Origin of the sequence: Oceanobacillus limi (assembly GCF_900111445.1) — a bacterium.
GTDB classification, from domain to species: Bacteria; Bacillota; Bacilli; order Bacillales; family Amphibacillaceae; genus Ornithinibacillus; species Ornithinibacillus limi.
Genome location: NZ_FOHE01000006.1, coordinates 173,015 through 213,498 on the forward strand (window position 1 = coordinate 173,015; position 40,484 = coordinate 213,498).

Annotated in this window: 51 protein-coding genes, 1 pseudogene and 2 other annotated features (1 of these 54 cut by a window edge); of the genes and pseudogenes, 38 read left to right on the forward strand and 14 right to left on the reverse strand. The window is 36.6% G+C overall.

Annotation, left to right across the window (positions count from 1 at the left end):
* Both BMX40_RS08755 and BMX40_RS08760 read right to left on the reverse strand, forming a co-directional pair.
* A protein-coding gene (locus tag BMX40_RS08755) for an ABC-F family ATP-binding cassette domain-containing protein (RefSeq protein WP_090868902.1) crosses the window boundary here: on the reverse strand, nucleotides 1-434 show its 5' portion. 1,123 nt of this gene lie to the left of the window's left edge; only the first 434 of its 1,557 coding nucleotides appear in the window; it begins with the start codon at nucleotides 432-434; the stop codon falls past the left edge of the window.
* A gap of 149 nt (nucleotides 435-583) precedes the next feature.
* Nucleotides 584-1,030, reverse strand: a complete 447-nt coding sequence (locus tag BMX40_RS08760) for a S1 domain-containing RNA-binding protein (protein ID WP_090868904.1) — start codon at nucleotides 1,028-1,030, stop codon at nucleotides 584-586.
* A 312-nt stretch (nucleotides 1,031-1,342) separates the two neighbouring features.
* Between BMX40_RS08760 and BMX40_RS08765 the strand changes: the two genes are divergently transcribed.
* The 17 genes and pseudogenes from BMX40_RS08765 (at nucleotide 1,343) to BMX40_RS08845 (ending at nucleotide 13,562) form a co-directional block, all read left to right on the forward strand.
* Nucleotides 1,343-2,200, forward strand: coding sequence for a DegV family protein (locus BMX40_RS08765; RefSeq protein ID WP_090868906.1), 858 nt, complete (start codon nucleotides 1,343-1,345; stop codon nucleotides 2,198-2,200).
* A 207-nt stretch (nucleotides 2,201-2,407) separates the two neighbouring features.
* Entirely contained in the window at nucleotides 2,408-3,265 is an 858-nt protein-coding gene (locus tag BMX40_RS08770; RefSeq protein WP_244513449.1) for a prenyltransferase/squalene oxidase repeat-containing protein, read from the forward strand.
* 82 nt (nucleotides 3,266-3,347) lie between these two features.
* Nucleotides 3,348-3,647, forward strand: coding sequence for a hypothetical protein (locus tag BMX40_RS08775; RefSeq protein WP_090868908.1), 300 nt, complete (start codon nucleotides 3,348-3,350; stop codon nucleotides 3,645-3,647).
* Between the two features lie 371 nt (nucleotides 3,648-4,018).
* On the forward strand, nucleotides 4,019-5,020 hold the full coding sequence (locus BMX40_RS08780; protein WP_090868910.1) for a phosphotransferase enzyme family protein: 1,002 nt from the start codon (nucleotides 4,019-4,021) through the stop codon (nucleotides 5,018-5,020).
* 24 nt (nucleotides 5,021-5,044) lie between these two features.
* Entirely contained in the window at nucleotides 5,045-5,434 is a 390-nt protein-coding gene (locus BMX40_RS08785; RefSeq protein WP_090868911.1) for a GNAT family N-acetyltransferase, read from the forward strand.
* Nucleotides 5,435-5,479: 45 nt separating this feature from the next.
* A pseudogene (locus BMX40_RS08790) lies at nucleotides 5,480-6,000 on the forward strand (GNAT family N-acetyltransferase).
* 11 nt (nucleotides 6,001-6,011) lie between these two features.
* Entirely contained in the window at nucleotides 6,012-6,671 is a 660-nt protein-coding gene (locus BMX40_RS08795; protein WP_090868913.1) for a CPBP family intramembrane glutamic endopeptidase, read from the forward strand.
* Nucleotides 6,672-7,157: 486 nt separating this feature from the next.
* Nucleotides 7,158-7,577 carry a hypothetical protein gene (locus BMX40_RS08800; RefSeq protein WP_090868915.1) on the forward strand — a complete coding sequence of 140 codons (420 nt, stop codon included), beginning with the start codon at nucleotides 7,158-7,160 and terminating at the stop codon, nucleotides 7,575-7,577.
* Nucleotides 7,578-7,832: 255 nt separating this feature from the next.
* The gene (locus BMX40_RS08805; protein ID WP_139177926.1) at nucleotides 7,833-8,246 is read left to right on the forward strand and encodes a hypothetical protein; all 414 of its coding nucleotides are present in this window, start codon (nucleotides 7,833-7,835) and stop codon (nucleotides 8,244-8,246) included.
* Nucleotides 8,247-8,374: 128 nt separating this feature from the next.
* On the forward strand, nucleotides 8,375-8,821 hold the full coding sequence (locus tag BMX40_RS08810; protein WP_090868919.1) for an NUDIX hydrolase: 447 nt from the start codon (nucleotides 8,375-8,377) through the stop codon (nucleotides 8,819-8,821).
* 138 nt (nucleotides 8,822-8,959) lie between these two features.
* Complete coding sequence (locus tag BMX40_RS08815) at nucleotides 8,960-9,541, forward strand: hypothetical protein (RefSeq protein ID WP_090868921.1); 582 nt, start codon at nucleotides 8,960-8,962, stop codon at nucleotides 9,539-9,541.
* 111 nt (nucleotides 9,542-9,652) lie between these two features.
* Nucleotides 9,653-10,183: a GNAT family N-acetyltransferase gene (locus tag BMX40_RS08820; RefSeq protein WP_090868923.1), complete on the forward strand. Its 531-nt coding sequence runs from the start codon at nucleotides 9,653-9,655 to the stop codon at nucleotides 10,181-10,183.
* 255 nt (nucleotides 10,184-10,438) lie between these two features.
* On the forward strand, nucleotides 10,439-10,873 hold the full coding sequence (locus BMX40_RS08825) for an NUDIX domain-containing protein (RefSeq protein ID WP_090868925.1): 435 nt from the start codon (nucleotides 10,439-10,441) through the stop codon (nucleotides 10,871-10,873).
* A 14-nt stretch (nucleotides 10,874-10,887) separates the two neighbouring features.
* Nucleotides 10,888-12,033 (forward strand): DNA polymerase III subunit beta, encoded by a 1,146-nt coding sequence (gene dnaN / locus BMX40_RS08830; RefSeq protein ID WP_090868927.1) that lies wholly within the window; start codon nucleotides 10,888-10,890, stop codon nucleotides 12,031-12,033.
* 61 nt (nucleotides 12,034-12,094) lie between these two features.
* A complete protein-coding gene (locus BMX40_RS20915) occupies nucleotides 12,095-12,298 on the forward strand; it encodes a hypothetical protein (protein WP_090868929.1) in 204 nt (67 codons plus the stop codon).
* A 69-nt stretch (nucleotides 12,299-12,367) separates the two neighbouring features.
* Nucleotides 12,368-13,075 (forward strand): class I SAM-dependent methyltransferase, encoded by a 708-nt coding sequence (locus tag BMX40_RS08840; protein ID WP_090868931.1) that lies wholly within the window; start codon nucleotides 12,368-12,370, stop codon nucleotides 13,073-13,075.
* Between the two features lie 82 nt (nucleotides 13,076-13,157).
* Nucleotides 13,158-13,562 (forward strand): hypothetical protein, encoded by a 405-nt coding sequence (locus BMX40_RS08845; protein ID WP_090868934.1) that lies wholly within the window; start codon nucleotides 13,158-13,160, stop codon nucleotides 13,560-13,562.
* Between the two features lie 43 nt (nucleotides 13,563-13,605).
* Here the strand turns inward: BMX40_RS08845 and BMX40_RS08850 are convergent, their stop codons facing one another.
* On the reverse strand, nucleotides 13,606-14,238 hold the full coding sequence (locus tag BMX40_RS08850; RefSeq protein ID WP_090868935.1) for a homoserine/threonine efflux transporter: 633 nt from the start codon (nucleotides 14,236-14,238) through the stop codon (nucleotides 13,606-13,608).
* A 135-nt stretch (nucleotides 14,239-14,373) separates the two neighbouring features.
* On the opposite strand from BMX40_RS08850, the gene BMX40_RS08855 reads away from it, so the two are divergent.
* From BMX40_RS08855 to BMX40_RS08915, 14 genes are all read left to right on the forward strand, one after another.
* Entirely contained in the window at nucleotides 14,374-15,201 is an 828-nt protein-coding gene (locus BMX40_RS08855) for a TrmB family transcriptional regulator (protein WP_090868937.1), read from the forward strand.
* A 32-nt stretch (nucleotides 15,202-15,233) separates the two neighbouring features.
* A complete protein-coding gene (locus tag BMX40_RS20765) occupies nucleotides 15,234-15,359 on the forward strand; it encodes a hypothetical protein (protein ID WP_280139668.1) in 126 nt (41 codons plus the stop codon).
* Nucleotides 15,356-15,643: a DUF5316 family protein gene (locus tag BMX40_RS08860; protein ID WP_090868939.1), complete on the forward strand. Its 288-nt coding sequence runs from the start codon at nucleotides 15,356-15,358 to the stop codon at nucleotides 15,641-15,643. Before BMX40_RS20765 ends, BMX40_RS08860 begins: the two co-directional genes overlap by 4 nt.
* 213 nt (nucleotides 15,644-15,856) lie before the next feature.
* Entirely contained in the window at nucleotides 15,857-16,090 is a 234-nt protein-coding gene (locus BMX40_RS08865; RefSeq protein WP_090868940.1) for a hypothetical protein, read from the forward strand.
* Between the two features lie 44 nt (nucleotides 16,091-16,134).
* Nucleotides 16,135-16,593, forward strand: a complete 459-nt coding sequence (locus BMX40_RS08870; RefSeq protein ID WP_090868941.1) for a helix-hairpin-helix domain-containing protein — start codon at nucleotides 16,135-16,137, stop codon at nucleotides 16,591-16,593.
* A 131-nt stretch (nucleotides 16,594-16,724) separates the two neighbouring features.
* Nucleotides 16,725-16,975: a binding site (T-box leader), on the forward strand.
* A gap of 32 nt (nucleotides 16,976-17,007) precedes the next feature.
* Nucleotides 17,008-17,271, forward strand: a binding site (T-box leader).
* A gap of 53 nt (nucleotides 17,272-17,324) precedes the next feature.
* The gene (gene trpE, locus BMX40_RS08875; RefSeq protein WP_090868943.1) at nucleotides 17,325-18,731 is read left to right on the forward strand and encodes an anthranilate synthase component I; all 1,407 of its coding nucleotides are present in this window, start codon (nucleotides 17,325-17,327) and stop codon (nucleotides 18,729-18,731) included.
* Nucleotides 18,728-19,342, forward strand: a complete 615-nt coding sequence (locus BMX40_RS08880) for an anthranilate synthase component II (RefSeq protein WP_090868945.1) — start codon at nucleotides 18,728-18,730, stop codon at nucleotides 19,340-19,342. Before trpE ends, BMX40_RS08880 begins: the two co-directional genes overlap by 4 nt.
* Entirely contained in the window at nucleotides 19,314-20,345 is a 1,032-nt protein-coding gene (gene trpD, locus BMX40_RS08885; protein ID WP_090868947.1) for an anthranilate phosphoribosyltransferase, read from the forward strand. Before BMX40_RS08880 ends, trpD begins: the two co-directional genes overlap by 29 nt.
* Complete coding sequence (trpC, locus tag BMX40_RS08890) at nucleotides 20,342-21,112, forward strand: indole-3-glycerol phosphate synthase TrpC (RefSeq protein ID WP_090868949.1); 771 nt, start codon at nucleotides 20,342-20,344, stop codon at nucleotides 21,110-21,112. Before trpD ends, trpC begins: the two co-directional genes overlap by 4 nt.
* Nucleotides 21,113-21,125: 13 nt before the next feature.
* A complete protein-coding gene (locus tag BMX40_RS08895) occupies nucleotides 21,126-21,743 on the forward strand; it encodes a phosphoribosylanthranilate isomerase (RefSeq protein WP_090868951.1) in 618 nt (205 codons plus the stop codon).
* Nucleotides 21,744-21,749: 6 nt separating this feature from the next.
* Nucleotides 21,750-22,949, forward strand: a complete 1,200-nt coding sequence (gene trpB / locus BMX40_RS08900; protein ID WP_090868953.1) for a tryptophan synthase subunit beta — start codon at nucleotides 21,750-21,752, stop codon at nucleotides 22,947-22,949.
* Nucleotides 22,942-23,724 carry a tryptophan synthase subunit alpha gene (trpA, locus tag BMX40_RS08905; RefSeq protein WP_090868955.1) on the forward strand — a complete coding sequence of 261 codons (783 nt, stop codon included), beginning with the start codon at nucleotides 22,942-22,944 and terminating at the stop codon, nucleotides 23,722-23,724. Before trpB ends, trpA begins: the two co-directional genes overlap by 8 nt.
* Before the next feature lie 155 nt (nucleotides 23,725-23,879).
* A complete protein-coding gene (locus tag BMX40_RS08910) occupies nucleotides 23,880-24,089 on the forward strand; it encodes a hypothetical protein (protein ID WP_090868957.1) in 210 nt (69 codons plus the stop codon).
* Between the two features lie 167 nt (nucleotides 24,090-24,256).
* Nucleotides 24,257-24,724 carry a GNAT family N-acetyltransferase gene (locus tag BMX40_RS08915; protein WP_244513452.1) on the forward strand — a complete coding sequence of 156 codons (468 nt, stop codon included), beginning with the start codon at nucleotides 24,257-24,259 and terminating at the stop codon, nucleotides 24,722-24,724.
* 372 nt (nucleotides 24,725-25,096) lie between these two features.
* On the opposite strand, the gene BMX40_RS08920 is transcribed toward BMX40_RS08915, so the two are convergent.
* From BMX40_RS08920 to BMX40_RS08950, 7 genes are all read right to left on the reverse strand, one after another.
* A complete protein-coding gene (locus BMX40_RS08920; RefSeq protein WP_090868961.1) occupies nucleotides 25,097-25,705 on the reverse strand; it encodes a C39 family peptidase in 609 nt (202 codons plus the stop codon).
* The gene (locus BMX40_RS08925; RefSeq protein ID WP_090868963.1) at nucleotides 25,698-26,624 is read right to left on the reverse strand and encodes a GNAT family N-acetyltransferase; all 927 of its coding nucleotides are present in this window, start codon (nucleotides 26,622-26,624) and stop codon (nucleotides 25,698-25,700) included. Before BMX40_RS08925 ends, BMX40_RS08920 begins: the two co-directional genes overlap by 8 nt.
* Before the next feature lie 111 nt (nucleotides 26,625-26,735).
* Nucleotides 26,736-27,356, reverse strand: coding sequence for a TVP38/TMEM64 family protein (locus BMX40_RS08930; RefSeq protein ID WP_244513454.1), 621 nt, complete (start codon nucleotides 27,354-27,356; stop codon nucleotides 26,736-26,738).
* 147 nt (nucleotides 27,357-27,503) lie between these two features.
* Entirely contained in the window at nucleotides 27,504-28,604 is a 1,101-nt protein-coding gene (locus tag BMX40_RS08935; RefSeq protein ID WP_090868965.1) for a M24 family metallopeptidase, read from the reverse strand.
* A 13-nt stretch (nucleotides 28,605-28,617) separates the two neighbouring features.
* Nucleotides 28,618-30,003, reverse strand: coding sequence for a sodium:solute symporter family protein (locus tag BMX40_RS08940; protein WP_090868968.1), 1,386 nt, complete (start codon nucleotides 30,001-30,003; stop codon nucleotides 28,618-28,620).
* Between the two features lie 284 nt (nucleotides 30,004-30,287).
* On the reverse strand, nucleotides 30,288-30,956 hold the full coding sequence (locus BMX40_RS08945) for an ABC transporter ATP-binding protein (RefSeq protein WP_090868970.1): 669 nt from the start codon (nucleotides 30,954-30,956) through the stop codon (nucleotides 30,288-30,290).
* Nucleotides 30,956-32,020, reverse strand: a complete 1,065-nt coding sequence (locus BMX40_RS08950) for an ABC transporter permease (RefSeq protein WP_090868972.1) — start codon at nucleotides 32,018-32,020, stop codon at nucleotides 30,956-30,958. Before BMX40_RS08950 ends, BMX40_RS08945 begins: the two co-directional genes overlap by 1 nt.
* Before the next feature lie 231 nt (nucleotides 32,021-32,251).
* Between BMX40_RS08950 and BMX40_RS08955 the strand changes: the two genes are divergently transcribed.
* Nucleotides 32,252-33,127 carry a serine/threonine-protein kinase gene (locus BMX40_RS08955; protein ID WP_090868974.1) on the forward strand — a complete coding sequence of 292 codons (876 nt, stop codon included), beginning with the start codon at nucleotides 32,252-32,254 and terminating at the stop codon, nucleotides 33,125-33,127.
* Between the two features lie 38 nt (nucleotides 33,128-33,165).
* On the opposite strand, the gene BMX40_RS08960 is transcribed toward BMX40_RS08955, so the two are convergent.
* Nucleotides 33,166-33,381: a YjzC family protein gene (locus tag BMX40_RS08960; RefSeq protein ID WP_090868976.1), complete on the reverse strand. Its 216-nt coding sequence runs from the start codon at nucleotides 33,379-33,381 to the stop codon at nucleotides 33,166-33,168.
* Nucleotides 33,382-33,537: 156 nt separating this feature from the next.
* On the opposite strand from BMX40_RS08960, the gene BMX40_RS08965 reads away from it, so the two are divergent.
* The gene (locus tag BMX40_RS08965) at nucleotides 33,538-34,515 is read left to right on the forward strand and encodes an HD domain-containing protein (RefSeq protein WP_090868978.1); all 978 of its coding nucleotides are present in this window, start codon (nucleotides 33,538-33,540) and stop codon (nucleotides 34,513-34,515) included.
* A gap of 278 nt (nucleotides 34,516-34,793) precedes the next feature.
* Here BMX40_RS08965 and BMX40_RS08970 read toward each other — a convergent pair whose 3' ends face one another.
* Complete coding sequence (locus tag BMX40_RS08970) at nucleotides 34,794-35,123, reverse strand: NUDIX hydrolase (RefSeq protein ID WP_244513455.1); 330 nt, start codon at nucleotides 35,121-35,123, stop codon at nucleotides 34,794-34,796.
* Between the two features lie 301 nt (nucleotides 35,124-35,424).
* Between BMX40_RS08970 and BMX40_RS08975 the strand changes: the two genes are divergently transcribed.
* Nucleotides 35,425-35,946 carry a DinB family protein gene (locus tag BMX40_RS08975; RefSeq protein WP_090868980.1) on the forward strand — a complete coding sequence of 174 codons (522 nt, stop codon included), beginning with the start codon at nucleotides 35,425-35,427 and terminating at the stop codon, nucleotides 35,944-35,946.
* 46 nt (nucleotides 35,947-35,992) lie between these two features.
* Here the strand turns inward: BMX40_RS08975 and BMX40_RS08980 are convergent, their stop codons facing one another.
* Nucleotides 35,993-37,480 carry a BCCT family transporter gene (locus BMX40_RS08980; RefSeq protein ID WP_090868983.1) on the reverse strand — a complete coding sequence of 496 codons (1,488 nt, stop codon included), beginning with the start codon at nucleotides 37,478-37,480 and terminating at the stop codon, nucleotides 35,993-35,995.
* 135 nt (nucleotides 37,481-37,615) lie between these two features.
* Nucleotides 37,616-37,780, reverse strand: a complete 165-nt coding sequence (locus tag BMX40_RS08985; RefSeq protein WP_090868985.1) for an aspartyl-phosphate phosphatase Spo0E family protein — start codon at nucleotides 37,778-37,780, stop codon at nucleotides 37,616-37,618.
* 322 nt (nucleotides 37,781-38,102) lie between these two features.
* On the opposite strand from BMX40_RS08985, the gene BMX40_RS08990 reads away from it, so the two are divergent.
* The 4 genes from BMX40_RS08990 to BMX40_RS09005 form a co-directional block, all read left to right on the forward strand.
* Nucleotides 38,103-38,915 carry a helix-turn-helix domain-containing protein gene (locus tag BMX40_RS08990; RefSeq protein ID WP_090868987.1) on the forward strand — a complete coding sequence of 271 codons (813 nt, stop codon included), beginning with the start codon at nucleotides 38,103-38,105 and terminating at the stop codon, nucleotides 38,913-38,915.
* A 56-nt stretch (nucleotides 38,916-38,971) separates the two neighbouring features.
* Nucleotides 38,972-39,538, forward strand: a complete 567-nt coding sequence (locus BMX40_RS08995; protein ID WP_244513458.1) for an MEDS domain-containing protein — start codon at nucleotides 38,972-38,974, stop codon at nucleotides 39,536-39,538.
* 264 nt (nucleotides 39,539-39,802) lie between these two features.
* Nucleotides 39,803-40,171 (forward strand): aminoglycoside 6-adenylyltransferase, encoded by a 369-nt coding sequence (locus tag BMX40_RS09000; protein WP_090868990.1) that lies wholly within the window; start codon nucleotides 39,803-39,805, stop codon nucleotides 40,169-40,171.
* A gap of 62 nt (nucleotides 40,172-40,233) precedes the next feature.
* On the forward strand, nucleotides 40,234-40,484 hold a 251-nt coding region (locus tag BMX40_RS09005), incomplete at its 3' end, for a transposase (protein ID WP_090868992.1).

Genomic DNA, 40,484 nt, shown 5'->3' on the forward strand with positions numbered 1-40,484 from the left:
ATCTCTTCCACTTTAGCATCGATTGTGTAAAAATCGTTGTTTGTTAGGGAATCTTGCATCCGCCCAGTTTCTTCAAGCAACTGTTCAAGTTCTTCTGGTTCCACTTCTCCCATTTTAGCAAAGAGTTGATTCATTTCTTCTTCCATATCATATAAATATTGAAATGCTGTTCGTAATACATCTCGGATCGTCATTCCTTGTTTCAACACGGCATGCTGATCCAAATAACCAACACGTGTATGTTTTGACCAAGTTATATTTCCTGCGTCAGGCTCTAACTTTCCAGTAATTATATTCATGAATGTAGACTTACCTTCACCATTGGCACCAATAAGCCCAATATGTTCTCCTTGTAGTAATCGAAAAGACACGCTTTCGAAAATCGCACGATCTCCAAAACCGTGGCTAAGATTTTTTACCGTTAGTAAACTCATATTAATACACCTATTCCTTCCAAATTACGCTTCTGTACATTATATATGTCATTTATAAAAAACGATAGGGGAATCCTTTAAAATTAAAAAGGGAAGCCAAATTATCAGGCTTCCCTTTTGTATATAATGAAGTGGAAATAAGGGCGTAATTATCCGCGTCTGCCGCCTCTACCGCCTCTTTTTCCTTCTGTATTACGTTTAAGTGTAGATAAATTTTCTTCACTATTCTTTAAAAACTTCGCCATTTTATCTTCAAAACTTTCCTTCGGTTGGAATTTTCCTTTCGAACGAAAGTCGTTAGAGCGTTTTCCACCTTTATACGATGACGATGGACGTTTATCATATGAATTTGTTTCTTTTGGCTTATCGATTGCTTTTTTAATAGAGAGCGCAATTTTACCGTCTTTTTCACTAATAATCTTTACTTCCGTTTGATCTCCTACTGTAAGATGATCATTTACGTCTTTAACATAGCTGTCGGCAACTTCACTAATGTGAACAAGACCTGTTTCTCCGCTAGGAAGCTCTACGAATGCTCCAAAATTAGTAATACCTGTTACTTTACCTTTTACTTTACTGCCTATTTCGATTGACAAAAAAGTTCCCCCTCAATAATTTTAAGAACAACTTATTATAACAAATTCACACAAAATTTCAATCAGTGATTATTTCCTTTTCTTTTTTCTTACTTTCGATTGCCATAAAAAGGGCTTATCGTTTCTTATTTCTCTAAGCTATGAAGCTCAATTACTGTTACAAATTCTGCAATTTGTGATACTAATTTCATGACTTGCTTACATATTCTAAAGCACAAGTTAAAAATAGCACCTAGTATTAATACTTGGTATTACAAATAAATAATGATATTATCATAAATAATAAGAAGGCTGGAGAGGAGTGTTGGTGTATTGAAAAAAAAGAAAATTGCATTCGTAACGGATAGTACGGCTTATTTATCGAACCGGTTGCGTAATCATCCCGATGTATATGTGGTCCCAATAGTGGTTATATCAGAAGGGAATGAATATGAGGATGGGGTGGATCTAACGTCAGATCAGTTATATGAAATGATTCGAAGTAATAGGGAGGTACCCAAGACATCTCAACCAAATGTAAACCAATTTACAGCCTTGTATAAACAGCTGAGCGAAGAGTATGAGTCGGCAATAGCTATTCACGTCTCTAGTCAATTAAGTGGAACGATTCGAAGCTCGGAGGCTGGGAAACAGGAAGCGAAATTTGAGGTGGAAGTAATTGATTCCAACTCGTTATCCTTCGCCATTACAACGCTCATGGAAAAAGGACTAGAATTGGCTGAACAAGGTATGGAAGTACAGCAAATCCGTGTTGAACTACAGAGGGATGTTCCTAAATCTAGAAATTTAGTTTTATTAGGGAGTTTAGAACAGTTGTATAAAGGTGGAAGAATGTCTGGAGCTCAATTTCTATTGGGAAACTTACTACAAATCAAGCCGATATTATCCATCAATTCAGATGGAGAACTAGGATTACTTGAACGGGTTCGCTCAGAGAAAAAAGCTTTAAGTAAAGTCATTAATCTATTTAGACAATCCTACGATCAATCTAAGATTGAAAAGGTAGGAATTATGCATGGAAATGAACCTACCAAGGCAATGAAAGTAAAGGACTTAATTGAAAATGAAATCCCTGGACTTAATATAGTAATTGGTGAAATTAGCTCATCATTAGCTGTCCATGCCGGAGAAGGAACATTGGGAATCTTTTGGACTGAAGAATCAGAATAGGTGCCAGGCACTTGTCGTTATCCGACAAGTGCCTGGCACCTATATTTTCTTTCAATTCCAAATTTTACAGCGATAAATTGGGGTTTTATGTTATTCTGTAAAGGAATAGTTTTTTTATGGGGGGTAAGCGATGAAATTACCATTAGAATATGTTAACCGGACAAGCTCATGGATGAAACGAAATGCAAGACCATTGGAAGCTGCAAGGTGGGAGTTTTATTCGAACAAGAGTCCTCTGATAAAGTACGCACCTATTTAGCGACGTTTCAAAATAAAGATGGTGGATTTGGTCACGGTATTGAGCCAGATTTTTGGCTGCCTAACTCCTCCCCAATGTCTACATGGACTGCAGGACAGATTTTACTAGAGATAGATGCTGATCCGAATGATGAAATTGTATCCTCAATGGTTTCCTATTTAACTAATACAGCTCAAGCGGAAACAGGAATGTGGAGCTCGGTATTGCCAGAAAACAATAATTACCCACATGCACCTTGGTGGCATTGGGAGGATGGGGTGCAACGTAATTGGATGTTTAATCCAGGTGTAGAATTAGCTGCTTTTCTTGTTCATTGGTCGGAAGAAGGAAGTGAGCCTGCTGCAACCGGTTGGCATTCTATTGAACAAGCAGTCCAACATGTAATGAATACGGAACAGATGGATGCTCATGAAGTTAATAATTTCCAGCAGTTCTTAAAGATTATTTCCTCTTATGCAACCACTTTCCATACTAAGATTCGTTATTCGTTTGAAGATGTGACGATGAAAGTTTTAGAACTTGTTGAGCAATGTATGGAAATTAATGTATCCGCTTGGGGTACAGGATATAAAGCACTACCACTTGATTTAATCGATAGTCCAAACCATCCACTGTATGAAAAGTATTCAGAAGTTATTGAAGAAAATATAAACTTCTATTGGAATCAGTTATCCGAGGAGGGAATATGGGATATTTCCTGGAGTTGGGGAAATTATCCAGAGGATTTTCCTGTTGCTAGACGGTATTGGCAAGGAGTGTTAGCAGTTAATCGTTATAAGATTTTGAAAAACTTTGATTGTGTGTAACGAAAAAAATTTCTCGGAAAATTGAAACGTTTGTATTTATGATTCCGTAGTATAAGTAAAAGGAACTACACGAGGTGATCTAATGGGATATTTAATTAGTGGAGGTACGATAATCGTCGGAGGTGGACTACTTTTCTTGTTATTTAATTGGTTAATGGGATATAAGAAAGGGAATATTGTTCTTGATTTGGAGGATCGTTTCTTTGATCAAAAAGAATATATTTCTGCAATAAAAACAGAGTTAGAGAGCCAAGGTAGAGAAGTTTATTATAAAGGAAATGGAAGATTTGATATTGACGGCAAAGAATACTTGTTTATTGAAAGAAACGTGAGTATGGGAGGAGTTCCTCTGCAAAGAACCATTCTCAAGCTTGAAAAATAAAATAAGTTAGCACATCATTTGGCATCTAGAATAATTGTAGATGAAACTAAAGTACTGTTATTAAAGGAATAGATGGCTGGGGATTGCAAAAAGTGGCTACCGAAAATGGAGCTGCTTTTTTAGACACGGAAAAGCGGGATGTGTATGAGGAAAACGGCTTATCGCATTCAGGTTCAGGTTCAGGGAGCTGCTTTCGTTACAAAATTTACGTCTGAAAAATTTGGTCATTATCTACAGGTCTATTATTTTGGAAGCTCTCTCGAGAGACAGTGAGAGTATTATTCGAGTACAGTTGAACAAGTATAACAAGTATACTAAATGAATGATTTATAGATTTTTTAAATATCGACACTAGGGAAGGAATTGGAGACATGGAAAAAGCAGTTGAGAAGTTATTTACCCAAGAAGTATTAGAGCAATCATTTCATAAATTCTCATTAAACCATGAATATAAAAAAATAGGGGACTTCGAGAATTATGTGTTTGAGGTCCACAGAGATGATAAGCCGTTCATTTTACGAATAACCCATAGTTCTCATCGAAGGGAAGAAGAGCTTCATTCGGAAATAGACTGGATTAATTACTTACATCACGCTGGGGTAAACGTTTGTAATGCAGTGGCATCGATAGAGGGCTTGTTTGTTGAATCAATCCCAGCAAACGATGGGAGTGTATTTTATAGCTGTCTTCTTACGAAAGTGCCAGGAAATCCTGTTCGTGTTGAGAATGATGAATTTGATGATAATCTATTTTTTTCATGGGGAAAAACAATTGGGGAAATGCACCGTGTAACGAAAGATTATCAACCTAGCAGAGGTATAAAAAGAAGGTCTGATTGGTATGAAGATGATTTGTTGTCAATTGAGAATTATGTCCCAAATCAGGAGAAAACAATTATTACCAACACGAAGGCATTAATTAATGAGTTACAAGCATTGCCTAAGAATACTGATAATTATGGTTTGATTCATTCGGATCTCCATTCGAGTAATTTCTTTTATGATGGTGACGCTATTCATGTTTTCGATTTTGATGATTGTTGTTACTTTTGGTATTGCTCTGATATAGCAATACCATTATATTATGCAAATTTATATCGTTATCCACAAGGAAATAAAAACATACGAAATGAATTTTCAAAGAGATTTATAAAAGCTTTCATGAACGGATATGAAACGGAAAATGCAGCTCCACACAAGTGGGAAGAACAAATCCAATTCTTTTTAAGACTCCGAGACGCTACATTATATTCTGTTTTACATAAGAAAGTTCCCCAAGAAAGACGAACAGGGAAGTTAGAGGCGTTGCTAATAGAATTGAGAGAACGATTGGAGAAAAATGAAGCAATTGTTGATATCGATTTCTTCAAATAAAGATAGAGAAACGAGGGAGAAGGGATGTATAAGGCGACGGTTAATCCACCTATAGAAAATCATGAGGTTCCAGATTTAAGAGAGAAGATCGGATGGGGAAGGCGTGATCAAGACTATCCAGCACTGTTCAAACGTTGTAATTTTTGGGCGGGGATTAGAGATGGGGATGGTCAATTAATTGCTTTTGGATATGTTTGCGGTATGGGGTTAGAGCATGGTTATTTAGAAGATGTCATGGTTCATCCCGATTATCAGAGACAGGGACTAGGATTAGAGTTAGTAAAAACGTTATTAGATGAATCGAAGCGATATGGATTAGGAATTATAACCGTTACTTTTGCATCTCATCATCAACATTTTTATCAATTATGTGGTTTTTCTCCTAGTAGTGGAGGTGTATTGCAATTAGATTAGAGTTACGATTTCTAATTAGCAAATAAATAGAAGGAAGGGCATGTCATGAGTGAACGATTAGAATTAGTAAAACCTACAGTTGAATTGAAAAATGAATATCTTTCCTTTTATAAGGAATGGTTAGCGAGTGGTGAGGATATGATCCCTTGGGTTATTGAAAAGGATCCAACTCACTTCGAGGAAATGATTCGGTTTCTATCGGATCATGAAAAGGGAATTAATCTACCTAAAGGATATGTACCCGATTCGACCTTTTGGCTAATAAATGAAAGGGAAAAGTGCTTGGTGTTGTAAATATCCGTCATAGATTAACAGAGTTTTTATTGCAAGCAGGTGGGCATATTGGATATGGAATTCGGCCATCCGAAAGAAGGAAGGGATATGCTACTAGGTTGTTGTCCTTGTCGAGAGAAAAGGCAAAAGAGATCGGGTTAACAAAGTTACTTCTTGTTTGTGATGAGGCGAATGAGGGATCGATTAAGACAATCCAAAACAACGGTGGAGTTGCAGACTCTGATTTTATAAAAGAAGATGGGGCCGTAATCAAGAGGTTTTGGATCGAATGAGGTGATTAATAATGAAATGGAGCCTTTTAAAACGTAGTTATGTATGGATCTATTTTTCTATGTTCTTTCTACTCTGGACAATTAGGGAGTTATGGCTTGTTCATTATTTAAATCTACTTGATCCAAGTGTTTGTGCTGTCGTTGCTACATTGATTAAATTACTAGTTTGGGTTATACCGGTTATTTTATTAATCAAACTTATTGAAAATAAAAATACGATTCGTTATTTACGGTTAGATCAAAATGTACGAAAAGGAATCACTTGGGCATGCTGGGTATCTTTTATTCTTGCGGTTTATTTTATAATCTACTATGTGCTTATCTTAAACAATGGAATTCAGTTAGACTTGGGATTAAATGGCTGGTTGAATACGATCATTCTTGTTGGTTTTATAGAGGAAGTAGTTTTTAGAGGATTTCTATTAAGGAAACTTATGGATCAATTCCGTTTTTGGACAGCAAATAGTATTACTTCTATATTATTTGTTTCTATCCATTTCCCAATTTGGTTCTACAATGGTTTATTTGGTGATATCGCTATAATTGGTACAATATTCAACGTCTTTGTCATTAGTATTATACTCGGTTTGCTTTATCGAAATACGAACTCTTTATGGTCTGTGATTATCATTCATTCCGTATACAACCTTTTTCTCTCTATATTTACATAATGCTTTTGCTATTGTAGGTTAAGGTTCCAGTTTTATTGATGGCGTAGAAGGTGAATGATGCGTCATAACTTTTGCTTTCTCCTAATGGAAATATTGTTAGATAGCCGCTACGACAGAACGCTTCCGGGGCACGTCCTCAGCCAGGGTACTACTTGATTAGATTTCTTGTTCCCTTGCGCCGAGGGATTTGCTTCGAAGAGTAACTAGTAGACGTAGTCGCATCTGTGCGGGATCTTCGGACTCGTGCAGTTCTCGTAGGATTCTACGCATTCTGTTCCCGCTGTTAAAGTGTTTCTTATTTCGCGAGAATATACATCGCTAAAATTATTCGTGAATCCGGCGGTATTATGGACAAGAATGTATCTGTTTGGGAATTTGACTATATAGAGCTTCGATAATAACCACAATAGAATATTATCTTCTAGTATAAATAAAGGCATTAACATGAATAATAATGTTAAAATTTTACATCAAAGGAACTGAGTTATGAGAAATATTGCAGCATTATTTTCATTATTAATGCCAGGCTTTGGCCAGATTTACAATAATCAGTTTGTAAAGGGAATTATTTTCGTCTTTATAGAACATTTTGATAATATTCTTGGCAAAATTAATCAAGCTATACACCTTGATTTTAACGGTGAACACCAAGCTGCGCTAGATATTACGGTGTACGATTTCATGTTGTTTTATCCTGGATTTTATGTATATGCAGTTTGGGATGCGTGGTATTACGCGAAAAAAGGAGCTAATAAAGCTACCACAGCAATTCCATTTATTATTGCTGGATTTTTAGGAGAAATGGGAGCCATTTTTGCACCAAAGCTACCTTTTCCAACATTAACAGTTGGCCTGTTAATGATTATTCCAATGGTTATCGGAATCGTTTTATATAGAAACCAATAATACATATCGTCTAAGTCCCCTTAATCAAGGGGTTTTTTGTTACGATACCTAACAGTCAGGTTGAATTTTTCATGAAATATTTGAATACTTGCAAATTAGACTTGTTTTTATGGTAAATTATAGAGAAAGATTGATGATCTTAAGAAAATGGGAATCTAATTTTTGAAATTTTGGCTACCTGCAATTAAGAAACACCAATGTCTATATCAATAGATGTAAAAGAAGAATCGAATGTGCATAGAGAGTAGGGATGAATTGCGAGTATTCATATTTTCAATAATCGTTTTAACGCTTGTTGTTTTAGCGATCCTATCCGTTTCGAGCAACTATCCATTAACCTTTAGCACCCATAATCCAACTGCAAGAGAAATCATAAAGGAAAATCCAAATGCTGATATTATTAAATTGGATGGCTTGGTCTATAGTAATGTATCCGATCAGGACAGAATTCGTGAACAGAACATTTTAGTAGGAGAAAAGATTGGGGAGGTAAAGAAGAAATCATCAAGCACGTGGTGGTATCAAGATTTCTATGCTACGAAACTTCCAACAGGAACAGAGATCTATACAATAGATGAGGATTCCTACGAGAAAGGAGATGCCCCATTTTATATACTCGTGAAACAAGATGAGAAAATATTCATTTATCAAGCCTTAATTGAAGGTTAATCACATAAGGAGGATAGCCGGAAGTCAGGGAAATGATGAGAATTCGTGTTATTAAACTGAAATACTAGATTCATTTAGGAATAGTTTAAATGGAACTATAAAAATCATTAGAAACGGTGGAGAATGTCATGGGGTATATTGAAGAATTACGAAAAAAAGTTGGGAATCAACCACTTTTATTAGTTGGTGTTGCAGTTGGAGTCATTAATGAAAATAGAGAAATTTTATTGCAAAAGCGACGTGATGGAGTTTGGGGAGTACCAGGAGGATTTGTTGAATTAGAGGAATCGACAGAGGAAGCCGGTAGAAGGGAAGTATTAGAGGAAACGGGACTTGAAGTTGGGAGAATGGATCTGGTACATGTTTTTTCTGGAAAAGAATACTTTGTCAAATTACCAAATGGAGACGAATTTTACCCAGTAACCATTGCATATATAACCAACGAGATTACGGGAGGCGTTCTTAAACCAGATGGTGAAGAGTCTTTAGAGGTTAAGTACTTTGGAATTGAAGAATTGCCTGAAGGACTCAGTCCAATGATAAAAAATTTTATTAAGAAATTTTTAGTGAAATAGTAACGAAAAGGTTGATTTCGGAGTGAAGAGATGAACGCATTATTTCATAAGTAGAATAATAACCTTTATCGCTTTCGTTAAAAGCAATGGAAGTATTTTACCTATTAGTTTCGTGGGGCAAGTAAGGGGGGAGTACTTTTGAAGAAAAAGATACTCATCAGTTTATTAATTAGTGTATGTATTATCGCATGGTTCTGGACGGAAGGATATGGATTGAAGAGTAACAATGTAACCGGAAATTCAATGGAACAAGCGATTTCAGAATATACATCGAAAGTAGGGAATGTAGATAGACAGGCAGAAATTTTGGAAGATGTAAAATTGAATACGGATACTTTTCTAGTATTCACTCAAGATGAAAGCAGGGAATCAGTTTATGCCAGTTTAGTAAGGGAGAAATGGAATGGGAAGTGGATGGTACTAGATATGTCAGGAAATATCCCCTTGGAAAAACATTCTGGTGAAACGAATCCATATTTGTGGGCAACAATTACTTCCGATGACATTTCAGGTTATTGGGGAGTTATTTATGACAAGGATGTAGAAAAGATTGTATTGGAAACTGAATCTGAGGAAGAAGCCAAGATAGCAGAAATATCTAATTTTCCACCGATCTGGTATAAAGTCTATTCCGATTCCTCTTTTCAACTTGAAGGTATAGAAGAACTTAAAGCGATTGATTCACAGGGAAATGAAATTCCGTGGAGCCCTCATGACTAGAATAGTTGTTATTAAAGTTGTCATTAAATTGTCTGTAAGGAGTGAGATTTCGCTTAACAATCCCTTCATACACATAGCCATTGCAAGAGTGCAAATAGGAGTTGATCGTTTATGAACTTACATGTAGATAATCAAGAATTTGATATCGTACAAGCAAAAAAGTCTGATGTACAAGCTGTCTTATACTTGCTTCAACAAGCGGTGATTTGGCTACAAACGAAAGGAACAACGCAGTGGGATTATTACATTACGGATTTGGAAGGGAATTCGGAAGAAGTGATTGAGTCAATTGAAAACGGAAGTACTTATCTTGTATATGATCAAGGGAGTCCAGTGGCCACTATAACACTAGAAGATCGAGCAAGTGAATGGGACACCGAACTTTGGGGGAAACAGGTTGCTGATGTCGGGGTTGTTTACCTCCATCGAATCGTTGTTGATCGCAACTATGAGGGAATGAAAATTGGTGAAAATCTAATCAAATGGGCTATCGGCTTTGTGAAAGATAGAGGGAAAAAGTATATTCGTTTTGATTGTTTAGCTAGTAATCATGGGCTGAACGAGTATTATCAACGTCATTGTAAACAAGTGGGAATTGCAACTATCTATGGGAATCATAGCAAGTATGAAATCCGAGTATAACGTAAGGGATTTGGAATAAGTAAAGAGAGTACGTGATCGTTGTTATGATCTAAAACGGAGACCGATAACATGGTGTTTCACCAGGAGGGAAAATTGGATTTCCTGAAAGTTTTATGGAACTTTTGAAATTAAACGGTTTGGCATGGAGAAAAATAATAATGTGAACGATTTTTCTGGATCCATAGAAAATGAAGTGTGCTGTTGTTTTTTCTCAGAGCTAGTGAAAATGTTGGATGCTTAATTGGAGGGCGAAATATGTTCATTGTCAATGTAGAAGGTGCGATCTATCATAAAGGGAAATGGCTACTGATCAAGCGTAGTGAAAAAGAAGAACACGCAGCGGGAGCACTATCATTAGTTGGTGGTAAAGTTGATCCGAGTGAAGGAACGTCTTCTAATATTTTGGAAAGGACGTTAATACGTGAAATTTTTGAGGAAGTAGGTATAAAGGTGAAAGTTCGCAGCTACGTCAATAGTTCATCGTTTATTTCGGATTCAGGAAAGCATGTTGTAGACATTGTTTTCCTTTGTGACTACGAATCAGGGGATGCTTTTGCTAAAAGTCCGGATGAAGTAGATGAAGTGGTATGGATGACAAGTGAGGAGATTACAAATGATACAATGTTAGCTGGTTATTTACGAGAGAATATGAAGCTTGCAGAAGAAATCGAAAAGGCTACACATGAATAGGGAGGAATAGTTCGATGGAATTTACGGTTAATCTTCCATATTTTAAAAAAGCAATCTCCATCGTTAGTAATATTGTATCTGCAAAGACTACACTTTCATTATTAACTGGAGTAAAATTAGTTGCATCTGCAGATAAACTGACTCTAATCGGAAGTAATGCGGATGTGATTATTCAAAAAGACATTCCAAAGTATATGGATGGAAAACAGGTATTAGAAGTCTATCAACCTGGTAGCATCATTCTTTCAGCAAAATATCTAAGTGACCTTGTAAGTAAATTACCAGGTGAAATACATATTAAAGTAAACGAACATGACAGAGTAACGATACAGTCTGAGGAAGTCATAACCACGTTCAATGGTATGAATCCAGATGATTACCCAACTGTTCCTAGCGTAAAAGAGATAAGTAGGGTTCAATTAGCAAGTAATGAATTGGCAGAGATCATTAAGCAGACTGGGTTTGCTGTTTCTAAAAATGAGTCTCGACCTGTACTTACAGGTGTGCAATTTAGTTTGAAGGACAACGAGCTTATTGCCGTTGCTACAAATTCTCATCGATTAGCTTTGCGGAAACAGAAAGTTCGTACCGGTGATAACTGTACTTGTATTATACCAAGTAACACACTACAGGAATTAACGAAAATAATAGGCACTGGTTCAACACCCATCAATGTTTCTATATCGGAAAAGCATATTGCCTTTGAAGCAGAATTAACTACTTTATATTCGAAATTAATAGAGGGGAATTACCCCGATATATCAACTTTAGTACCAGCCGAATCAAAAACTATCCTAACATTAGATACGAAAAATTTATTAAATGGAATAGATCGTGCGCGTCTTTTTGCTAGTGATAGGAAAAATAATAATATACATATTGAAAGTGAAGATAGTTCAATGATGAAAATCTCTTCCAATTCAACAGAAATAGGTAACATAGAAGAAACACAAGCAATCTATTCGATTGAAGGAGAGAAGCAATTTAAGATTGCCCTTGATGGAAATCTAATAGTCGATGCATTAAAGGTTATCAAGGAGGAGTTGGTAATGATTTCAATAAACGGCTCCATTAGACCTGTGCTAATGCAACCAAAAGGAAATAACAACTATCTCCATTTAATATCACCAGTTCGATCCTATGAAACAGCTAATACATAGGGGAGGATAGTGAGATTAGAAAAAGTATTGTAGCTTAGGTTACTTTATGTAGGAGGGGGAAATGATTATTAATTTGGTACAAAATCTTCATGAGTTTTCTGTGTTACTTTTACTTTTGGGCTCCTTTATTTATTATAGACAACTTAGAAAAGTAAAACGGGAAAGGAAACTTACCTCCTTAGAATCAACCATGTATGTGATTACACAGCTAGCATATATTCTCTGGGCGGGTAGTTATTTGCTCATGATACTAGATAAAAACTAAACAAAGAAACGGTTAGTTAGTGAATGTATTTATTGAATTAATATCTATCCGAGGATAATGAGGTGAAGGATGAAAAATCAAGTAAGAGCAGCGTTTAATCAACTAGCCAATGTGTATGAAAACTCTGTAGACACTACAAGTATGTACAATAGTGAATATGAAAGACCCGCAATGATGGCACATATTCCATCTGATTTGAGTAACAAGAGTGTATTGGATGCAGGATGTGCTGCGGGTTGGTATACAGAACAATTACTCCAAAGAGGAGCAAATGTAGTTGCAACAGATATTAGTCCAAAAATGATTGAATCAACTAGGAGAAGAGTTGGGAGTACAGCTGAATTGATTTGTTTAGATCTAGAAGATAATATACCGTTTGCAGATCGAACATTTGATTTTATAATTAGTTCTTTAACACTCCATTATTTAAAGGAGTGGGATCATACATTTCGTGAGTTTCAACGCATACTTAAACCCGGTGGAATAATACTATTTTCCATTCACCACCCGTTTTCAGATATTGAATTACTGTCAAATGGCAGCTACTTTTCTACTGATTTAATTTTAGACACGTGGAATAAAGAGGGAAAGTCCTATGAAGTTCCTTTCTACCGAAGACCTTTACAGCAAATTCTGAATAAAACCTTGCAGTATTTTTCTATTAGAAAAGTAATTGAACCTCAGCCAACAATCCAGTTTAAAAGGAATTATCCAGACAAATATGAAAAACTACAAAGGAAGCCCCAATTTCTGATGATTAAGGCATCTAGAGACTAGACACGAGTAATAGTAATTTCGATTGGTTTATTCTTGCCTCGAGTCTGTAGTTAACCAAAATTAAAGTTAATGGAGGGCTTTCATGAGAAAATATTTAGGTGTTGTTCTCCTAGTTCTTTTGTTAATTTCCTGTTCCAGCAATACCTATAAAGGGTTGATACTAGTAGAGGCTCAGGAAGTTAACGCAGATGAAACGTACGAGGAGCCTACTTCGATTGCGGAAGCTAAAACATTAGAGGAACTAATAGCGATATTTAAACAAATTAACTGGGAGCCACACATAGACCCGTCCATGGAAAGAAAAGAGGATGTGCTAGTATCTCTTTACTATAAATCAAGTGATAATACTACAAGGAAACGTTACGCATATCGAATTTGGTTTAATAACGGAGGAACTGCAATGATTATTAGTGATCATGAGAAAGAAGGGTATGGCGGATTGAATAAGAGAAGCGCAAAAAAGTTAAAAAAGATACTCCTGAAATAGAGTAGATCGACTTATAAAAAAATCCGTTCAATTGAACGGATTTTTAAATAGCTGTTTTGATGCCAAATCCTACTAGAATTAAAGCTGTCGATTTTTGAAAGACCTTTTGGAATTTCGAGTTAGTCAACCACTTTTTTGCATAATCGATTACATAAGCTAGAAATAAAAACCATAGGACCGCAAGCACGGTAAGAATTAGCGCTAATAGGATCAATTGCTGATTAACGTTTCCGTTTAAATTTATGAATTGTGGCATGATTGTTATATAAACTATTACTGTTTTTGGGTTTAAGATGTTACTAAGCATCGCCTGAAAAAACGAATCTTTATGATGCTGACTCGTGTTTTCAGTAGGGTTATCTTCCTTTGTCTGAAGTTCTTCAAGAGATGAGAATATGCTCTTTGTAAGGAAGCTTTTGATTCCCAAGTAAATTAAGTATGCAGCTCCTAAATATTTTATGATGTTGAAAAGGATTACAGAATTTGCGATGACAACAGATAAACCAAGGATTGCTATTAGCGTCCAAAAAGTAAGTCCTGTAGCCATTCCTAGAACAGTAAAGCGTCCAGCTTTCGTTCCGTAGCTAAGTGTGTTTTTTATGAGTAGCATGGTATCTGCGCCAGGCATGATAACCATCATTGCTGCAATCGATATGTATGTTAACAAGCTATCCATAAGTATTTCTCCTTTTTATAAATAGTGACTACTAAGGTAACTACTTAAGTTAGTTTACCATGTTTTATTGAAAAATCAATACTATTTGTTAAAATAGTAACTACTAAGGTTACAACTATGTTTGTTGGAGGACTTATGAAGGATACTATTTTAGATACATTAAAAACGTTGAATTTTAATGAATATGAAGCAAAAGCATATCTAGCATTACTAGAAGAATCACCTCTTACAGGGTATAAAGTTGCGAAGATTTCAGGAGTTCCACGTTCCAAGGTTTATGAAGTACTAGACAATCTTGCCACTAGAGGGGATATTTTGGTAAGTCCTGGTGAAAAGCCTCAATATACTCCTGTTCCTGCAAAAGAGCTTATTAAGAATCGTCGGTTAAAAGCGGAAGAGAATTTTGATCAAGCGGAGGCTTTATTTGAGAGCTATGAAAATTCTGCTCACGATCGTGAAAATATATGGAATATTACCGGACGTACGGAAATATTTGATAAGGTAAGAACAAGTATCGCTTCTACTGAAAAAAGAATTTTGTTGGAAATTTGGAAAGAAGACTACAGCGAATTGGAGACTGAACTAAAACGGGCAGCTGGCAGAGGGATTAGTATTACAATTATTTCTTATGGAGACATCCAGTCTGATTTCGCCAACGTTTATAATTACGACATGACTCTCGACATTACAGAGGAATATGGTGGACGGTGGTTGGTTTTTAGTAGAGATGATACGGAAGTAGTGACAGGAGTAGTTTCTTTAGGAACAGACAGTCGTGCTGCATGGTCGATGCATCTCGGGTTAGTTATGCCAATCACAGAATTTATTATTCACGATCTTTATCTACGGGAGATCATGAATAAACATCGGGATGTGTTAGAAGAAAGTTTCGGTGAAAACCTTCTTCAATTAAGGCGGAAGTTTTCGTTGTATCCTGATTTCAAGAAACATTACATTAAATAGTGCTACAAGAGAAAAATTGGAATTACTCGGATATGGGTAATTCTTTTTTTGATCGTAATGAAATTACGTATAGGCTTTGCGACCAAGGAAAAGTAATTGGAACTTTTCATCCTGTAAAATCGTATAAAAAGGAAGATGCGGAAGGAGGAAAAGGATGAGAAAATCAATTTTATATGGTTTCGCTGTGTTACTTTTGCTATCAATTACTTCCTTCTTTAATTTCAGTCTTTATCTAAGCATTATATCGATCATTGGATTTGGTTCAGTTTTTATTTCAGGATTAATAGTAGGAGCGTTTGTACGGGAACGAGACCTTTATTCAAGTACAAAAAGTAGTAATAGAGAACGTAAGGATCGGAAAATTGGATTACGAATTGCTGCATTTGGATTGCCTTTTGTAATTACTTCTATTATTTTGTTCGTGTTTATTCATAATGGGTAAACTTAATGGATCGAGAATAGTTTGTAAATACCGAATTTTTTTAGGGAAAGTAGTCTTTGGAGGATTCACCGAGTTACTTAAAAGATCGGAAGGAATTATTCGAATGAATTGCATGTAAAAACAATGGTCAGAAAATTAAAATATTTGTAGTTGCATATGGTAAGTTGTGGTAATATGAAGGTACAACTATAGAATAGGATGGAGGTAATGGTTATGGAGACCTTCAATTGGGTTATTTTCATTTGGCAAATTTCTTTAGGAATATCAGTATTTACGTTGCTGTATGGTTTCATAATCCGTTCTTGGAAGTTACTATCTATTAGTTTTTTTACATCATTACCAATCGCATTTTACTTTGCTGGTGCAAACAATGGGTTTCAATTGATTGCCCTAATCCCAGTTCTATTAATTGTGTTGACCTATGTTTTTAAGAGAAAATATAGTTGAACTTATACTAATGAAAATAACTAGAGACAGGTCTGGAGGTTATTATGGGTTCAAATCCGAAGTTACCACTTACAGAAGTTGAAAAAACGAAGCTTCGAATAGCTAAGGTAAGGCTGCAAGAAATAAAATTGTTAAGTTTAGAGGAATTGGTTCATCTATTGGATATATCTCCTGAGCGTGCTCGATTACTAAAGGGATTAGCAGAATTTCAGGGCGTACCTTCGATTGGATACCAGTTAGCTGAAAAACTCGTTTGTAACTTAAATATCTATTCATTAGATGAGATAAGGGGAGAAGAGGCAGGACGGTTATTTGATCAGTTAGAGCAACAATTAGGCGTTTGGACAGATAGCTGTGTAGAGGATCAACTTCGGTGTGTTATCAATTATGCCAATAATCCAACTAGTAACAAACAATGGTACCATTTCACAGATGAACGAAAAGCCTATCGTGAACGAGTTGGATACCCTGCAAACCGACCACAGAAAGCATGGTACGAGTGAAAGAGAAAAGGTGCCAGGCACTTGTCGAATTTTCGACAAGTGCCTGGCACCTTTTTGAAAAAACCAATTAGGTCTTGACTTTTTCACTTTACTTCACTAATATAATAAATAATAAATTGAACGATCTGAATATTTTGGTGTTGAAGAAGAAGAGTAGCTTTTATGGATGCTGTAGAGAGCTGGTGGTTGGTGGGAACCAGTGCGGATATAAAAGTGAATGGGCTTCTGAGCCTCTAAACCGAACTCAAATAAATTGATAGTAGGCTTTAGCGAACGTCTCATCGTTACAAGAGACATGTATTGAAGCATATTGCGTAGATACATAAAGTGAATTGCTTTTTGCAATTAATGAAGGTGGCACCACGGGTTCCTCGTCCTTTGGATGAGGAACCCTTTTTGTATGTAATTAAATATTGAAAATCATTGAATAAGAGTAGTACGTAGATCTGATTCATTACAGAGAGTTAAGTGTTGGTGAGAGCTTAATGTGATAGGATTTACCGAATGGACTTATGAGAGGCTTTCTGAACCGATCTTGAAGTAGGAAAGCACGGAACTCCACCGTTATAAGGATAGGGTATTTGAAGGGAAGGTAAATCCTATGTCATTTACCCGAAATAAGAGGGATTAATCACTTTAATCCAAGAAGAGGTGGCACCGCGGTATATCGTCCTCCAATTATAGAGATTTTGTATAATTGGAGGATTTTTTTATTTCATAAAGGAGGGAGCATGTTGGGAACAAAGATTCCAAAGCAAATCTCACTAAGGGTGAAGGAAATTGAAGGGGATACGTTAACACCGATATCTATTTTTTATCGTTTAATAGGTCAGAAAAAGTTTCTGTTAGAAAGTTCTCTAAAACATGAAAAAAATGGACGATATTCATTTATCGGTTGTGATCCTTTCCTGGAAGTAAGAGGACAGGGAGAGGTTTGTCATGTTCACCATATCACCACAAATCAAACCAATACACAACCAGTAACTATTTTGGAGTTTCTTAAACACCAATTAAGAACATCAATAGGGGATCTACCATTTCCTTTTTATGGTGGTGGCGTTGGATATATCGGGTACGACGTGATTCGGCAATTTGAAGATATAGGAGAGATACCACATGATGAATTGCAAATGCCAGAATTCCACCTTATGTTTTATGAAAAGATTGTTATCATGGATCATCAGCTTCAGCAAGTTTTTATTGTTGTAATAAATCTATCGGGGAATCTAGTCGATGACCGACTGAATGACGAAGTGATAAAAGTAGAACAACAACTCCAAAAGCCTTCCTACAAGGAATTTATTAGTGAAGAAGTAAAGACAGGACCTTTTTCTTCGAATATGACAAAAGAAGCGTATATGGAAAAGGTAAACCTAGCGAAGGAGTATATAAAAAGAGGAGAGATTTATCAAGTCGTGCTATCTCAACGACTTCAAGCAGCTTTTCAAGGAAGTCCTTTTTTATTTTATCGAGAATTGAGAAGGTCTAATCCTTCCCCGTATATGTTTTACATTGATTTTGATGACTATCTGCTTATCGGCTCTTCTCCAGAAAGTCTAACAACTGTAAGAGGGAAACATGTCCTAACGAATCCGATTGCTGGAACTCGTAAAAGAGGAGCAACAGAGAAGGAAGATCTTGCAATAGAAAAGGAACTACTAACGGATGAAAAAGAGTTGGCAGAGCATCGAATGTTAGTTGATTTAGGAAGAAATGATTTAGGCAAAGTTTGTGAGGTTGGTAGTATCCAGTTAAGGAAATATTTAACTGTCGAGCGCTATAAACATGTTATGCATCTTGTTTCTGAAGTGGAAGGGAAATTACGTAAGAATGTATCCTCATTAGAATCATTGTTTGCCTGTTTACCGGCAGGAACCGTATCAGGAGCACCGAAAATTCGCGCTATGCAACTCATTAATGAAATGGAGACAACAAAAAGAGGGGTATATTCCGGTGGAGTTGGTTACTTAAATATTAACGGAGATCTGGATTTTGCGTTAGCTATTCGGACGATGGTGATAAAAGAAAACAATACTTATGTTCAAGCAGGTGCTGGAGTTGTACTGGATTCTGTGCCAGAAAAGGAATATGAAGAAACACTAAATAAGGCCAAGGCATTGCTGGAGGTGAAAAAGTGATTTTGTTAATCGATAATTATGATTCGTTTACATATAACCTGTATCAATATTTTGGAGAGCTAAGAACAAAGGTTATTGTAAAGCGTAATGATGAAGTCACGATAGAAGAAATTAAGAAAATAAATCCCGATGGAATTGTTTTATCTCCAGGACCAGGTCATCCAGATGAAGCAGGAATTTGTATAGAAGTGATTCAATTTTTTTATAAGAAATTACCGATACTAGGTATTTGTTTAGGACATCAAGTGATTGGTGCAGCTTTGGGAGCAACTATTTCGCAGACTAAGGAGATTAAGCATGGGAAAACATCTCATATAAATCATAACGGATTAGACCTATTTGCATACTTGACTGTTCCATTACAAGTCATGCGTTATCATTCATTGAGCATCGATAAATATACGTTACCCATTCACTTTAACATAACTGCTTCAGCAATGGATGATGGTGAGATCATGGCAATAAGGCATCGAACTTTCCCTGTTTTCGGACTGCAGTTTCATCCAGAATCAATTGGTACCCATCAAGGGAAAGCAATTATAAATAATTTCTTAACTATGGTAAGAGAGGAGAAGATAGGTCGTGAAAGATTATCTACAGAAACTAGCTAATAGAGAGGACTTAACATTTACAGAGATGAATGAGGTGGCAAATCTATTTTTTAGTGAATCGACGACAGATAGTGAAATAGCTGCAGTATTAATGGGACTGCAATTGAAAGGGGAAACTCCTGAGGAAATTGCGGGCCTTGTTGAAGTTCTTAGACAGAATGCATTGCCATTTCAAAAGAACATTCAAGAGGTAATGGATAACTGTGGAACTGGAGGTGATGGATCACAAAGCTTTAATATTAGTTCTACATCAGCTTTTGTAATTGCTGGAGCTGGGGTGAAAATAGCGAAGCACGGGAATCGGAGTGTATCTAGTAAAACCGGTAGCGCAGATGTACTCGAGGAGCTAGGTGTTTCCTTGGATTTTTCGATGGAGGAAGTAAATCAGCTCCTAGATGGAAATGGGATTGCCTTTTTATTTGCGCCCCACGTTCATCCGAAGCTCAAGCAAATCATGAAGGTTCGGCAAGAATTACGTATTCCAACCATTTTTAATTTAATTGGACCATTAACCAATCCTGTAAAACTTCAGTCTCAATTACTAGGAATCTATCAACGTGAAAAACTCGTTTTAATGGCGAAAGCACTACGTCAATTAGGAAGAAAACGCGCGATTGTTGTTAATGGTGCTGGTCATTTAGATGAAGCATCGTTAGCGGGGGAAAATTACCTGGTGTTATTGAATAAAGGAAAAATTAAGGAGTTTACTATTAAACCAGAGGATGTAGGCTTAAACCGGTATTCCTTAGATGCAATAAAAGGTGGGAATGCCCGGCAAAACGCAGAGATTCTTCTACGTGTATTAAAAGGGGAGAAAGGACCTTATTATGAGACCGTATTGTTGAATGCTGGGCTTGCTTTATTCGCGCATGGTAAGGCGACATCAGTTAAAAAAGGTGTACAGTTAGCTGAAGTTAGCATTGAATCAGGATTGGCATTGGAAAAATTAAATCATTTAATTAGGTATAGCGACAAGCGAAAAAATGGAGTTGTTCATCAATGACAATTTTAACGAAAATAGTAAAAGAAAAGGAAAAAGAAGTTTCTCGACTGAAAAAAGATGGAGTTCCAGATAAGGAAAGATATTATTCAACACGCTCGTTACAAGCAGCGTTTCAGCATAGTAAGCATCTTAATGTTATTGCAGAAATAAAACGAGCTTCTCCATCAAAAGGGGATATCTTTACGGAAGTAAATCCAGTCCAACAGGCGAAAGAATATGTTCGAGCTGGTGCAAGTGCGATTTCTGTATTAACAGACTCGGCATTTTTTAAAGGGGAAATGAAGGATTTACATGATATTCGACAAGTAGTAGACGTACCGATTTTATGTAAGGATTTTATTATTGATGCTGTTCAAATTGATCGGGCTAAATATAATGGAGCAGATGTTATTTTACTGATAGCTGCAGCTTTACCGAAACATAAATTAGTTGAGCTATTTTTCTATGCGAAATATCAACAACTAGATGTATTGCTCGAAGTTCATAACGAGGTAGAGTTACAGATAGCTTTGGAAATAAATGCATCAATCATAGGGATTAACAATCGTGACTTGAAGACCTTTCATGTTCAAATCGAAACAACTGAAAAATTAGCGGAAAAATTAAATACGGATGAGATTTTACTAATTAGTGAGAGTGGATTCCGTACACAAGAAGATGCAAAACGAGCGGTTCAAGCGGGAGCAAAAGGAATCCTTGTAGGAGAAACACTTATGCGGTCAAAGAACATACAAGAAACGATGAATAGATTGACCCTTCCAATTTAAGGAGGTAAATCAAATGAAAGTCAAAATATGTGGAGTAAAAGATGTTTATGCAACGAGGGAAGCAGTCAAGGCAGGTGCTGATTTTATCGGATTTATGTTCGCCGAAAGCAAACGAAAAATTACGATTGAAAAAGCAAAGGAGCTAGCCTCTTATGTTCCAGAAATGGTTAATAAAGTTGGAGTGTTTGTTAATCCACCATTGGAGGAACTTATATCCACTATTGAAGAAGTTGGGTTAGATATGGTCCAGCTCCATGGGGATGAAACACCAGCCTATTGCCAAAGGGTTCCCGTTCCCGTAATTAAAGCTTTTCCAATAAAAGAGAAATTAGATATCCATCGTGCAGAGTCCTTTTCAGTGGATTATTTCTTGTTTGATAGTCCTGGAGGGAAGTATCGCGGGGGCAATGGCATGGCGTTTGATTGGAAGATGCTGCGCAATATCGAAATCTCTAGGGAAAAGGTTATTGTTGCTGGTGGACTAACCCCATCTAATGTAGGTGCTGCAATTAAGGAATTAAATCCTGCCATTGTTGATGTATCTAGTGGAGTGGAAACAAATGGCGTGAAAGATGCGAAAAAGATAAAAGCATTTATTCATCAAGCAAAAAGTAAGGAACGAGGGAGTTGAGAAGGGATGTATAATTACCCAAACCAAAAAGGGGAGTTTGGTCAATATGGAGGAAGATATATTCCTGAAACGTTGATGCAAGCTGTTATTGAATTAGAAGAAAGCTATGAAAATGCGAAAACAGACCCTGAATTTCAGAAGAAGTTAAATTATTACTTGGGGCAATATATTGGAAGAGAAAATCCGCTATATTTTGCTGAAAATTTATCCAAACATTTAGGTGGACCAAAGATCTATTTGAAACGAGAGGATTTGAATCATACGGGGGCCCATAAAATTAATAACACCATTGGTCAAGCTTTGTTAGCTGTTCGAATGGGTAAAAAGAAAATTGTTGCAGAAACTGGAGCTGGTCAGCATGGAGTTGCTACGGCTACAGTTTGTGCACTGTTAAACTTGGAATGTATTATTTTTATGGGAGAAGAGGATATTCGTCGTCAAAAGTTGAATGTGTTTCGAATGGAGTTACTCGGTGCGAAAGTGGTTAAGGTAAGTCAGGGAAGTGCCACTCTAAAGGATGCGGTTAATGAGGCGTTACGTTATTGGGTGACTAATGTGACGGATACGCATTATATCATTGGCTCTGTGTTGGGACCACACCCCTTCCCAAAAATGGTACGTGATTTTCAAAGTGTGATCGGGAATGAGACAAAGGAACAATTCTATGCCGAAGAACATAGACTTCCTGATGCGATTGTGGCATGTATTGGTGGGGGAAGTAATGCGATGGGAATGTTCTATCCATTTGTAAATGATGAAACTGTTAAATTGTACGGTGTTGAGGCAGCGGGAAGTGGATTAGAAACAGAGGAACACGCTGCCTCACTGACAAAAGGCTCCGTTGGAATTCTTCATGGTGCGATGATGTATTTACTTCAAGACGAAAATGGACAGATTCAAGAAGCACATTCGATCTCGGCTGGCTTGGATTATCCCGGAGTTGGACCGGAACACAGCTATTTAAAAGACATCGGCCGTGTTCAATATACTTCTGTTACGGATGATGATGCGTTACAAGGTTTTCAGTTATTATGTAAAAAGGAAGGGATTATCCCGGCATTAGAAAGCTCGCATGCGATAGCATATGCTGTACAACTAGCTAAAAATATGACCGCGGACGAAACAATTGTTGTGTGCTTATCTGGACGGGGAGATAAAGATGTAGATACAATAAAAGCTATGTTAGGAGGCGGATTTAATGAGTAAGGAGAAATTGGATAAGGCATTAAACCGCACTCTAGAATCAGGGCAGAAGGTGTTCATACCGTATATTATGGCTGGAGATGGCGGATTAGACTCGTTAAAGGAACAGATATTATTCTTACAGGAAGCAGGAGTGACAGCTATTGAAATTGGTGTACCTTTTTCAGATCCTGTAGCAGATGGCCCGACAATTCAAGAAGCGGGAAAACGTTCATTGCAGCATGGAACATCGTTAAGAATTGTACTGGATTATCTGAAAGATTTGAAACCAGTAGTGCGTATTCCGTTGATTGTAATGACCTATTTGAATCCTGTCTTTAAATATGGAATTGAAAATTTTTGTACGAATGCGTTACAGTCTGGGATAAGCGGTGTCATTATTCCAGACTTACCACTAGAGCAATCGGAGTTGATAAGGGATCATTTACAAGAAAATGAAATTGCGCTAATTCAGTTGGCGACCTTGACAAGTTCAGAGGAGAGAATGAAGAAAATTGCTAAAGCTTCTGAAGGATTCTTGTATGCTGTCACGGTCAATGGGATAACAGGAGAGCGATCAACTGTTGATACTGGAGAAGGTTTAGAACACTATATGAAGCGGATAAAAAAACACAGTAATACTCCTGTTTTAGCAGGGTTTGGGATATCGACCCCTGAGCAAGTGAGGAAAATCGGAGCAGCTTGTGATGGAGTAATCATCGGCAGTAAAATCATTTCCCTTTGGAAAGAAGGTAAACGAAATGAAATAAAAGAACTCATACAAGCAACTCAACAATAAATCAGTTTACGCTGCCATTTTCGGTGTCTTCGGTGCCTTTTTGGTGCCAGGCACCTATCGAAAATTCGACAAGTGCCTGGCACCTTTTTGTAGTGGGGGATGATAATGGAGTTTTTGCGTAAGATAATGGGTAAATATTGTGAGGTGGTGGTATTATGAGCAAAGAAGGTAATCGTTATACGTCTGCTGACATAGATGTTGCGGCGATTAAGGAACAGAGTCGTCGCTCAGGTCTTTCATATAATGAAGCGAAGGATTGGATCGCTAAAAACATGGGTGGACGTGGTACGAACATATTCAGTGATACCGATGTAGAAGAGGTAAGAAGGCAAAATCAAGCCTCAATGAATAATCGTCCGAATTAAACTTTAGTATCTAGAAGGTGTTGAGCATGTACGCTTAACACTTTTTTCATTGCTTTTATATTTGAATTATTGTGATAAAATAAATACACTACTTCTCTCCTGTTACAGTTTAGGAGAAGTGAAAAGCGGAATAGGTTGAAATGGCCTACTATAGGAGGTTTCAGGGGATGATCGAATTGGAAAAAGCAACGGTCCAGGATGCAGCAATCATTTATAATTGTCAAGTGAAATCTTTTCGTCCCTTATTGGAAAAATATAAAGACTATGATCATAGCCCTGCTAATGAAACAATAGAAAGAGCAGTCGAACGAATTAATAACCCACAGGGTGGATTTTACAAAATAATGATGAATAACAATTTAGTAGGTGCTATCTGTATTTATTGGAAAAACAATGATGCGTTTTGGATAAGCCCGATGTTTATCCTTCCGTCTTACCAAGGAAAGGGGATTGCCCAAAAAACGCTTCAATTAGTGGAGGAAATGTTTCCTCATGCAAAATCATGGGAACTCTCGACATTATTAGAAGAAAAAAGAAATTGTTATTTATATGAGAAGGTTGGCTATAAAAGAACGGAAGTAAGTAAAAAAGTCAATGAACGGGCAACTTTAATATTTTATAAAAAGATCTGTTAAGTGAATAGGATCTCATGATTAGTATTCGTGTGTTTACGTTACAAAAGTGGAAAAACTTTATTATGTCTTAATTACATAACCTGAAAGTTTATCCCACGTGGAGTTAGCATGACGTCATAAACGTGGCTTTCTGTCGCCTTGTCGGCACTAGGCCTTCCTGTTTGTTGTAAGGCTCCTGCTTTAAACCTACGATGTAAACCCAAGGAGGACTGAACTGGGATAACTGAAAGTAAGACTGGCCGATTTTTTCATCTTATAATCAGTGTGGGGGGAGAAGCCCTCACACTGATTGGAGATTCACTCTATCAATCAGAGAAACGAAAACCAGCAGGTTCAGGATCTAACCGGTTTCATTTCTGAACAAGATCATTTTTATGAAACATCAAGTGTAACCGACCGTTTCCCCATGGATTCCCAGTTTTTTTTAAACCTTTCGCGAAGATAATGCTCTTCTTTCCCCGTATCAGGGTCATGTACAATAATAAAATCACTATCATATCCAACAATAACGACAGCATGTTCATTGTTATACCAGTCAATGATGTTGCCGTGGTTATCCTCCCATGATTTCGCATAATAAGAATCTTTTTGTTTTAGAGTAGTCCATGTCATTACTGGTTTTCCATTTTTTACGATTTGAAGGATGTCATTGAAATTCTTTCCTGTTAGATTGACCCCTTTTCCAGGCAAATACTTTTCTATCGTAGCTAGAATGGGTTTTTCAAAAACACCATAGCTGGAGCCATCTGAATAAGGGTCACCAACAAACGTTTCGTTCGGATTAGCACCGTACCATTTTCCGTTTACTTCATGAACTTCCCTTCCTTTTGGTAGATTATCGGCAACATCAAATTTATCTGTATCTACGTTGGCCCATCTTAGTAAAATAGATAATGCTGTTGCCTCGCAGCCTGTAGGTAGATCAGGATACTGATAATCGATTGGAACCCCATCTATTTTAATCATCTCATCATTAGCCATCGAGAAATCCCCCTTTAGTCATCGTTGATAGGTGCCTGGCACCTATTTTTGTTTGCCATTGTTCTTTGGTTATTCCATGCAGGATCCAGGGTGAAGGGATTGTAAATGAATGATTAGCTGGGAGTTTTTTTGCCTCTTCCTTTGTTAGGTCCATCCAAATATATGTTTCCTCTTCCTCATTTTGCTTGGAAAGTTCCTGATAATCTAAAGAAATGGTTTCCCATAGGCCATTTTGTTCTGTTATATCATCCCATGGATAGATTGCGTGGAGATAATGATGCTTTTTTTGGTCTTTTTTTGTGATGACAAACCTTGTTTTATTGTCATTTTCATAAAAGGACCACTCCTGCAATTTCTCATCGGGAAATAATGCATCTGATGCAGGAAAAGGATAATAACATTCATATGGAAAAATGGAAGCAGCGTCGATGTAATTTTCCCGTAACAATGCTTTTTTACGTTCTATATCATGGATAGTTTTCCATGGTTTCTCTCCTGTTTCAAGCATAGAAGTGTCTTTCGTAATCGCTCCGTGAATCATTGTATAAGGTTCTAAGCCTATTTTCTTCATGACACGGCGAGCGGGTAAATTCTCTTCTTGAGTGTTTGCTCCTATCCAGTGAATCCCTTCCATTTGAAAAGATTCGTTCATCATATAGGCCATGATTTCCGTTGCAAAATCATTCCCCCGAAAACGTATGTCACTTCGTAGTCTTCCTAACATGACATAATGCTTCGCATAAATCGAGATACCACCTAAACTAGCTAATTGTCCATCTACAAATAAGCCATATAATCTGTTTTGGCCAGATGATAGTCTTTGAAAAACACGCTTTACGTAATCATCTTCATTACCAGTTTCCATCTTTTCTAATGAGGGATAGTCATCATTATGTAAGACTCGGATTAATTTTTCCATGCTCGTCACTCCCTGTCATGATTTTATAAAAATTCAGCATATTCATTATAAACATTTTAAAAGGTACCTGTCACTTGTCGAGTTTTTCGACAGGTGCCAGGCACCTAAATTCTATCCAGATTTTTTCCATAGGCGGTAGATTGGGATGATGAGGAGTAGGAATCCGATGTAAATAAGGATACCGATGAAAAAGGCGCTTAGTGATGTGAATAATTTGTTGCCAAGATAGGCATATACTATCATTCCCGGGATCTGACCAATAGCAGTGGCTGCAAAATAATGACGAAACAGCATTTTGCTAAGTCCAGAGTAGATATTTACAATGGGAGTAGGAATGATGGGGATCATTCTTGTAAATAAAATGGCTATAAAGGCATTTTGACTAACAATTTGATCAACCTTTTGAACTTTATCATAACGCTCAATATAACGCTGGAATGATTCTACAAAAAAGTATCGCGATAAGATAAAAAAGATAATGGATGCACCAACTGAACCAGTCCAGTTGATTAAGGCTCCAATCCATACTCCGTATTTAGCTCCCATAATACCTGCAAAGATAGTAAAGGGGACAATTGGAATGGTGCTAAATAGAATGGCTAGTATGAACATAAACGGGAGTTGATCATAACCGCCTTGATTTAACCAATCTACAATTGGGGTTCGGTATAGATAGGCCGTAAATAAAATAGCCCCATATATTATTCCAATGAATAAAATCCGAAAAATCATAATAAATATCCACTCAATTCTTCATTCGTGCTTTTCTTTTAGCATATCCAAAATCAGTGTAATTGTTGCTGTAAACAATGTTTGAGGATCATACTCATCTCAACAAAAAAAGCCAACCTTACCTAAGGTTGGCCTTTTCGTATCCTATTATTCAATTATTTGGAGTTCTTTTGGAAATTTCGTAAGTGTTTCGAATCCATCCCCTGTAATGAGAACATCATCTTCTATACGAACTCCTCCTATTCCCGGAAGGTAAATACCTGGTTCAATCGTATATACCATACCTTCCTTGAGGATTCCATTATTGAGATGACTCATCGAAGGAAACTCATGTACATTTATTCCCATTCCATGCCCTATTCGATGCGGGAAGTAGTCGCCATATCCAGCTTCTGTGATTATATCGCGAGCAACAGTATCTAAATCACCGATTCGAGCACCGGGTTGGCTTGCTTGTAAAGCAGCTTTCTGAGCTTTTAGGACGGTATTATAAATTTCTTTTTGTTTCTCTGTTATTGATTTGAATGCAACAGTTCGTGTGATATCGGAGCAATAGCCATCAAGAACTACGCCTAAATCAAATAATACCATGTCGCCAGCTTTCAACTTACGGTCGCCAGGGTTGCCATGTGGATCGCCGGATTTCTCGCCGAATAAAACCATAGTGGAGAATGACATTTCACGAATACCTTTTTTCTTTAGTTCAAATTCTATTTTCGCGAGTACTTCCATTTCCGTAACCCCTTCAGTAAGGGAGTCAATACCAACTTGTACACCAAAGTCCGCCATTTTAGTAGCTCGTTTGATAACATCAATCTCATCTTTATTCTTAACGACTCGCATTTGATTTAATTTATCTTCCACAGAAATTACTTTTGCTTTAGGGAAGAAGCTTAGAAATGCCTCGCTACGACCATAGGATAAAATTTCTTTCTCCAGAGCAACTTTCTCAGCTTTTTCTAACTTTCTAGTATCAATAGCCTTTTGAATAAGATCCCATGGGTTTTCATGATCGGAGTATCCAATGATTTCGTATTCCCAACCTGCATCTTTTAATTGGTTCACTTCCATTGCAGGAAGAACAAAAAGAGGCTGAGCTTGTTTGAACACAAAAATTCCCATTAAGCGTTCATGTGGATCCGTATAGAAGTTTGATAGATAGTAAACATTTTCCGTTGAGTTTAAAAATACTGCTTCAATATTTTCTTCTTTTAACCAAGCTGTTACTGTCTTTAAACGTTCTTGCATGCTTTAACACTCCTTATTTTTTCTTTTGTGTTGCGAGTGATACCACAATAAGAACGACTATTGCAGCTGGAACAGAAATAACGGAGCTGTTTAAATCGCCAGGGTTATTTAAAACTAATTCCCAGAATAATGTCGTAATAACTCCGGCAACCATCGAAGAAATACCTCCGATTGCTGTTACACGTTTCCAGAAGAATACCGCTAGAATTGCTGGCGTAATACCCGCACCATAAACGGTGTAAGAATACATTTGAACTTCTAGTACCGTTGGGAAATAACTGATTATTAAATACGATAATGCACCTAGTACAACGATAAAAATTTTAGTCATGACCAATTGTTTACGATCGGATGCATCCTTATTAATATACTTTCCATATATATCATACGTCATATTTGTCGCTGCGGAAAGTAAATAGGAATTCCCGGTTGTAATGATAAAGGCTGCTGCTGCTGCAAGTAAGATTCCTCCGACTCCTAAAGGTAATGCAAGCGTAGTAGCCATTAATGCCATTCCTGGATCAATGTCCGGGAAGAGAGAGCGAGATGTAAAGGCAATAATAGAAATAGCTGGTGAAATAAGGAGCATCACGAAAAGCCAGCTAAGTGCTGCTCGTTTGGAAGATTTATCTCCCTTAGATGCGGCCAAACGCTGATACATGTTTTGGTCACTTAATAATAAGAATAAGGAAGGTAGTAAATAACCGATTAATTGAACAGTTGTTAATCCACCAGTTGCGGTCATATGGGAATCTGGTACATTAGCAACTACGGAATCCCATCCTCCGGCTACAGAAATGATAATTGGTACAGTAATAATTAAGCCACCAACCATTAAAAATCCACTGATTGCATCGGTTTGAGAAACCGAACGCAGTCCACCGATCATAGCTAAGAAAATAATTAAAACTGCTGCTATGATTGTTCCAAGCTCTACACTCATACCAGTGGTTAGATTTAGAATAAATCCTAAACCTGTCATTTGATAAGACACAATACCAACATATGCTAAAATTACGATAACACTTGCCAAGTTTCGTGCAGAGGTTCCATATTTTGCTTCAAGAATACCTGAAATTGTATATTTTCCAAATGCTCTAATTTTAGGCGCGATTACATATAAAATTAGAATACCTACTAATGTTGGAACCATTAACATAAGGGATGGAATGATTCCAAAACTGTATGCTACAGATGTTTCTCCACCTGAAATACTTCCACTACCTGTCCAGGTAGCTAGTAATGTCCCCATTAATACGAGTGGTCCTAAACTCTTCCCCGCAAGGATAAAATCTTTACTATTGGACACTTTTCTAGACATATAAATACCGATAACTATCATTAAGACGGCATAGATCCCAATAAACCATAATAATTGGGGATTTGCATGTAATTCCATTTTTACAGTCACTCCTGATGTAATTATTTTCTACGTATTATTCCCCAAATAAAAAATCACGATCGTAAACACAATCAAAATCGTGACTTTTTTTAATAAATATGGAATAAATTAGTAGATTTCAATTTGTCAACTATAAAAGCGTAACATAAGCAAATATTCACCTCAAATGGCTAATGAATGCATTTATCCACATTTATAAGCATAATTATGCAATAGTAGCGCTGTGATCGCTCATTCGACAAAATGCACCAAAATACGGAAGGTGCCTGGCACTTGGTTTATTAAGTTAGCTTACCGTCTTCCATTCGATAGACTTTGTCACATAGGTCTAACATTCTTTCGTCATGGGTTACCATGATGGCTGCTTTATTTCTAGTTTTGACTTCCTGCGCGATCATTTCAACTACTTGTTTTCCTCGATCGGAATCTAGGCTTGCAGTTGGCTCGTCTGCAAGAATAATTGCAGGGTTGTTTGTGAATGCACGCGCTATAGCAACTCTTTGCTTTTCGCCTCCCGATAATTCTTTTGGATAATTGGATAACCTGTGGGATAAGCCAAGGTCATGTAATAATTCCTTCGAACGGTGGTTTGTACTTTTACGTTTTGTTAGTCGGTTGATAAGTTGTAATTGGTCATAAACATTTAAATATGGAATTAAGTTGGCTGATTGAAAAACAAAGCCAATTTTATTAGCTCGAATATGATTTAGCTGTTCCTTGGAACGAGATTGAATATACTGATTGTCCACCAGGATTATTCCTTCTGTTGGAGTTGAAAGTGCTCCAATGATTGATAATAGCGTACTTTTTCCTGAGCCAGAAGGTCCGACGATAGCCACAAATTCTCCTTTTTTAATAGATAAATTGATATTTTTTAACACTTGAATAGAGTGATCACCATCATGAAATACTTTGGATATATTTTCTAATTGTAATACGAAATCGCTCATTATTCAGCCCTCCTCATAGCTTCCAATGCATCAACTTTTGCTACTTTCCATACGGATAACATGGCGCCGGCAGTATTTAACACTATAAACATGGCCCCAGTACCAATGAACAATTGCCATGAAAGTTGAATGGGCATCTCCTCTGGCATTATTTGAACGACCCCAACAAATGCTATGCCACTTAGACACAACCCTAGTAGTGTAATCATACTTACTTGGGTTATGATGGCTTTTGCAATGTCCCATGTCTTCACACCGATTGCTTTTAAAATACCAAATTGATGAATTTTTTGGATAGTAATGACATAAAAGAATACACTGGAAACAAATACTGATATGATGATTAAAAATATTTTCATTACCATAAACGATCCTTGTGTTTCAGAATAGCCAGGCATCGTTTTGACGGTTTCTTCTACAGATTGTACATCAAAATGTGTGAAGCGTTCCTTAGCACCTTGATACAATGCTGCATAGTAGGTGTCTTCTGAGCTGTATAAGGATTGAAACCCTAATCCTTTGCTCGTGAATATTACAGGCATGTGAGAATAAACATGGTCATTTGTAAAACCTGCAATTTTCATTGCAGTGTCCGTTCTAGAATCGATAATTGTATCATTAAGTTCTAATCCAAATCGTTTTAATGATTCATCCGCAATAATTTCAGAATTCGCTAACTCGTGGATATTTTTCCCTTCAGTTATGGAGACATTTCCGTATTTTTTAGTATCTACTGTAAAATACGTCACATCAACATCTTTTGTATTTTCCATTGTTAGAGATGAAACGGTAATGGTTAGTGGTGATACGTCGGTTCTAACTTTTTGCTCAATTTCTTTTATATCTTCGGTTGATAGCTCCGATTTTATCAAAACACCATCAGCTTCTTTATTAAGTACTACATAATCTGCTTTCAGATTGCTGATTGCAGCACTATCTGCGTAGCCGAGTCCATTTGATAATCCAGTTATAAAGAACACTAAAAATAAAATGGCAGTAATGATCGTGCAAATGAGAATGTAGCGAATTTTATTTTGTTGTAATTCTCTCCATGCTAAAAACATGTTCGTTCCCCCTTGAAACTCAATTTCGTCTTCTTTTAGACGCTAAATATAATATAAATATCAAATCTAAACAGAAAATAAACCAAACCTTAATAAATCCTTAAATTACAACACTGCATTTAAATGGTGCCAGGCACCGACAAAATTCGTTAAGTGCCTGGCACCGGAAAAAAGAGGTATTTTTGTTGTTAGGGAGAATATATAGAGGAGAAGTATATGTGGAGGTGCAAGATGGATGAGTTGGTGCAAGTAGAGCTTAAAAGTGTTGTATTTCAATTAAAAGAAGCCCATGATTTTACATGGTTAGCAGATTTAGGGGAAGTATTTTCTGTTTTTGATGAACAGGATTCAGGGAATATTTGTTTTGGAGTGGAAATTGAAGGTGAAAAGAAATTTGTTAAGTATGCTGGTGCAAAAACAAAGGAATATCTAGGGAATCCAGATGATGCTATTAAAAGGTTAAAGGATTCCGTGGAACTCTATAAGGAATTAGCTTCTCCCTATCTGGTGAGGTTAACGGATAATTTTGAGCTAGAAAATGGGTATGCCTTAGTGTTTGACTGGTTTGATGGAGAATGCCTGCATTCTCATTGGGCTTTCCCGCCGGAAATTAAGAACACGCACCCTAATTCCCCTTATTATCGTTTTAAACAATTAGCAATAGAAGATCGTATAGGGGTCTTAAACCATATTTTTGAATTTCATGTATTTGTTGAACAAAAAAAATATGTAGCTATTGATTTTTATGATGGAAGCATTTTATATAACTTTAAAGAAAATAAGACATTGATTTGTGACATTGATTTATATCAAAGAAAGCCGTACGAAAATAAGATGGGGCGAATGTGGGGCTCATCGAGATTCATGTCTCCTGAGGAATTTGAACTTGGTGCTTCCATAGATGAAAGGACGAACGTATATAATATGGGGGCTGTTGCATTTTGTTTAGTTGGGGGAGAGCGAGATCGATCAAAAGAGAAGTGGGAAGCAAATTTGAAGCTTTATCAAGTAGCTTGTAAGGCAACGGAAAGGGAACGCTTGAAAAGGTATCGAAATGTTCATGAATTCTATACAGCGTGGAGATCAGCAATTAACTCCTTTGTATGAAAAGTGGCGGTTTTGTAATCCGCCACTATCATCAATCGTTATGTGGTGTGTCTACTATTCTGTGGGCTAGGGTGAGAAAGGCTACGTTTGTTCTTCCAAACACGGTCATTATTTTTTGTTTCAGGGAACTTTTCACCCGCGTGCATTTCAACTTGCTGAGGGTTTTTAACGCCACTGCCAGTTTCACCTACTTCAATATATACACCATTATTCGGCGCTTTTTCTCCACCTTTAAATTGACTTACTTCTCCCATTCATTATTCCTCCTTCAAAAGATTCATCACTTAGTATACGAATGCAAAGCATCTATATGAATGGTAAGAAAAGGGACATAATTCGGTGCCAGGCACCTAGCGAAATCGACAGGTGCCTGGCACCAGAATGAAAAAACGGAAAGTGGGGATTTTACTATGGTTATTGATGATCCTATTTATGGGAAATTTCGGGTGGACGGCGTTTTAGAGGAGCTTGTATTAAGTAAGCCAGTTCAGCGATTAAAGGGGGTACATCAAGGTGGGGCAAGCTATTTAGTGAATGAAAAGTGGAATGTGACGCGTTTTGAGCATTCCATTGGTGTCATGTTATTAATTAGGATGCTCGGCGGATCTTTAGAAGAACAAATTGCGGGGTTATTGCATGACGTATCCCATACAGCTTTTTCACATGTAGTGGATTTCGTTTTTGATCATACGAACGAAGATTATCATGAAAAAATATTCCAAAAGGTAATAACGACTACAGAAATACCAATAATTTTGCAAGGATATGGATATCATTATCAAGATATATTATTGGATGAGTCCCAATGGACGATACTTGAGCAAAAAGCACCTGAATTATGCGCTGACCGTGTTGATTATACGTTGCGAGATATGTACCATTATGGACAGGTTTCCTTACATGAAGTTCAAGAGTTTTTAGAAGATCTACACGTGAGAAACGGTAGAATGTATTTGAGTAGTAAAAAATCAGCTGAATGGTTTGTGGGCACCTATTATAAAGAGGTTATCGATTTCTTTATGGATCCATTAAATATCTATGGTTATGATATGTTAGCTAAAGTTTTGAAACGATCCATCAATAAGAAAATTATTAGTCTTGAGGATTTCTTAGATGAAGATGAAGCAGTAATTAAAAAAATTCAATCTAGCGGTGACAAGGAAATTAATCAATTACTAGAAAAAATTCACTATGATGTTGTCGTGGAGGAGGAAGATGAAAATTATGACCTTCATCGTAAAACAAAAGTTCGCTTAATTGATCCATCTATTTTAGAGGGCAATGAATTCATTCCTGCTTCTCATTTTTCCGGACTGATACGTGAGATGGGAGAAAAAGCATATAAGAAAGCTGTTATGGGAGTGTTTGTAAAAGTGATTTCAAATTAGGGAATGCGCTTTGTTATTAGAACACTCCTAGATCACAAGGAAGTCGCTAGGAAGGCCTTTAGATAAAAAATTAATACCGCATCAAACTGTAATTCCCACATAAACGCGACGTCCTGTCGCATTGTCGGCACTACCGCGACATGAGTGCGTCATAAGAACCTTACTTTAAGCTTTAGAGGTGAACCAAGGATGTTAAGTGGCGGATCAACTAAAAGTCTAATGTCCGATTTGTTCATCGAGCGTAGGAAATGTATAAATGTCAAGATTGAAGATTCTCTCTATTTTAGTATTTCCCATTCATTATAATAGTTAACTTCAATCCCCACCCTTTCTGTTTCCATCCATTCAAATGCTTTAAGAACGAGTGGTGAGGCATTCTCGACTGACACTTCTTTCGAGGAGACCCATTGAGCTCCAAGTGAATCCTGGCCTTCAAACTTTTTAAGTTTAACAATTTCTCCACCTATTTTTGATACGGAATAGAATACAGCAATGTGATGTACATTTGTAAACTCCCTCCAATTCCAGGGAAGTTTAAAATCAACAACTCCAATATGATCGTTGATTTGCACAACATGGCCAGTTTCTTCTTGAAACTCACGTCTCATAGCGTCAGCTAGATGCTAGCGATTATTATAATGGTCACCATTTTTGTGAAGGACCAATAGTTTATGGTATTGAATATATACCGTAAATACCAAGCGCACGGTGATATAGTTGGTTGGCTGCCATTAATAAATCTCCTTTTTAAAATCTATTGTAGTAAACTGAATTCATGATTTTACCATAGCAATCTACTGACATCATTATTATAGATATAAAATGCGAAATAAATCTAGGTGCGTGAGCATACATTAATTAAAGTATTGTATCTATTATACCTTTTAGGTTTAAAGGAGCTTTATTAATATGAATTTTAAATTAAATGAAGCAGTCGAAGTTTTAGAACGTACTCCGAAAACATTAGAATATTTTCTATCTGGCTTATCTGAAGATTGGTTAATCCGTAATGAAGGGAAAGGAACATGGAATGTATTTCAAGTAATTGAGCATCTTATGGAGGCAGAGAGAACGAATTGGATTCCAAGGTTAGAATCGATGCTTCAGTACGAAGAAAATATAGAGATTCCTTTTTTTGATCGTTATGCACATATAGAAAAGGAGTTAAATTACTCGATTGAGTCCTCGTTACATGAATTCAAAACGAAGCGAACCGAAAACCTAGAAAATCTCAAGCATTTGTTAAAAAATGAATTACAGTTTGAGCGAACAGGAAAACACCCTGCACTGGGAGATGTAAAGGTACGTGAACTAATATCTACATGGACTGTCCACGACTTCACACATATTGCTCAAATCGTACGAGTAATGGCAAAACGATATAGCGAAGACGTCGGCCCATGGAAAGAATACTTAGGCATTTTAAAATAGGTGCCAGGCACTTGTCGAATATTCGACAAGTGCCTGGCACCATCTATTATTTTTTTTCATCTTTTAGTTTTTCGTTCCGTAGTGCTTTGTGGAAGGAGAATATCATGATTACCATAATAAATGAAAATGGCAGTGCTGCTACAATTAACGCATTTTGTAAGGCTGTGAGTCCGCCTGTAAATAAAAGTACTGCAGCAATTGCTGATTGAAAAAATCCCCAAACGAATTTCACACTTGTTGATGGGGACAGTGACCCATTGGTTGTTTGCATTCCCAAAACAAAGGTTGCAGAGTCAGCTGATGTAATAAAGAAAGTTCCGATCAAGATCATGGCTATGATCGATAGGACAACACTAAACGGAAATGAATCAAACAATCCAAAAAGTGCTTGTTCATCAGGAAGGCCAGCAATATCAATTCCATTTTGCTGTGCATCGATACCAGAAACCCCAAAGGCTGAAAACCATAGGAAGCCAACTACTGATGGGACAATTAATACCCCAGATAAAAATTCACGAATGGTTCTTCCCCTAGATATCCGGGCGATAAAGATCCCGACAAAGGGTGCCCAAGCAATCCACCAAGCCCAGAAAAAAACTGTCCAATCAATTACCCATTGATTTTCCTCAGCATTATTAGGGGATAAGCGTAAGCTTTCAGTAGGTAAGCTTTGGATATAAGCCCCTAGTGAATCAGTCAGTGAATCTAAAATGTATTGTGTCGGACCTAAAATTAACGTTACAACGAATAGTATAGTAGCTAGAATCATATTAACATTACTTAAATATTTGATTCCTTTACTTAAACCAGTGTAAGCAGACATCATGAATAACACCGTGACCACTAGGATAATCATTACTTGAACAAAAAAGGAATTTCCAATACCAAGCAAGTAAGTGAAACCACCGTTTATTTGTGCAGCCCCAAATCCTAAGGTGGTTGCTACTCCAACAATGGTTGCAAATACAGCAAGGATGTCAACGGTCTTGCCCCAAGCACCATCCATTCTATCTCCGAAAAGTGGTTCGAGAGTCACGCTAACCAAACCACGTTTTCCATGACGGAATGTAAAATATGCTAATATTAAGGCAATAATTGCATAAATCGCCCATGCATGTATGCCGTAATGGAAAAAGGTTACTCGTAAGGAATCCTCCAGCGCTTCTATCGTTCCAGGTTCAGCGAGTGGTGGTGTATTTAGATAATGGGAAACAGGTGATGCAACACCATAGAATACAAGCCCAATCCCCATACCAGCACTAAATAGCATCGCAAACCAAGATGGGTAGGTAAACTCTGGTCGATCTGATTGTTTTCCTAATCGGATTTTTCCATAAGGACTGATGATTAAATAGAGACAAAATACAACAAACAACGTAACAATTAATAAATAATACCATCCGAAATGTATGGAAATATAACTCATTAAATTTGCTGATATTCGTTCGAAGCTCTCTGGTACGATTGAGCCCGCAATAGAAATTGCTAATGTAAGTGCCAAGGTAATCCAAAAAACGGAAGTAACTTTCTTCATCTTATTCTCCTTTCAAAAGCTGAAATACGTGAAACTTAGTATTTGTAAAAGGAGAGAGTATATTCGGGATAATCAAAAAGACCTTTGGGAGCTAACTGCAACTTCCAAAGGTCTTTATATTAACCAAAGTATTTTTTAGTTTAAAGATTTTTTTTGTACTTTTGTAATTAATTTGTCTAGTTGTTGACTTAATTTAAGAGTTTCCTCATGTTGAAGACCTTTTTCAAGCCCTACTTTAATCATTTCATTTTGTTTTTTTTTCACTTGATTTATTAATTTCTTGTTTTCACTATCAAACATGAATTTCGCTCCTTAGTAGGCCAATAGTTGAGAAAGTCTCTTAAATCTATTTCAGAAACTTCGAAGGCCGAATTATATTTTAATCGAGTTCAGAAGCTATGTCATCAATTGTGGCAATTAGCCACACGCAGTTTGACTATAAATTGATAAACTTAAGAAATGTAAATCTATTATTTTATTTAACCGTTTTATAATTTTATTAAACACTTCGAAATTTGACCACATTTTACCATGCACTAGTTTAATCGTTTTGTGGTTAAATGAAAATAGAAAGTAATTAATTTTCTAATTATAGATAATCTGTATGGATTGGAGGGACTTCATGAAGAGAGAATGGTTAATACGGATACGGGAATCGAAACAGTTAACACAAGCGCAGGTTGCTTCTTATGCTTTTATTGATCGAGGCTATTATTCACAGATAGAGACTGGAAAACGCAATCCTAGCAATACTGTTGCGATGAATATTGCTAAAGTTTTGGATTTTGATCCATTAAAGTTTTATCATAATGATTTAAATCAACAAGCAGAACAAGACGACTCGTTAACTGGTGAGGTACGTCAATTTTTTAGAAGTGATAGAAATGGAGAAATTTTATATTTATATAATAATTTTGATATGTATAGTAAACATGCTATTTCATTTCTATTAACTGGAATAGAGAAGGGGAATTATTGTTTAATAATTGATTATGTAGTGAATATTAATTACTTGAAGGAAAAGCTTGTTTCGCTTGTGAAGCAAAAAGAGATCGAACAATATATTTATTTCATTAATAAAGAAGAATTTATGAACTATGAAACAAGAGATATTGTAGATTATTTTCATCGATTAATTGAAGGATTTGAAACGGGAAATATAATAAGAATATGGTCCCATGAGCAAGAATACAAGGAGCACGATTGGTTAAGTAAGTTAGAAAGTGTATTAAGTAAAAAGCTTCCAAAATACCGTAGCAACAAATTTCTGTTTATCCGTTCATACGATGCCTCAATAGTTATGGCTGTTGCACATATTCGGATGATGCGAAACTATCCATATCTCATGACAGACTTTGAAATCGTTGACTCTCCGTTCTATCAATTTAATCAGTCTTTCCGGTTCCCTTCTTTATTTATTCAAGAAAAGATGTAATACGTTAGAAAAGAAGCAAAAAATTAAAAGAAGAAAGAAGTGGTTGCGTGTCAAAGATGGTCCCATTAACGGAACAACTAGAAATAACCAGTGCGTCGCATATTTTATATATCTATGAAAACACAGATTATTATATAGAGAATATGCTGGCCTATATTAAAGCTGGTATTGCACAGGAGGATCATATCGTTATCATAGAAAATCCTACAATTTTTAAAAAGATCGTTTATCGTTTAAACGGTTTGTTTTCAAGACAGCAGAGAGAGCTAATTCATTATATTGATAATTATTCATTCTATCAATGTTACGGGAATTTCCACACACTTTCCATTTTAAATCATTTTAACGAGCTAGTAGATCCATTTTTAAACAATAATACGGTCCGCACATGGGGGCATGTTGAATGGAAGAAACAAGAAAATATATTCAATAAACTAGAAAAATATGAACGGTTAGTAGATTATGATGTTAATGAAATGGGTCTAATGTCGGTATGTGCATATGATGCATCATCTGTCTCCGCAGCACTTCAGACTAGCATGATGCGTAGTCATGAGTACTTGATGACAGACAAAGAATTAGTACGCTCCTCACTATATGGATATGTATCACTGAGTAAATAAACACTAGGTGCCAGGCACCGAAGAAGCACCGAAGAAGGCACCGTAGTAATCGATAACAATTAAAATATGCTTGCATCGGTTTCTTATTGAGGTGTTTATAGTGTGAACTTGCAACAAAAGATCGAAATAATAACCGTGTAACTAGTCAACACCTTCTCATTCTTACTCATTTATATCAATTAGGAGTATAAAAATGTGAATAAGATCTGTTAGAAAGAAACCAAATGCTAACTTGTTTCGTATGTAAAGAAAGGAGGGAATCATTTGCGTAAAGAGAAGGAAATGATGGTATTGATTTTATCTGTTGCTGAGGAAGATGAACGAATTCGTGGGGTTGCTATGAATGGATCACGAACGAATCCGAATGCACCAATTGACTCATTTCAAGATTTTGATATCGTATATTTTGTAAGAGATATGCCTTCATTTATAAATAATCCTAATTGGGTTGATGTATTTGGCGATCGAATTATTATGCAAACACCAGATAAGTTTTCTATTTACTCTTCGGAACAGGAGGATCGATTTGCTTATTTAATGTTGTTTGATGACGGAAATCGTATTGATCTCACCCTTATTCCAACTTCACATGCCAAAAAACATTGCCAAGAAGATACATTGAAGCTAGAATAAAAAGTGGATACCCTTTAACGAACATCATTTTAGGTTAAAATGATAATCATAGGAGGGGTTCCATGGGTGAACATCGGCAAAGGTATAGTGAAGAATTTAAAAAAGAAACTGTTAAATTTGCGCAAGAACAACAGCAAAAGAAAACAATGAGAGAGATTGCAGCTGAATTAAAGCTTCCTTTAAGTTGTTTGCATGATTGGATGACGAAATATCGTGAATTTGAAAATGAACCTGTTGCAGCTGAGGAACGATTGAAAAAGTTAGAACAACAATTGAAAGAAAAAGAACGCGAACTAATGAAAAAGGATAAGCA

Bases quoted from the DNA above. Each gene is read 5' to 3' on its own strand.
- BMX40_RS08775 (WP_090868908.1), top strand. From the start codon at position 3,348: ATGGGATATTTAATTAGTGGAGGTACGATAATCGTCGGAGGTGGACTA.
- BMX40_RS08780 (WP_090868910.1), top strand. From the start codon at position 4,019: ATGGAAAAAGCAGTTGAGAAGTTATTTACCCAAGAAGTATTAGAGCAA.
- BMX40_RS08785 (WP_090868911.1), top strand. From the start codon at position 5,045: ATGTATAAGGCGACGGTTAATCCACCTATAGAAAATCATGAGGTTCCA.
- BMX40_RS08795 (WP_090868913.1), top strand. From the start codon at position 6,012: ATGAAATGGAGCCTTTTAAAACGTAGTTATGTATGGATCTATTTTTCT.
- BMX40_RS08800 (WP_090868915.1), top strand. From the start codon at position 7,158: ATGAGAAATATTGCAGCATTATTTTCATTATTAATGCCAGGCTTTGGC.
- BMX40_RS08810 (WP_090868919.1), top strand. From the start codon at position 8,375: ATGGGGTATATTGAAGAATTACGAAAAAAAGTTGGGAATCAACCACTT.
- BMX40_RS08820 (WP_090868923.1), top strand. From the start codon at position 9,653: ATGAACTTACATGTAGATAATCAAGAATTTGATATCGTACAAGCAAAA.
- BMX40_RS08825 (WP_090868925.1), top strand. From the start codon at position 10,439: ATGTTCATTGTCAATGTAGAAGGTGCGATCTATCATAAAGGGAAATGG.
- dnaN (WP_090868927.1), top strand. From the start codon at position 10,888: ATGGAATTTACGGTTAATCTTCCATATTTTAAAAAAGCAATCTCCATC.
- BMX40_RS20915 (WP_090868929.1), top strand. From the start codon at position 12,095: ATGATTATTAATTTGGTACAAAATCTTCATGAGTTTTCTGTGTTACTT.
- BMX40_RS08840 (WP_090868931.1), top strand. From the start codon at position 12,368: ATGAAAAATCAAGTAAGAGCAGCGTTTAATCAACTAGCCAATGTGTAT.
- BMX40_RS08845 (WP_090868934.1), top strand. From the start codon at position 13,158: ATGAGAAAATATTTAGGTGTTGTTCTCCTAGTTCTTTTGTTAATTTCC.
- BMX40_RS08850 (WP_090868935.1), bottom strand. From the start codon at position 14,238: ATGGATAGCTTGTTAACATACATATCGATTGCAGCAATGATGGTTATC.
- BMX40_RS08855 (WP_090868937.1), top strand. From the start codon at position 14,374: ATGAAGGATACTATTTTAGATACATTAAAAACGTTGAATTTTAATGAA.
- BMX40_RS20765 (WP_280139668.1), top strand. From the start codon at position 15,234: ATGGGTAATTCTTTTTTTGATCGTAATGAAATTACGTATAGGCTTTGC.
- BMX40_RS08860 (WP_090868939.1), top strand. From the start codon at position 15,356: ATGAGAAAATCAATTTTATATGGTTTCGCTGTGTTACTTTTGCTATCA.
- BMX40_RS08865 (WP_090868940.1), top strand. From the start codon at position 15,857: ATGGAGACCTTCAATTGGGTTATTTTCATTTGGCAAATTTCTTTAGGA.
- BMX40_RS08870 (WP_090868941.1), top strand. From the start codon at position 16,135: ATGGGTTCAAATCCGAAGTTACCACTTACAGAAGTTGAAAAAACGAAG.
- trpE (WP_090868943.1), top strand. From the start codon at position 17,325: ATGTTGGGAACAAAGATTCCAAAGCAAATCTCACTAAGGGTGAAGGAA.
- trpC (WP_090868949.1), top strand. From the start codon at position 20,342: ATGACAATTTTAACGAAAATAGTAAAAGAAAAGGAAAAAGAAGTTTCT.
- BMX40_RS08895 (WP_090868951.1), top strand. From the start codon at position 21,126: ATGAAAGTCAAAATATGTGGAGTAAAAGATGTTTATGCAACGAGGGAA.
- trpB (WP_090868953.1), top strand. From the start codon at position 21,750: ATGTATAATTACCCAAACCAAAAAGGGGAGTTTGGTCAATATGGAGGA.
- trpA (WP_090868955.1), top strand. From the start codon at position 22,942: ATGAGTAAGGAGAAATTGGATAAGGCATTAAACCGCACTCTAGAATCA.
- BMX40_RS08910 (WP_090868957.1), top strand. From the start codon at position 23,880: ATGAGCAAAGAAGGTAATCGTTATACGTCTGCTGACATAGATGTTGCG.
- BMX40_RS08915 (WP_244513452.1), top strand. From the start codon at position 24,257: ATGATCGAATTGGAAAAAGCAACGGTCCAGGATGCAGCAATCATTTAT.
- BMX40_RS08920 (WP_090868961.1), bottom strand. From the start codon at position 25,705: ATGGCTAATGATGAGATGATTAAAATAGATGGGGTTCCAATCGATTAT.
- BMX40_RS08925 (WP_090868963.1), bottom strand. From the start codon at position 26,624: ATGGAAAAATTAATCCGAGTCTTACATAATGATGACTATCCCTCATTA.
- BMX40_RS08930 (WP_244513454.1), bottom strand. From the start codon at position 27,356: ATGATTTTTCGGATTTTATTCATTGGAATAATATATGGGGCTATTTTA.
- BMX40_RS08935 (WP_090868965.1), bottom strand. From the start codon at position 28,604: ATGCAAGAACGTTTAAAGACAGTAACAGCTTGGTTAAAAGAAGAAAAT.
- BMX40_RS08940 (WP_090868968.1), bottom strand. From the start codon at position 30,003: ATGGAATTACATGCAAATCCCCAATTATTATGGTTTATTGGGATCTAT.
- BMX40_RS08945 (WP_090868970.1), bottom strand. From the start codon at position 30,956: ATGAGCGATTTCGTATTACAATTAGAAAATATATCCAAAGTATTTCAT.
- BMX40_RS08950 (WP_090868972.1), bottom strand. From the start codon at position 32,020: ATGTTTTTAGCATGGAGAGAATTACAACAAAATAAAATTCGCTACATT.
- BMX40_RS08955 (WP_090868974.1), top strand. From the start codon at position 32,252: ATGGATGAGTTGGTGCAAGTAGAGCTTAAAAGTGTTGTATTTCAATTA.
- BMX40_RS08960 (WP_090868976.1), bottom strand. From the start codon at position 33,381: ATGGGAGAAGTAAGTCAATTTAAAGGTGGAGAAAAAGCGCCGAATAAT.
- BMX40_RS08965 (WP_090868978.1), top strand. From the start codon at position 33,538: ATGGTTATTGATGATCCTATTTATGGGAAATTTCGGGTGGACGGCGTT.
- BMX40_RS08970 (WP_244513455.1), bottom strand. From the start codon at position 35,123: ATGAGACGTGAGTTTCAAGAAGAAACTGGCCATGTTGTGCAAATCAAC.
- BMX40_RS08975 (WP_090868980.1), top strand. From the start codon at position 35,425: ATGAATTTTAAATTAAATGAAGCAGTCGAAGTTTTAGAACGTACTCCG.
- BMX40_RS08980 (WP_090868983.1), bottom strand. From the start codon at position 37,480: ATGAAGAAAGTTACTTCCGTTTTTTGGATTACCTTGGCACTTACATTA.
- BMX40_RS08985 (WP_090868985.1), bottom strand. From the start codon at position 37,780: ATGTTTGATAGTGAAAACAAGAAATTAATAAATCAAGTGAAAAAAAAA.
- BMX40_RS08990 (WP_090868987.1), top strand. From the start codon at position 38,103: ATGAAGAGAGAATGGTTAATACGGATACGGGAATCGAAACAGTTAACA.
- BMX40_RS08995 (WP_244513458.1), top strand. From the start codon at position 38,972: ATGGTCCCATTAACGGAACAACTAGAAATAACCAGTGCGTCGCATATT.